This window comes from Lysobacter sp. Root983 (genome assembly GCF_001429345.1).
Classification (GTDB): Bacteria; Pseudomonadota; Gammaproteobacteria; order Xanthomonadales; family Xanthomonadaceae; genus Lysobacter.
Genome location: NZ_LMJO01000012.1, coordinates 1 through 57488, shown reverse-complemented (window position 1 = coordinate 57488; position 57488 = coordinate 1). Strand labels below are relative to the sequence as shown.

The 57488-nt window shown below is 69.2% G+C and carries 44 protein-coding genes, 1 tRNA gene and 1 pseudogene (1 of these 46 running past the window's edge); 24 read left to right on the top strand and 22 right to left on the bottom strand.

Features of this window, described 5'->3' with window-relative positions; translation table 11 throughout:
- From ASE43_RS07680 to ASE43_RS07660, 5 genes and pseudogenes are all read left to right on the top strand, one after another.
- Positions 1 to 133: the end of a lipid-binding SYLF domain-containing protein gene (locus tag ASE43_RS07680; protein ID WP_082607169.1), read on the top strand. 710 nt of this gene lie to the left of the window's left edge; 133 of the gene's 843 nt are visible here — the last part of the coding sequence; the start codon falls outside the window, past its left edge; its stop codon occupies positions 131 to 133.
- 99 nt (positions 134 to 232) lie between these two features.
- Positions 233 to 457 carry a Sec-independent protein translocase subunit TatA gene (gene tatA / locus ASE43_RS07675; protein ID WP_056177630.1) on the top strand — a complete coding sequence of 75 codons (225 nt, stop codon included), beginning with the start codon at positions 233 to 235 and terminating at the stop codon, positions 455 to 457.
- A gap of 53 nt (positions 458 to 510) precedes the next feature.
- Positions 511 to 747: pseudogene (tatB, locus tag ASE43_RS22535) on the top strand (Sec-independent protein translocase protein TatB); the annotation flags it as partial.
- A gap of 145 nt (positions 748 to 892) precedes the next feature.
- Positions 893 to 1666 carry a twin-arginine translocase subunit TatC gene (gene tatC, locus ASE43_RS07665; RefSeq protein WP_056177626.1) on the top strand — a complete coding sequence of 258 codons (774 nt, stop codon included), beginning with the start codon at positions 893 to 895 and terminating at the stop codon, positions 1664 to 1666.
- Positions 1667 to 1889: 223 nt separating this feature from the next.
- Positions 1890 to 3104, top strand: coding sequence for an MFS transporter (locus tag ASE43_RS07660; RefSeq protein WP_057160061.1), 1215 nt, complete (start codon positions 1890 to 1892; stop codon positions 3102 to 3104).
- A gap of 68 nt (positions 3105 to 3172) precedes the next feature.
- Here the strand turns inward: ASE43_RS07660 and ASE43_RS07655 are convergent, their stop codons facing one another.
- The 3 genes from ASE43_RS07655 to ASE43_RS07645 all read right to left on the bottom strand — a co-directional run bounded on the left by ASE43_RS07655 (position 3173) and on the right by ASE43_RS07645 (position 6631).
- On the bottom strand, positions 3173 to 4024 hold the full coding sequence (locus ASE43_RS07655; RefSeq protein WP_056177622.1) for a BPSS1780 family membrane protein: 852 nt from the start codon (positions 4022 to 4024) through the stop codon (positions 3173 to 3175).
- A 64-nt stretch (positions 4025 to 4088) separates the two neighbouring features.
- The gene (locus ASE43_RS07650; protein WP_057160060.1) at positions 4089 to 4817 is read right to left on the bottom strand and encodes a glutamine amidotransferase; all 729 of its coding nucleotides are present in this window, start codon (positions 4815 to 4817) and stop codon (positions 4089 to 4091) included.
- Positions 4814 to 6631, bottom strand: coding sequence for a GspE/PulE family protein (locus ASE43_RS07645; RefSeq protein ID WP_057160059.1), 1818 nt, complete (start codon positions 6629 to 6631; stop codon positions 4814 to 4816). Before ASE43_RS07645 ends, ASE43_RS07650 begins: the two co-directional genes overlap by 4 nt.
- Before the next feature lie 79 nt (positions 6632 to 6710).
- Here ASE43_RS07645 and glyQ point away from each other — a divergent pair, with 79 nt between their 5' ends.
- From glyQ to ASE43_RS07620, 5 genes are all read left to right on the top strand, one after another.
- Entirely contained in the window at positions 6711 to 7652 is a 942-nt protein-coding gene (glyQ, locus tag ASE43_RS07640; protein WP_057160058.1) for a glycine--tRNA ligase subunit alpha, read from the top strand.
- Positions 7652 to 9805: a glycine--tRNA ligase subunit beta gene (gene glyS / locus ASE43_RS07635; RefSeq protein WP_056177615.1), complete on the top strand. Its 2154-nt coding sequence runs from the start codon at positions 7652 to 7654 to the stop codon at positions 9803 to 9805. Before glyQ ends, glyS begins: the two co-directional genes overlap by 1 nt.
- Positions 9806 to 10111: 306 nt before the next feature.
- Positions 10112 to 12106, top strand: a complete 1995-nt coding sequence (locus ASE43_RS07630) for an outer membrane protein assembly factor (RefSeq protein WP_057160057.1) — start codon at positions 10112 to 10114, stop codon at positions 12104 to 12106.
- Positions 12107 to 12148: 42 nt separating this feature from the next.
- Complete coding sequence (locus ASE43_RS07625) at positions 12149 to 16012, top strand: translocation/assembly module TamB domain-containing protein (protein ID WP_057160056.1); 3864 nt, start codon at positions 12149 to 12151, stop codon at positions 16010 to 16012.
- A 332-nt stretch (positions 16013 to 16344) separates the two neighbouring features.
- Positions 16345 to 18411, top strand: a complete 2067-nt coding sequence (locus tag ASE43_RS07620; protein ID WP_082607242.1) for a M66 family metalloprotease — start codon at positions 16345 to 16347, stop codon at positions 18409 to 18411.
- Positions 18412 to 18532: 121 nt separating this feature from the next.
- Here the strand turns inward: ASE43_RS07620 and ASE43_RS07615 are convergent, their stop codons facing one another.
- Positions 18533 to 19360, bottom strand: a complete 828-nt coding sequence (locus ASE43_RS07615) for a nucleotidyltransferase domain-containing protein (protein WP_057160054.1) — start codon at positions 19358 to 19360, stop codon at positions 18533 to 18535.
- Between the two features lie 87 nt (positions 19361 to 19447).
- Between ASE43_RS07615 and ASE43_RS07610 the strand changes: the two genes are divergently transcribed.
- Complete coding sequence (locus ASE43_RS07610) at positions 19448 to 19960, top strand: GNAT family N-acetyltransferase (RefSeq protein ID WP_200943981.1); 513 nt, start codon at positions 19448 to 19450, stop codon at positions 19958 to 19960.
- A gap of 4 nt (positions 19961 to 19964) precedes the next feature.
- Here ASE43_RS07610 and ASE43_RS07605 read toward each other — a convergent pair whose 3' ends face one another.
- The 3 genes from ASE43_RS07605 to ASE43_RS07595 all read right to left on the bottom strand — a co-directional run bounded on the left by ASE43_RS07605 (position 19965) and on the right by ASE43_RS07595 (position 24445).
- Entirely contained in the window at positions 19965 to 21251 is a 1287-nt protein-coding gene (locus tag ASE43_RS07605) for a sialidase family protein (RefSeq protein WP_082607168.1), read from the bottom strand.
- Positions 21252 to 21383: 132 nt separating this feature from the next.
- Positions 21384 to 23273: a tRNA uridine-5-carboxymethylaminomethyl(34) synthesis enzyme MnmG gene (gene mnmG, locus ASE43_RS07600; protein ID WP_057160052.1), complete on the bottom strand. Its 1890-nt coding sequence runs from the start codon at positions 23271 to 23273 to the stop codon at positions 21384 to 21386.
- A gap of 578 nt (positions 23274 to 23851) precedes the next feature.
- On the bottom strand, positions 23852 to 24445 hold the full coding sequence (locus ASE43_RS07595) for a hypothetical protein (RefSeq protein WP_056177603.1): 594 nt from the start codon (positions 24443 to 24445) through the stop codon (positions 23852 to 23854).
- Between the two features lie 223 nt (positions 24446 to 24668).
- Here ASE43_RS07595 and ASE43_RS07590 point away from each other — a divergent pair, with 223 nt between their 5' ends.
- The 6 genes from ASE43_RS07590 to ASE43_RS07565 all read left to right on the top strand — a co-directional run bounded on the left by ASE43_RS07590 (position 24669) and on the right by ASE43_RS07565 (position 30675).
- Positions 24669 to 25640 carry a DMT family transporter gene (locus tag ASE43_RS07590; protein ID WP_057160051.1) on the top strand — a complete coding sequence of 324 codons (972 nt, stop codon included), beginning with the start codon at positions 24669 to 24671 and terminating at the stop codon, positions 25638 to 25640.
- A 54-nt stretch (positions 25641 to 25694) separates the two neighbouring features.
- Positions 25695 to 26690, top strand: coding sequence for a pyridoxal-phosphate dependent enzyme (locus ASE43_RS07585; RefSeq protein WP_056177600.1), 996 nt, complete (start codon positions 25695 to 25697; stop codon positions 26688 to 26690).
- A gap of 201 nt (positions 26691 to 26891) precedes the next feature.
- Complete coding sequence (locus ASE43_RS07580) at positions 26892 to 27680, top strand: hypothetical protein (protein ID WP_056177598.1); 789 nt, start codon at positions 26892 to 26894, stop codon at positions 27678 to 27680.
- Between the two features lie 29 nt (positions 27681 to 27709).
- Positions 27710 to 28459, top strand: coding sequence for an MHYT domain-containing protein (locus ASE43_RS07575; protein ID WP_056177596.1), 750 nt, complete (start codon positions 27710 to 27712; stop codon positions 28457 to 28459).
- 163 nt (positions 28460 to 28622) lie between these two features.
- A complete protein-coding gene (locus tag ASE43_RS07570; protein ID WP_057160050.1) occupies positions 28623 to 29048 on the top strand; it encodes a ketosteroid isomerase-related protein in 426 nt (141 codons plus the stop codon).
- Positions 29049 to 29151: 103 nt separating this feature from the next.
- The gene (locus ASE43_RS07565) at positions 29152 to 30675 is read left to right on the top strand and encodes a glycosyltransferase family 39 protein (protein WP_057160049.1); all 1524 of its coding nucleotides are present in this window, start codon (positions 29152 to 29154) and stop codon (positions 30673 to 30675) included.
- A 6-nt stretch (positions 30676 to 30681) separates the two neighbouring features.
- Here ASE43_RS07565 and ASE43_RS07560 read toward each other — a convergent pair whose 3' ends face one another.
- Genes ASE43_RS07560 through bioB form a run of 7 tightly spaced genes read right to left on the bottom strand, consistent with a single transcriptional unit; the run spans position 30682 to position 37442 of the window.
- On the bottom strand, positions 30682 to 31674 hold the full coding sequence (locus ASE43_RS07560; protein ID WP_056177589.1) for a multidrug resistance efflux transporter family protein: 993 nt from the start codon (positions 31672 to 31674) through the stop codon (positions 30682 to 30684).
- Positions 31671 to 32936 (bottom strand): hypothetical protein, encoded by a 1266-nt coding sequence (locus tag ASE43_RS07555; protein WP_057160048.1) that lies wholly within the window; start codon positions 32934 to 32936, stop codon positions 31671 to 31673. Before ASE43_RS07555 ends, ASE43_RS07560 begins: the two co-directional genes overlap by 4 nt.
- Before the next feature lie 2 nt (positions 32937 to 32938).
- Complete coding sequence (gene bioC / locus ASE43_RS07550) at positions 32939 to 33844, bottom strand: malonyl-ACP O-methyltransferase BioC (protein ID WP_057160047.1); 906 nt, start codon at positions 33842 to 33844, stop codon at positions 32939 to 32941.
- Positions 33845 to 33902: 58 nt separating this feature from the next.
- Complete coding sequence (gene bioH, locus ASE43_RS07545; protein ID WP_057160046.1) at positions 33903 to 34694, bottom strand: pimeloyl-ACP methyl ester esterase BioH; 792 nt, start codon at positions 34692 to 34694, stop codon at positions 33903 to 33905.
- 8 nt (positions 34695 to 34702) lie between these two features.
- Complete coding sequence (locus tag ASE43_RS07540; protein ID WP_057160045.1) at positions 34703 to 35137, bottom strand: ACT domain-containing protein; 435 nt, start codon at positions 35135 to 35137, stop codon at positions 34703 to 34705.
- A complete protein-coding gene (bioF, locus tag ASE43_RS07535) occupies positions 35134 to 36366 on the bottom strand; it encodes an 8-amino-7-oxononanoate synthase (protein ID WP_056177580.1) in 1233 nt (410 codons plus the stop codon). Before bioF ends, ASE43_RS07540 begins: the two co-directional genes overlap by 4 nt.
- 5 nt (positions 36367 to 36371) lie before the next feature.
- Positions 36372 to 37442 (bottom strand): biotin synthase BioB, encoded by a 1071-nt coding sequence (gene bioB, locus ASE43_RS07530; protein WP_056177578.1) that lies wholly within the window; start codon positions 37440 to 37442, stop codon positions 36372 to 36374.
- A gap of 49 nt (positions 37443 to 37491) precedes the next feature.
- Here bioB and ASE43_RS07525 point away from each other — a divergent pair, with 49 nt between their 5' ends.
- Entirely contained in the window at positions 37492 to 38217 is a 726-nt protein-coding gene (locus ASE43_RS07525) for a double zinc ribbon domain-containing protein (RefSeq protein ID WP_057160044.1), read from the top strand.
- A 62-nt stretch (positions 38218 to 38279) separates the two neighbouring features.
- On the opposite strand, the gene ASE43_RS07520 is transcribed toward ASE43_RS07525, so the two are convergent.
- The 4 genes from ASE43_RS07520 to ubiA all read right to left on the bottom strand — a co-directional run bounded on the left by ASE43_RS07520 (position 38280) and on the right by ubiA (position 44179).
- Positions 38280 to 39713, bottom strand: a complete 1434-nt coding sequence (locus ASE43_RS07520) for a TIGR00366 family protein (RefSeq protein ID WP_057160043.1) — start codon at positions 39711 to 39713, stop codon at positions 38280 to 38282.
- 599 nt (positions 39714 to 40312) lie between these two features.
- Positions 40313 to 42538, bottom strand: a complete 2226-nt coding sequence (locus ASE43_RS07515) for a DUF11 domain-containing protein (RefSeq protein WP_157499747.1) — start codon at positions 42536 to 42538, stop codon at positions 40313 to 40315.
- A 110-nt stretch (positions 42539 to 42648) separates the two neighbouring features.
- Positions 42649 to 43179 (bottom strand): Rid family hydrolase, encoded by a 531-nt coding sequence (locus ASE43_RS07510; RefSeq protein ID WP_056177570.1) that lies wholly within the window; start codon positions 43177 to 43179, stop codon positions 42649 to 42651.
- A 76-nt stretch (positions 43180 to 43255) separates the two neighbouring features.
- On the bottom strand, positions 43256 to 44179 hold the full coding sequence (gene ubiA / locus ASE43_RS07505) for a 4-hydroxybenzoate octaprenyltransferase (protein ID WP_057160041.1): 924 nt from the start codon (positions 44177 to 44179) through the stop codon (positions 43256 to 43258).
- A gap of 144 nt (positions 44180 to 44323) precedes the next feature.
- Here ubiA and ASE43_RS07500 point away from each other — a divergent pair.
- The 5 genes from ASE43_RS07500 to zapE all read left to right on the top strand — a co-directional run bounded on the left by ASE43_RS07500 (position 44324) and on the right by zapE (position 48774).
- Positions 44324 to 44400, top strand: a tRNA-Arg gene (locus ASE43_RS07500).
- A gap of 113 nt (positions 44401 to 44513) precedes the next feature.
- Positions 44514 to 45029, top strand: coding sequence for a c-type cytochrome (locus ASE43_RS07495; protein ID WP_056179792.1), 516 nt, complete (start codon positions 44514 to 44516; stop codon positions 45027 to 45029).
- A 145-nt stretch (positions 45030 to 45174) separates the two neighbouring features.
- On the top strand, positions 45175 to 46980 hold the full coding sequence (locus tag ASE43_RS07490) for an ExeM/NucH family extracellular endonuclease (RefSeq protein ID WP_082607167.1): 1806 nt from the start codon (positions 45175 to 45177) through the stop codon (positions 46978 to 46980).
- Positions 46981 to 47018: 38 nt separating this feature from the next.
- Positions 47019 to 47681: an alpha/beta hydrolase gene (locus tag ASE43_RS07485; protein ID WP_057160040.1), complete on the top strand. Its 663-nt coding sequence runs from the start codon at positions 47019 to 47021 to the stop codon at positions 47679 to 47681.
- Positions 47674 to 48774, top strand: coding sequence for a cell division protein ZapE (zapE, locus tag ASE43_RS07480; RefSeq protein ID WP_057160039.1), 1101 nt, complete (start codon positions 47674 to 47676; stop codon positions 48772 to 48774). Before ASE43_RS07485 ends, zapE begins: the two co-directional genes overlap by 8 nt.
- A 1379-nt stretch (positions 48775 to 50153) precedes the next feature.
- On the opposite strand, the gene ASE43_RS07475 is transcribed toward zapE, so the two are convergent.
- Positions 50154 to 52496: a TonB-dependent receptor gene (locus tag ASE43_RS07475; RefSeq protein ID WP_057160038.1), complete on the bottom strand. Its 2343-nt coding sequence runs from the start codon at positions 52494 to 52496 to the stop codon at positions 50154 to 50156.
- A gap of 169 nt (positions 52497 to 52665) precedes the next feature.
- Here ASE43_RS07475 and ASE43_RS07470 point away from each other — a divergent pair, with 169 nt between their 5' ends.
- The gene (locus ASE43_RS07470; protein WP_057160037.1) at positions 52666 to 53799 is read left to right on the top strand and encodes a phytase; all 1134 of its coding nucleotides are present in this window, start codon (positions 52666 to 52668) and stop codon (positions 53797 to 53799) included.
- Between the two features lie 623 nt (positions 53800 to 54422).
- Here the strand turns inward: ASE43_RS07470 and ASE43_RS07465 are convergent.
- The 3 genes from ASE43_RS07465 to ASE43_RS07460 form a co-directional block, all read right to left on the bottom strand.
- Positions 54423 to 54869, bottom strand: a complete 447-nt coding sequence (locus ASE43_RS07465; RefSeq protein ID WP_157499745.1) for a hypothetical protein — start codon at positions 54867 to 54869, stop codon at positions 54423 to 54425.
- Positions 54870 to 55553: 684 nt separating this feature from the next.
- Positions 55554 to 56189 (bottom strand): hypothetical protein, encoded by a 636-nt coding sequence (locus ASE43_RS21770; protein ID WP_157499743.1) that lies wholly within the window; start codon positions 56187 to 56189, stop codon positions 55554 to 55556.
- Positions 56190 to 56198: 9 nt separating this feature from the next.
- Positions 56199 to 57488 (bottom strand): RHS repeat-associated core domain-containing protein (locus ASE43_RS07460; protein WP_162258769.1); only part of this gene is annotated, 1290 nt, incomplete at its 5' end.

Below are 57488 nucleotides of genomic sequence, written 5' to 3'. Positions count from 1 at the left end.
CCCGGCCACCGGCGCCACCGTCTATCCCTCGACCCCGGCTGCCGCCGCACCGGCTGCGCCCGTGGCCCAGCCGACCGCGCCGACCGAACCGGTCAACGATCCCAACCAGCCCAAGGTCGAGCCGCTGCCCTAAGCGCCGCGGCGGCCCATTCAGGCCCACCATGCCTGCGGTCACGGGTTCCGTAACAAGGCTTGCGGTATCCTCAGCGTCCCAACTCTGGCGGAATCACACATGGGCGGTTTGAGTCTTTGGCACTGGCTGATCGTGCTGGTGATCGTGGTGCTGGTGTTCGGCACCAAGCGCCTGAAGAACGTGGGCCAGGACCTCGGCGAAGCGGTGAAGGGCTTCAAGAAGGGCGTGCAGGACGAAGACAAGCCGGCCGCGCAGCTTCCCGACGAAACCCGGCGCGACGACGCCAACGCGCAGACGCGCAACGACGAACAAACCCCGCGCTGATACGCCTTTAGCGTTCCCCACGGCGGTCTCAAGGGCGTTCCCGGCGCGCGGTCATGTTCGACATCGGCTTTTCCGAAATCTTCGTCATCGCGGTCGTGGCCCTGCTGGTGCTCGGCCCCGAGCGACTGCCCAAGGCCGCGCGCTTCGCCGGTCTGTGGGTGCGGCGCGCGCGCGCGCAGTGGTATTCGGTGAAGTCCGAGCTGGAAAACGAGTTGGCCGACGAGGAACTGCGCCGCAGCCTGCGCCAGACCCAGGCCGATCTGCGCGAGGCCCAGGAAAGCCTGCGCAACCAGATCCACGACAGCCGCGACACCGTCCAGCGCGAATTGCGCGACGCCGAACGCAGCGTCGACGCCTTGAACGACGCTCCGGCCTCCACGCCGACCGCCGAGCCGACCGCGCTCCCCGCCGCCTCCACCGCATCGGTCCAAGACGATGAGCGACGCTGACCCGCGCGCCGCCGCGTCGGCCGAGGACGAGGCCGCCGCCGAACCGCGCCTGCTCGATCATCTGATCGAACTGCGCGCGCGCCTGCTGCGCGCGGTGGTCGGCCTGCTGATCGTGTTCCTGGCGCTGATGCCGTTCGCCTCGGAGATCTTCTCCGCGCTGGCCGGCCCGCTGCTGGGCAAGCTGCCGGCGTCGGGCAAGCTGATCGCCGCCGATCCGGCCGGCGGCTTCTTCGTCCCGGTCAAGCTGGCGTTCTTCACCGCGCTGTTCGCGACCGTGCCCTGGCTGCTCTACCAGGCCTGGGCCTTCGTCGCGCCCGGCCTGTACAAGCGCGAGAAGCGCCTGGCCCTGCCCTTGCTGGCTTCGGCGGTGACGCTGTTCTACGCCGGCTGCGCCTTCGCCTATTTCCTGGTGCTGCCGGCGGTGTTCGGCTTCCTGGTCAAGTTCACCCCGTCCGTGGTCGCGATGACGCCGGACATCGGCAAGTACCTGGACTTCGTGCTGGTGATCTTCCTGGCCTTCGGCGCCAGCTTCGAGCTGCCGGTGGCGCTGGTGATCCTGGTCCTGCTGGGCTGGGTCACCCCGCAGCAGTTGCGCGAGGCGCGCGGCTACGCGGTGGTCGGCATCTTCGTGATCGCCGCCGTGATCACCCCGCCGGACGTGGTCTCGCAGCTGATGCTGGCGATCCCGATGTGCGTGCTCTACGAGCTGGGCATCGTCGCCGCCAGCTGGATCAAACCGCGCGAAGCCGCCGAGAGTTGATCCCGCCGTAAGGCTTTGGGGTAGGAGCGGCGTGAGCCGCGACCGCGCCACCACCACCCGCCCGCAATCGCCACACTCGGCAAAGCCGCGCCCGCGGAGCGCGCATCCGCGCGCCGGTACCGCCTTCCCGCGTCACCGGCGAGACGCTGCGATGCAAGCACGCCGCTGACGCGATTGCTGCAATGCACAATAATGCGATATCCCTCACTGCCTTGGACCCGTCATGCCCGACTCCGGCATCCCGACGTCGCCCACGCTGTCGCCGCGCCAGATCGGACTGATCCTGTTCGCCCTGGCGATGGGCGGCTTCGCCATCGGCACCAGCGAGTTCGTGGTGATGGGCCTGATGCCCGACATCGCGCGCGGCCTGGCGGTGACCGAGCCGCAGGTCGGCCATGTGATCAGCGCCTATGCGCTGGGCGTGGTGGTGGGCGCGCCGCTGCTGGCGATCCTGGGCGCGCGCCTGCGCAGACGTTCGCTGCTGCTGGCGCTGATGGCGTTCTACGCGCTGGGCAACGTCGCCAGCGCGTTGGCGCCGAACTATCCGACCATGCTGCTGTTCCGTTTCATCGCCGGCCTGCCGCACGGTGCCTATTTCGGCGTCGCGGCGCTGGTGGCCGCGGCGATCAGCCCGCCCGAGCAGCGCGGCGTCGCGGTCAGCCGGCCGTTGCTGGGCCTGGCGATCGCGCTGCTGATCGGCAACCCCTTCGCGACCTGGCTGGGCCAGGCGCTGGATTGGCGCTACGCCTTCGGCCTGGTCACCGCGATCGCGGTGCTGACCGTGGTGCTGGTCGCGCGCCTGCTGCCGCCGGATCCGGCCGAGCCGCGCCAGGACCCGATCCGCGAACTGCGCGACTTCAATCGCGCGCCGGTGTGGCTGACCCTGGGCATAGGCGCGATCGGTTTCGCCGGCATGTTCTGCGTGTTCGGTTACTTGGCCCCGACCCTGATCCACGTCACCGGCGTGCCCGAGTCGTGGACGCCGTTCGCGCTGATCGCGTTCGGCATCGGCGGCATCCTGGGCAATCTCGCCGGCGGCTGGCTGTTCGACCGCCTGCAGTTCCGCGCCGCGGCGGCGGTGCTGCTGTGGTCGACGCTGGTGTTGCTGCTGTTCCCGATCGCTTCGCAATCGATGTGGACCATCCTGCCTGCGGTGATCGCGGTCGGCACCATGGGCGCGCTGGCGCCGGTGCTGCAGGCCCATCTGATGGACGTGGCGGCCGACGCCCAGACCCTGGCCGCGGCCTCCAACCACTCCGCCTTCAACGCCGCCAACGCGCTCGGCCCGTGGCTGGGCGGCATGGCGATCACCGCAGGCTACGGCTGGACCTCGACCGGCTACATCGGCGCCGCGACCGCGGTGGCGGGCCTGCTGATCTATCTGTGGGCGCGCCGCGATCTGCGGCGCACGGCGCCGTTGGAGTCGCCGGCGTGTTGATATTCGGTCGCGACGCGGCCGCTTAGCCGCGCCTCGGATGCCAGGATCGGGGCGTTGGCGGCCCGGCCTCAGGCTTCGATATGGCCGTCGCTGCCGGTGCCGGCCGACGCCGCCGGCAGCGGCGCTTCGCCGAGCAGACCGCGCCAAGCGTAATACACCACACCGCCCATCAGCGGCAGCATCACCGACATCAGCAGCAGCTGAGCGACGAACATCGCCGGCATCTGTCCGATCGCCAGCGCCAGCACGTACATCAGCAGATTGCAGGCCAGGCTCATCGCGAACACAGCGATGAACAGCAGCAGGGTCATCATCAGCAGCGCGCCGAGGTTGCGCATGCAGGCGCGGAAGCTGACCGCCATCGCTGCGAACGCGCCGCGCTCGGTGAACATCACGTCGGGGATCGCGAGGAAAGTGAACAAGCCCGCGACCAAGCCGACCACCAGCGCGACCAACAGCCAGCCCATCATCCGGCCCGCCGGCAGCTTCTGGGCGAGCTCGGGGTCGGGGTTGGTCTTCATCTGCTCCATCACTTGCGCGATGTGTTCCAGCTGCGCCGGACCGATCATCACCACCAGCAGCACCACCAGCACGGCCAGCGCGATCAGCTGCGGCAGCAGCATCGCCAGCAGACGGCCGCCACGGCCTTCGCGCAGACCTTGCAGCAGGTGACCCGGCGCGGCGCTGCGGCCCTGGTCGACCTCGCGCGCAGCGTAGATCACGCCGCCGAACAGGATCGGGCCCAGCACCGCCAGCACCAGGCTCATCCAGACCTGGCCGGTGAACGAGGCTAGCGCCGACAGCCCGCCCCAAATCAGGCCGAGTATGCTCAGTGCCACTGGCGCCTTGCGCAGCAGGGCGAAACCGCCGAGCACCCATTCCGCTCCGGCCGAGAGCGGTACCTTGCGAATCTGCGTCATTCCGATCTGTTCCCCGGCCCTAGGGCCTGTAGTTACCGCATGCGTTCGTATCGCCGGGACCGCTTCAGCGGCCGTGCAAGCCGCGCGCGTGATGCACGAACCGGCGCAGCACGCGGCGCGCGTGCGGCGTGGCGGTGATGTTGCCGGCGATGGTCTTCGGGCAATGCCCTTCGCGCTGCAGCGCGACTTTGCGCGCCTGCACATAGCCACGCATGTGGGTGGCGCTGAATTCGGGATGGAACTGCACGCCCCAGGCGCGATCGCCCCAGCGGAAGGCGTGGCAGGCGTCGTGCGGCGAGCGCGCCAGCACGGTCGCGCCGTCGGGCGCGCGCAGCACGGTCTGCAGATGCGTGGCCTGGGCCTCGAAACGCGCGGGCAGGCCGCCGAACAGCGGATCCTCGCTGGCCTGCGCGTGCAGCTCCAGCGCGATCGTGCCCATCTCGCGGCCCTGCGGGTGATCGCCGACCTCGCCGCCCAGCGCATGCGCGAGCAGCTGGTGGCCGTAGCAGATGCCCAGCAACGGCATACCCGCGTGCGCGGCCTCGCGCAGCCAGGCCGCGCTGCGTTCGCTCCACTCGGCGCGGTCGGTGACCATGGCGCCGGAGCCGGTGACGATGGTGCCGGCGAAGCCCTCGCGCGTGGGCAGCGGCTCGTCGGCCTCGACGTTGACCGTCACCGCCTGGTCGCGCTCCAGACCCGCGGCCACGCGGATCCAATGCGGAAAGCCGCGGTGGCGGCGCATCGTGGCGACCGGCTGACCGGTCTCGAGGATCAAGAAGGGGGCGCTGTTCATTCCTGCGGGGGCAATACCGATACGACTTCGGGAATTGTAGTCAATCCCAAGGCCACCTTTTCGGCCGCGGCCACCCGCAGCGAACGCACGCCCTCGGCGGCGGCGGCGCGGTTGAACGCGGCCAGGTCCAGGTCGGGCCGGATCATCCGGCGCAGGGCGGGCGTGATCGGCAGCAGTTCGTACAGGCCGACCCGGCCCAGGTAGCCGGTGCGGCGGCATTCCAGGCAGCCGACCGGGGCCTGGGCGCCGGCGCCGGAGGGCGGCGCCTGGCCGATGCCCAGCAGGGCCTGCCATTCGGCCTCGCCCAGCGGGCCGGGACGCTTGCAGTGCGGGCACAGGGTGCGCACCAGGCGCTGCGCGAGCACGCCGTTGAGCGTGGATGCGACCAGGTAGTGCGGCACGCCCAGGTCGAGCAGGCGGGTGATCGCCGAGGCGGCGTCGTTGGTGTGCAGGGTCGACAGCACCAGGTGGCCGGTCAGCGCGGCCTGCACCGCCATCTGCGCGGTCTCCAGGTCGCGGATCTCGCCGATCATGATGATGTCGGGATCCTGGCGCAGCAGGGTGCGCACGCCGCTGGCGAAGTCCAGGTCGATCGACGGCTGGACCTGCATCTGGTTGAACTCGGGCGCGATCATTTCGATCGGGTCCTCGACGCTGCAGACGTTCACGTCCGGCGTCGCCAGCTGCTTGAGCGTCGAATACAGGGTGGTGGTCTTGCCCGAGCCGGTCGGCCCGGTGACCAGCACGATGCCGTGCGGGCGCTGCACCAGATCGTTCCAGCCGGCCGATTCCTGGGCGCTGAAACCCAGTTGATCGATCGACTTGAGCGCGGTGTCGGGATCGAACAGTCGCGCCACGCACTTCTCGCCGAACGCGGTGGGCATGGTCGACAAACGCATTTCGACCTCGCGCCCGCCCGGCGAACGCGTCTTGATGCGGCCGTCCTGCGGGCGCCGGCGCTCGGCCAGGTCCATGCGGCCCAGCACCTTGATGCGGCTGACCACCGCGTTCATCACCGGCGGCGGCATCTCGAACACCTTGTGCATCACGCCGTCGATGCGGAAACGCACCCGGCCGATGTCGCGACGCGGTTCCAGATGGATGTCGGACGCGCGCTGCTCGTTGGCGTACTGCAGCAGCCAGTCGACGATGTGGACGATGTGGTGGTCGTCGGCGCCGACCTCGCCGACCCGGCCCAGCTCGACCAGCTGCTCGAAACTGGGCATGCCGGTGTTCTGTTCGCGATTGCCGTCGCGGGCGCCGCGCACCGAGCGCGTCACCCCGAAGAACTCCATGGTGTAGCGGTGCAGGTCCAGCGGATTGACCACCGCCAGCTCGATCTCGCGCCGGGTCAGGTGGCGCACGTCGGGCAGCCAGTCCAGGTCGTTGGGCTCGCTGGTCGCGATCAGCACGCGGTCGGCGCTCACCGCCAGCGGCAGGATCCGGTGCCGGCGCGCATAGGCGTGCGAGACCACCGCGGTCGCGGCCGGCACGTCCACGCGGGTCGGGTCGATGCGCAGGTAGCGCAGGCCGGTGACCTGGGCCAGCCACTCGCTCAAGCGCTCCAGGCCCAGATCGGTGCCCGGGGTCTGGCCGGAGGCGAGTTTGAGGTTGGCGATCAGCACCAGCGGGTGCACGTCGCTGGCGTGGCGGGCGCCGGCCGGCAGTTGCACGCGCTTGACGTCGTCCGGACCGATCAGGCCGTCCTCGGCCAGGGCCGCGGCCACCCGCTCCAGGCTCAACCGGCCCGGCGGCAGACGCGGCGCGCCGCGACCGGGCGCGGCCGTGGATTCGGAACCTTGCCGATATTCCACCGGGTACCGCTCCTGCCTGCTCAGACATCATGGGGGCGGCCGCTATACTAGCGCGCCCCGTGCAGGGCACTCTTTGAACATGTCTGCGAAATCGCCAGCGACAGGGACGAACGCACCCACGTTCCAGCAGCTCATTCAGCGCCTGAACGCCTATTGGGCCGATCGGGGCTGCGTGCTGATCCAGCCTCTCGACCTGGAAGTCGGTGCCGGCACCTTCCATCCGGCCACGTTCCTGCGCGCGCTGGGCCCGGAGCCGTGGAATGCGGCCTATGTGCAGCCCTGCCGCCGTCCCACCGACGGCCGCTACGGCGAAAACCCCAACCGCCTGCAGCGCTACTACCAGTACCAGGTGGCGATGAAGCCCAGCCCCGACAACATCGTCGAGCTGTACTTCGATTCGCTCAAGGCGTTGGGCGTGGATCCGCTGGTGCACGACCTGCGCCTGGTCGAGGACAACTGGGAATCGCCGACGCTGGGCGCCTGGGGCCTGGGCTGGGAAGTGTGGCTCAACGGCATGGAAGTGACCCAGTTCACTTATTTCCAGCAGGCCGGCGGCCTGGAGTGCCGCCCGGTGCTGGGCGAGATCACCTACGGCCTCGAGCGCCTGTGCATGTACCTGCAGAACGTCGACAACGTGTTCGACCTGGTCTGGACCTATGGCCCGGATGGCACGCCGGTGACCTACCGCGACGTCTACCACCAGAACGAAGTCGAGCAGAGCGCCTACAACTTCGAGCATGCCGATGTGGATGAGCTGTTCCACCGCTTCGACGCCTGCGAGCGCGAAGCGATCAAGCTGATCGAACTCGGCCTGCCGCTGCCGGCCTACGACCAGGTCTGCAAGGCCAGCCATTCCTTCAACCTGCTCGATGCGCGCCGCGCGATCAGCGTAACCGAGCGCCAGCGCTACATCCTGCGCGTGCGCCGCATCGCCCAGGGCGTGGCCGAGGCCTATCACGCGCAACGCGAAAAGCTGGGTTTCCCCGGCTTGAAGCGCGGCGATGCGCAGGAGGCCGCGTGATGTCCAACGCCACCTCCCTGCAGCCGCTGCTGATCGAACTGGGCACCGAGGAACTGCCGGTCAAGGCCCTGCCCGGCCTGGCCCAGGCCTTCTTCGACGGCGTGATCGACGGCCTGGCCAAGCGCGGCATCGCCTTCGACCGCAACGGCGCCAAGCCGCTGTACACGCCGCGTCGCCTGGCCGTGCTGCTGCCCGGCGTCGCCGTCGAGCAGCCCGAGCAGAAGTCGGAAGTACTGGGCCCGTATCTCAACATCGCGCTCGACGCCGACGGCCAGCCGACCAAGGCCCTGCAGGGCTTCGCCGCCAAGGCCGGCATCGACTGGACCCAGCTGGAGAAGACCAGCGACAACAAGGGCGAGCGTTTCGTCCACCGCGCGATCAAGCCCGGCGCGCAGACCCGCGACCTGCTGCAGGACGTGATCCGCGACGCGCTCGCGGCCATGCCGATTCCCAAGCCGATGCGCTGGGGCGATCACGACTACGGCTTCGCGCGTCCCGCCCATTGGCTGGTGGTGCTGCTGGGCAAGGACGTGGTCGAGGCCGAAGTGCTGGGCGTGCGCAGCGACCGCATGAGCCGCGGCCACCGCTTCATGCACGACAAGCCGGTGTGGTTCAGCACCGCGACCGATTACGTCGAGTCCTTGCGCGGCGCCAAGGTATTGGTCGATCCGGACGAGCGCCGCGAGCGCATCGTGCTGGAAGTCCAGAACGCCGCCCGCGTCGGCGGCGGCAGCGCGCGCATCGACGATGGCATCCTGGAGGAGGTCAACGGCCTGACCGAATGGCCCAAGGCGATCGCCTGCGGCTTCGAGGCCGAGTTCCTGGCGGTGCCGCAGGAAGCGCTGATCGCGACCATGGAAGCGAACCAGAAGTTCTTCCCGGTGCTGGATGCCGGCGGCAAGCTCAGCGAGCGTTTCGTCGGCATCGCCAACATCGAAAGCCGCGACGAGTCGGAAGTGCGCAAGGGCTACGAGCGGGTGATCCGTCCGCGCTTCGCCGACGCCAAGTTCTTCTTCGTCGAGGACATGAAGCAAGGCCTGGGCTCGATGAACGAGGGCCTGAAAACGGTCAAGTACCAGGACAAGCTGGGCACCGTCGCCGACAAGGTCGCGCGCGTGGCCGCGCTGGCCGAAGCGGTGGCCGAGGCCGCGGGCGTCGATCCCGCGCTCGCGCGCCGCGCGGCGGAACTGTCCAAGGCCGACCTGCAGTCGCGCCTGGTCAACGAGTTCCCGGAACTGCAGGGCATCGCCGGCCGCTACTACGCCGCGGTCGAGAACGAGCCGCTGGAACTGGCCGCCGCGCTCGACGAAGCCTACATGCCGCGCTTCGCCGGCGACGCGATCGCGCCGTCCAAGCTGGGCCAGGTGCTGGCGATCGCCGAGCGTCTGGACACCCTGGCCGGCGGCTTCGCCGCGGGCCTGAAGCCGACCGGCAACAAGGACCCGTTCGCGCTGCGGCGTAATGCCTTGGCGCTGGCGCGCACCCTGATCGAGGGCGTCCTCGATCTGGACCTGCTGCGCTCGCTGGACAGCGGCCACAACGGCGCCACCGAGGCGATCGCGCGCAACGAACTGCTGAGCAAGGACGATGGCAAGCGTAGCGGGGCGCCCAAGAGCGACGCCCGCAGCGCCGCCGAGCAGATCGCCGAGCTGCAGGACTTCGTCTACGACCGCCTGCGCGGCTACTACGCCGACAAGGGCGTGCCCGCGCAGCAGTTCGAAGCGGTGTCGGCGCTGCGTCTGGGGTCGCTGGTCGACCTCGACCGACGCCTCAAGGCCATCGCCGAGTTCGCCAAGCTGCCCGAGGCCGAAGCCCTGGCCGCGGCCAACAAGCGCATCCGCAACATCCTCAAGAAGGTCGAAGGCGAACTGCCGACCGCGATCGATCCGGCGCTGTTCGCCGAGAACGCCGAGCGCGAGCTGGCCGAGGCGGTGGATGCCGCCGTCGCCGACACCGATCCGCTGCTCGCGCAGCGCGACTACGTCGCCGTGCTCGGCCGCCTCGCGCGCCTGCGCCCGCAAGTGGACGCGTTCTTCGATGGCGTGATGGTCAACGTCGACGACCCGGCCGTGCGCAACAACCGCCTGGCCCTGCTCAAGCGTTTGTCGGACCGACTTGGCAGCGTCGCGGCGATCGAGCATTTGTCGATCTGATCCGCGACTCGTCCGAGTCGCGCTCTTGATGCAAGCCCTTTGATAAAAGGGCAAGCGAATCTGCTGCCCCCTTGGAAAAAGGGGGCGGCGGGCGCGCAGCGCACGCGGGGGATTCGCTGTTGCTGTTGCTCTCACGCTTAGAAGCAAATCCCCCCTAGCCCCCCTTTTCCAAAGGGGGGAAGCAAATGCAAAGGGGTGTGGGCGTGCATTCGATGCGCCTGCACATTGCATCACGCGCGCTTAACACGATGCTCGGCCGCCACGCGCGCGCAAGCAATGCCCGTCTTCGTTGGTTATCCTGCCCGCATGCCCCCGTTCCCCCGCCTCGCCCTCGCCGCCGCCCTGACCCTTGGTGCCGCCGGCGTGGCCCAGGCCGCCACCGTGACGTCGGTGGAAATACGCGGGCTGGACGAGCCCATGACGATCAACGTGCGCACCTCGTTGTCGTTGGTGGACGCGATCGGCAAGGACCTGTCGGGCCGGCGTCTGGGCTATCTGTTGCGCGAGGCCGAGAACGAGACCCGCGAAGCGCTGGAACCGTTCGGCTATTACTCGCCGACCATCCAGGTCGAGGACACCCGCAGCGGCGGCAGCGCACGCGGTCCGGGCGCGACGCCCGCGGCCGACGCCGACGCGCCCACGAATGCCGAGGCCGCCGCCAACGCCGAACCGAGCCCCGCCGACTCCGCCGTCGCCACACCCAGTGAAGCTATCGCGCGCGCTGAGCGTGCCAACGCGAACAGGCCGGCCACGCCCGACCCCAACGATCCCAACGCGCCGGCGCCGCGCTCCAACGCCAAGGTCGTCGTGGTCATCACGGTGGACAAGGGCGAACCGGTACGCGTGCGCCGCTCCGACGTGGCCATCCTCGGCGCCGGCAGCGAGGACCGCTACCTCAAGGAAGACCTGGCCGCGTTCAAGCCTGACGTCGGCGAGGTGTTCAATCACGCGATCTACGAGGCGGCCAAGACCAAGATCACCCGCCGCCTGGCCGAGCGCGGTTATTTCGATGCCGACTTCACCTCGCGCCGGGTCGAGGTCACGCGCGCCGAGCGCGCCGCCGATGTCGACCTGGTCTGGAGCAGCGGCGATCGCTACGACATGGGCCCGATCACGTTCGAGCAGACGCCCAAGCGCATCATCCGCGACAGCCTGCTCGACAAGCTGGTGTACTGGGAACAGGGCAGCTACTACCACCAGGGCAAGCTCGACCGCTTCCGCGAATCGCTGGCGCGGCTGGATTATTTCGCCAGCATCGACATCGAGCCGCAGCCGGAGAACGCCGTCGACGGCGAAGTGCCGGTCAAGGTCACCCTGACCCCGGCCAAGCGCAGCATCTACACCGCCGGCCTGAGCTTCGGCACCGACAGCGGCGCCGGCGTGCGCATGGGCGTGGAGCGCCGCTACGTCAACGATCGCGGCCACAAGGCGCTGGCCCAGGTCGACTGGGCCGAGAAGCGCAAGACCGCGACCTTGCAGTACCGCATCCCGGCGTTCACCTGGCTGGACGGCTGGTACACCTTCAGCGCCCAGCTCGCCGACGAACAAACCGACTACATCGACTCGCGCCGCATCGAGATCGTCGCCAGCCGCAGCGGCCAGATCGACCGCCACTGGAACGCGACCGCGTCCGTGCACGTGCTGCGCGAGCGCTGGGCCTACGCGATCGACGACGACGACGACGCCAGCACCCCGGTCGACTATCGCAGCGCCACTTTCACCTATCCCTCACTGCGCGCCGAATACGTCAACGCCGACGACCGCATCTATCCGCGCAATGCCTTCGGTGCGACCGTGATGCTGCGCGGCGGCGTCGAGGGCGCGGGTTCCGACGCCAGCTTCGCCCAGGCCCATGCCAGCGCGCGCTGGTACCGCGGCATGGGCGCGCGCAGCCGTCTGATCGCGCGCGGCGAGTTGGGCCACACCTTCACCGACGCCCTGATCGACATGCCGCCCAGCCTGCGTTTCTTCGCCGGCGGCGATCGCAGCATCCGCGGCTATGCCTGGCGCGAAGTCGGCCCGCGCATTCCGGGCAACGACGGCAAGCAGTACGCCCTGGGCGCGAAGAACGTCGCCACCGGCAGCATCGAGTTCGAGCAGTACTTCAACGACAGCTGGGGCGCGGCGGTGTTCGTGGACAGCGGCAGTGCGTTCGACGGCACGCCCGACTGGCGCACCGGCGTCGGCGTCGGCCTGCGCTGGCGTTCGCCGGTGGGGCCGCTGCGCGTGGACATCGCGCGCGGCATCAACGATCCGGATTCGGGTTTCCAGCTCTACCTCAACATCGGCGCCGATCTCTGACGCGCCGCGCGATCCACGCCCCAGGACAGACCGCACACGGACATGAGCGACACGCCTAAGACCGCCGCAGAACTGCTCGCCGAGCGCCGTCAGCGCCGACGCGCGGCCGCGCGCCGTTGGGCCTGGCGCAGCAGCTTCGTCGCCGGCGCGCTGACCCTGCTGATCGCGTTCGCCGCGTATTGGCTGCTGGCCACGGTCGGCGGCCGCGATGTGCTGTTGAACCAGATCAAGGCGCGCCTGCCCGCCAACGCCAGCTTCACCTGGCGCGACGCCGACGGCCCGGCCTCCGGCCCGCTGACCTTGCGCGGCGTGCATTTCAGCTACGAAGGCATCGACTTCCGCGCCGAGCGCGTCTACGTCGATACCGCGATCCGTCCGCTGCTGGGCCGCAAGTTGCGGCTGGATGCGCTGCAGGTCGAGGACGCCAGCTTGGACCTGCCCAAGAGCAAGGAGCCCTTCAAGTTCCCGAGCTGGCCCGACGTGCTGCCCGACATCGCGCCGCCCTTGTCGCTGCAGGCCGACGACGTGCGCGTGGACCGCATGAAGGTCAGTCAGGCCGGCGAGCCCATCATCGACGTCCGCCGCCTGCGCGGCGGCCTGGATGCGCAGAGCGGCCAGCTCAAGGTCGAGAAACTCGCGATCGACAGCGACCGCGCGCGCATCACCCTGCACGGCGAGTACGTGCCGCGCGACGACTACCGCACCGACCTGGTCGCCACGGCAGTGCTGCCGGCGCGCGCCGGCCGCACGCCGCCGCGCCTGGGCCTGGTCGCCAAGGGCGATCTGTCGCGCATGAACGTCGCCGTCTCCGGTTATGCGCCCGGCCCGGTGCGCGCCACCGCGACCCTGCGCGGCAAGGACGATCCGCGCTGGCAGCTGCGCGCCAAGGCCGACGCGCTCGATATCGGCTTGCTGCTGTCGCCGGATGCCGAACCCAGCGACACGCCGCTGGCGGCGCAGTTCGACATGCACGGCGTCGGCGGCACGGCCGAGCTCAGCGGCCGCTTCGCGCAAGGCGATCTGCGCGCCGAGATCCTGCCGTCCAAGGTCAAGCTGGAAGAACAGGTGCTGGACGTGCAGCCGCTGGCGCTGCGCATCTTCGACGGCACCGCGACCCTGCGCGGCCACGCCGACTTCACCGATGCCGAGAACGGCCGCTTCAAGTTCGCGGTCAACGCGCGCGGCCTGCGCTGGGGCGGCAACGCAGCCGCGCCCAGCGCGAAGACGCCGGTGACGCCCGCCGCCGCGGCCACGCCGGCGATCGTCGCCGACGCCGACCTGGGTTTCGCCGGCACGGTTCAGGCCTGGGCCGCGATCGGCAATGCGCGCATCGAACGCGACAAGCAGGTCGCGACGGTGCGCTTCGACGGCCGCGGCAACGACCAGCGCATGACGCTCAACGCCTTGCAGGCGCAGATGCCGACCGGCCGCCTCGACGGCAAGGGCGACGTGGCCTGGGCGCCCAAGCTGGGCTGGAACTTCGACGCCACCCTGGCCGGCTTCGATCCGGGTTATTTCGCGCCCGAGTGGAAGGGCGCGGTCAACGGCAAGCTGGTCACGCGCGGCGACACCCGCGCCGACGGCGGCCTGGAGATCGCGGTCGACGCCAGCCAACTCGGCGGCCGCCTGCGCGATCGCCCGCTGCAGGGCCGCGGCCGTTTCCTCATGCACGGCGCCGCCACCGGCAAGAGCGACGACGCCTTTGAAGGCGAGGTCGCGCTGTCGCTGGGCGGCAGCCGCATCGACGCCAAGGGCAAGCTCGCGCAAACCCTGGACGTGGACGCCAAGTTCTCGCCGCTGCAACTCAACGACCTGCTGCCCGACACCGCCGGCAGCCTGCGCGGCACGCTCAAGCTCAGCGGCGCGCGCACCGCGCCCAACATCGACGCCGACCTCAGCGGCAGCGGCCTGAAGTACGGCGACTACCGCGCCGAGACCCTGCTGGCCAAGGGCCGGCTGCCTTGGACCGGACGCGGCGGCGCGATCGAAGTACGCGCGAGCGGACTGGACGTGGGCCTGCCGCTGGACACGATCGCGATCGACGCGCGCGGCGCGGTCGAGTCGCTGCAGTTGCAGGGCAATGCACGCGGCGAGATCGGCACGCTCGAACTGTCCGGGCATGCCGACAAGCGCGGCGCGACCTGGCAGGGCGCGCTGGCGACCCTGCAGCTGGCGCCCAGCAAGGGCGCCTCCTGGCGCTTGCAGCAGGCCGCGCAATTCCGCTGGGACGGCAAGAACGGCGCGCTCAGCAACGCCTGCCTGGCCTCCAGCGGCGGCGGCTCGCTGTGCGCCAACGCCGACTGGCCGCGGCGCGGGCTGGACGTCAAAGGCCAGGGCTTGCCGCTGACGCTGGCCCAGCCCTATCTGCCCGAGCGAGCCGACAAGCGGCCGTGGGTGCTGCGCGGCGAGATCGCGATCGACGGCGAACTGCGCCCGGTCGGCAACGCCTGGCGCGGCCAGGCCACGGTGACCTCGGCCGGCGGCGGCATGAAGTTCAGCGAACGCGCGCGCCGCGAGCCGGTGCGCTACAGCAACCTCAGCCTGCGCGCGAGCTTCGACCCGCGCCGCATCGAAGCCGACCTGGACGCGGTGGTCAACGACGACGGTCGTCTCGACGCGCGCATCGCCACCGGTTGGGACGCGTACTCGCCGCTGGAAGGCGACATCGCGCTCAACACCGACGAGCTGACCTGGGTGGAACTGTTCTCGCCCGACATCGTCGAGCCCAAGGGCAAGCTCGACGGCCGCATCGGCCTGAGCGGCACCCGCGACGCGCCGCGCCTGAGCGGACAGGCGCGCCTGAGCGAGTTCAGCACCGAGTTGCCGGCGCTGGCGATCGCGTTGCAGGACGGCGACGTGCGCCTGGACGCGCAGTCCGACGGCACTGCGCGCATCGTCGGCAGCGTGCGTTCGGGCGAAGGCACGCTCAACATCGACGGCAGCCTGGGCTGGCAGGGCGACGACACCCCGCTGGTGCTGAACCTGCGCGGCAAGAACGTGCTGATGTCGGACACGCGCGATCTGCGCGCGGTGGCCGACCCCAACCTGACCGTGCGCTACGCCGCCAAGCAACCGCTGCAGGTGACCGGCACGGTTGCGATTCCGTCGGCGCGCATCGACCTGGAGCGCCTGGATCAGGGCGTGTCGGCCTCCCCCGACGTGGTCGTGCTCGATCCCGTGGACCCCGAAGACACCGGCGACTCGCCGCTGGATCTGGACCTGACCCTGGCGCTGGGCGACGACGTCAAGCTCAACGGCTTCGGCCTGGACGGCAGCCTGCAAGGCCAGATGCGCGTGCGTGCGCGGCCCGGCCGCGAGATGACCGCGAGCGGGCGCCTGGATGTCGATGGACGCTACAGCGCTTACGGACAGAAGCTGCAGATCACCCGCGGCCATCTGGCCTGGTCGAACGGTCCGGTCTCCGATCCCATCCTCGACGTACGCGCCGAACGCGAAGTCGGCGAAGTCACCGCAGGCGTCGACATCTCCGGCCGCGCCAGCGCGCCGCAGGTCAACGTGTGGTCCAACCCGGCCAGCTCGCAGTCCGAAGCGCTGGCCTACCTCGCGCTGGGCCGTCCGCTGTCCAGCGCCAGCGGCGACGAGAGCCGCCAGCTCAACGCCGCCAGCGCCGCGCTCTCGGCCGGCGGCAGCCTGCTCGCCTCGCAGCTGGGCGCCAAGATCGGCCTGGACGACGCCGGCGTGATGGAAAGCCGCGCGCTCGGCGGTTCGGTGCTGGGCGTGGGCAAGTATTTGTCGCCGCGCTTGTACGTGGGCTACGGCGTGTCCCTGCTCGGCACCGGCCAGGTGCTCACGCTGAAATACCTGCTACGCAAGGGCTTCGATATCGAGATCGAATCCAGCACGATCGAGAACCGCGCTTCGATCAACTGGCGCAAGGAAAAGTAAGCCGCACGCCAGGAAACTTTCGTTTCGGCGCGACGAAGGATTCGTCGCGCTTCGCGCCGAGCCTGCTTGCGCTCGATTCGCGAACTGCATCACAGCCAAACAGTGGCCGCGACCGCCGCTGCCATCGCTTTGCATGCCCGCAGGGCCCAAGATTTGCGCGCGGCGCAACGGCCGCCCTTCAGCCGATCCGGGACCCCATGCGCACTCATCGACTCGCCGCCGCTTTGACGGCCACGCTATGCCTGATCGCCTGCACGCCCGGGGCGCAACAGCAGGGCGCTACCTCAGCGGGAACGGCCGCGACGGGCGCCGCTGCGGCCACCGGCATGTCGATGGCGACGCCCAACGCGCCGCAAACGCAGCCCTTCGCCACGCCCTTGGAGATCGTGCAGCTGCATCTGGCGCAGACTCACGTCATGCCCGAAGCGGGCCTGCAATGGAGCCTGGCCAACGCCAAGGAAGAACTGCATGCGATCGGCAATCGCGAAGCGCTGGTGCTGGTCAAGTTGGCGGCGGACAACGCCGTCAATCCGAGGATAGAAGCCTGGCGCGGCGGCCAGCAGCTGGGCTCGATCGCGCTGAGCGGCGCGACGCCGCCGACCGAAGCCGCGGGCCCCGCCCACCCCTACGGTGCGCTTAGCGCCACGCTGCCGGCGTCCTGGCTGGCACCGGGCCTGCAATTGCGCGCGAGCGCCGACAATTACAGCGCCGGCGGGTTCCGCTCGCCGTCGATCGGCGCCGACAGCCCGGTCACCCTGCGCGTGCTGCCCTTCTACCTGTTCGGCGCCAACGAACTCAATTCGATCCCGCTCAGCACCACCGCGGTGCCCAATGCGGCCACGGTCGACGAGCTCTACGCCAAGTGGCCGGTCGCCAGCGTGGTCGCGCAGAACCATCCCGCGCGGCTCGCGCAATGGCCGATCCTGGTGGTCGGGCCCGCCGGCGGCCGGCCGGCCTACGTCGCCCACAACACCAACGAGGAACAAGCCGGTTACGAGTTGATGGGCGCGGTGCTCGACGTGCTGGGCGGCCTGCTCGACGCCAACGGCGAAGGCAATGGTCCGGTGCAGTACTACGCACCCTTGATCATGTTCGACGCCAACCGCGTGTACCGCAGCCCCGGCGGCGGCCTGGGCACGGTCGGCGGCGATACCGGCGTCGGCGATCACAACTACCGCGGGATCTTCGTGCACGAGCAGGGCCACGCCATGGGCCTGCCGCATCAGGACGACGGCTACAAGGGCGGCCGCTATCCGTATCTGGCCGGCAGCCTCAACGGATCGGTCTGGGGTTACGACAGCACGCGCAAGCAGTTCCTGGCGCCGTTCGTGCCGACCACCGCGTCGCGCTACAGCACCTGCCGCGGCGATACCTTCGCCGGCACGCCGCGTCAGCTCGACGCCCAGGGACGCTGCATCAAGCAAGACCCGATGCAGAGCGGCTCCGGAGACGAAGCGGCCGGCTATCGCTTCGCCACCTTCTCCGACTACAGCACCGCCATGATGCAACGGCATTTCGAAGGCGTCGCCCGCAACGACGACCAGGGCCGGCGCGTGTACGACGGCGGCAGCATCGTCGCCGATGCCGCCTTCCCCGGCGGTTACAAGCGTTGGGATAGCCTGGACCGGCGTTGGGTCAACGTCGACCGGACCACCACCGACAAGGGTCTGTACGGCCTGGACGGCGGGCTGCCTCTGCGGCGCGACGTGCCGGTGCACGCCATCGCGATCTCCTACAGCCTGGCCGGCACGCCCCAGGTCTCGCAGATCTATCCGGTGCTGAGCCACCGCGGCAACCTGCTGCGTACGATCGACCCCACCGATGCGGCGCAACGCGCCAGCATCGTGCCCAACACCGGGCCGGTGCCCTGGTATTGCCACGCCAGCGGCTGCGACTACAGCCTGCGTCTGACTTACGTCGACGGCAGCGTGCGTCACGTATTGCTGCAAGGCGGCTTTCGCTCCTGGTGGGGGCCGATGACGGCGCCGCCCGCGAACGCGAGCGATCCCAAAAACGGCGCGAGCTTCCGCACCTGGGCGATCAATGTTCCCGGCGAGGTGATGCTGCGCAAGATCGAGCTGCTGGATACGCCGCGCGCCTGGGAAGGCCTGCCGGCCAACCCGGCCGTACTTGCCACCCGCGAGCACATCGAATTGGGCGACACGCCGCACGCCACGGGCGGCGTACCGACCGCGCCAGGTGTGCCCGTCGCGATGCGCGCGCAAACCGCAGGCGTGCGCGGCGCCGAAGGCGCATGCACCGAACTGGCGACGATCGCCGCACCGCGTTCGGCATTGCCGGCGCCGCTGTGCGCCAGCGCGCGGCCGGACGGGACCGCTCCGCCGCAGCCGCCTCGGTTCGATATGCGCCAGACCCTGCCTCGCATGTTGCGGCGCTGATCTCGCGCGGCGTGGCGGTGGCGTCTTCGCTCATCGAAGCCTGCTCGAATCGATGGCAGAGCCGGTGCCCAGGTTGGGCGCGATGAAACTCGGCTGCTAAAGGCTTACGACTGGCGCGCGGTCAGGCGGGCGCTATGGCGCGCCTGAAGAATTCGTCGAGTTGCTCGCCCTGGCCGCGGCCGGGCGTCAGCGTCGGCGGCGACTGTTCCATACGCCGCAACTGGGCTTCGATGAATTCGCTGATCTCGGGCACGCGCGGTCCATCCTCGACTTCCTTGGCGCTGCGCTTCTTAACCAGCAAAGCATCGATCGCGATGCGCAGCGGTCCATCGGGCAACAGGCGGTCGAGTAGCCGCTCGAAGGCCATCGGCGGCGGACCGGAAGCTTGTTCGATCCACAGGCAGGCCAATATCGGCCGCAGCACATACAAGTACTTCTTGGTCCGTACTCGCTCGCCACGCAGGTAGCCACGGAAGTTGCCGCGCGCCATGCGGTGGTAGTGGTGCCAGGTGGCAATGGGCGAATAGTTGCGGTCCACCAGTTCGCGCAGTCCGGCGACCAAGCGTTCGTCCTGCCGATAGACGACAGGCGAGCGCAGCCACTCCAGCAGGGTCGGATTCGACTTCGACAGCAAGCGCAGCGCCTTGCGCAGGTCCCAGCCGCTGACGTCGAGCTCGTCGTCGATCGGCAGTTCGATCACGTCGCGCTGCGGCTCGCCCGGCCCGGTGCGCTCGTTGACGCTGAGGTACCAGTCGCGCCGGTGCACATAGACGAAGCGCGCGTCGTAGTCGCTGTCGGGCGAAGAGAAGCCCCAGCCGCGGCTGCCGGACTCGCAGGCGAACACGATGCGCACATCGTGATCTCGCTCGATTCCGTCCAGGGCGGCCAGCACCGCCGCGCGTTGCTCCGGCGCGATCGGATGGATGTCGGAATCGGGGACGTCGGTCATCGAATTGCGGGCCGCCTGCACTGGCATCAAGCTTAGCCCAGCGGCGACACTGCCGGCATCGGCCAAATACTTCGAGGACCGCAACGCGTGACCACCGTGATCGAAACGCAACGCCTGACGCTGGACGAACTGGCGCCGCCGGATGCGGACTTCATCGTCGAACTGCTCAACGACCCGGCCTTCCTGGCCAACATCGGCGATCGCGGCGTACGCGATCACGCCGACGCCTTGCGCTACATCGCCAACGGGCCGGCCGCCAGCTACGCCAAGCACGGCTTCGGCTTGTGGCTGGTGCGCGACAAGGCCAGCGGCGAACGTCTGGGCCTGAGCGGGCTGTTGCAGCGCGACACCCTGCCCGATGCGGACATCGGCTACGCCTTCCTCCCGCAGTACCGCGGCCAGGGTTACGCGGTCGAGGCCTGCACGGCGGTGATCGCGCATGCCCGCGAACCTTTGCGACTGCCGCGCGTGCTGGCCATCGTCTCGCCGGGCAACGAAGCCTCCACCCGCGTGCTGGAGAAGATCGGCCTGCGATACCAGCGCCGGATGCGGCTGAGCGAAGACGCCGAAGAATTGCTGCTGTACTCCACCGAGGCCTGAGCGCTCAGCGCGCGACGATGCGCGCGCCCTGCAGATGCGGGCGGCCGTCGGCCACGTCGGTCCACACCGCGTAGGCCGCGGCACCGGACAGGGCCAGCTGCGGAAAACCGGTAGCGCGACCGCGTCCTTGCAGGCGCGCGAGCTCCAGGCGTTGCGGTTCGCCGGACAGGTCGGCGGCGTAGCGCGCGAGCTGCAGCGATTGGCCCTGCGCGTCCTCGCGTAGCCACAGCACCCACACCGCGTCCGCGGCTATGGCGACATCGACGCGGCCCTGCACCTGCGCGCCCTGGTCGAGCACGCGCGGCGCGGCGTAGGAGTCGCCGGCGTCCTCGCTGCGCGCGAGCTTGAGCGTGGGGGTGTCGCCGGCCGCGGTGTACCAGGCCACCACCGCGCGCGATCCGCGCGCGGCCACGGCCGGGCCGTTGACCGGACAGGCCGGCATGGTCCAACGATCCGGGTGCACCATGCGCGCCGCGCCCCAGCCGCCCGGCCCGCGCCGCACTGCCGCGATGTCGCGCAGCTCTTCGACCGAGCGATCGCGATAGACCAGCAAGGCGCCGCGCTCGGTCAGCGCGACATCGGTCTGGCAGCAGTCGCAGGTCCTGCGGTCCAGCTCGACCTCGTCGCTGCGCCGCAGCTCGGCATCGACGATCGCGCTGCGCAGGCTCATCGTGCCGCCATGGTCCTCGTGGCCGGCATGCGCGTCGGTGGACGCGGCCGCATTGTGGCGGCCGTCCAGCCAGGCGATGCCGATGCGATCGGTCGCGGCCGGCCACAGGGACACGAAGCCGTGCTCGGTCGAAGTGCCGTCATTGTTGACCAGCACCGGCGCGGACCAGGTCGCGCCATCGTCGGCCGAACGCGCCAGTGCGACGTCGTAGGCATAGGGCGCGCTCGCGGACTTGCGCAGCCAATGCGCCCATAACGCGCCGTCGGCGGTGGCCATGACGTGCGGGGTGTCGGCCCAGTTGACGAACCAGTCGCGGCCGGCGGCGACCTGCACCGGCGCCGACCAGGCCGCGTGGCCGGCATCGCTCGATTGCGCCAGCCGCAGGCGATGTTCGCCGTCATGCGACTCGATCCACGACAGCAGCAAGCGGCCGTCCGCGCCGGCGACCAGATCGGGTTGCGCGGCAGCGGTGTCCACGGGCAGCGCCCAGGCGCTGGCGCTCAAGCGCGGGGCCGGCGCCGATGCGGGGGCCTCGGCTGCAACGGGGGGCGGCGCGTCACCGCGCCCGCAGGCGCTGGCGGCCAGGATCAGTGCGATCGCGAGAATCGGGCAGGGCTTCATGGCGGAAGGGTAATCCAGCCCGAGGCCGCGAGGGCGGCCGTGGTGTTACGCGGCGATGCGGTTCGCCTCTGGCTCACCGCATCCTGCGGGCGAGCGAGCGGGCGGGCGGGTACGCGGCGAGCGCGCCGCGTCTCAGGCCACGCGCGCGCGGCGCGCGCGGGTCAGGTGCACCAGCAGCAGCGAGATCGCCGCCGGGGTCATGCCGGGAATGCGCTGGGCCTGACCGACGGTCTGCGGACGCACGCGCTCCAGTTTCTGCTGGACCTCGGCCGACAGGCCGTGCACGCCGGCGTAATCGAAGCCGTCGGGAATCGCGGTGTCTTCGTTGCGCTGCTGGCGCGCGATCTCTTCGCGCTGGCGTTCCAGGTAGCCGGCGTACTTGACGCCGATCTCGACCTGCTCGGCCACCGCGGCATCGGCCACCGCCGGGCCCAGCGAGGGCACGCTCGTCAGCTTCGCGTAGTCCAGCTCCGGGCGCTTGATCAGGTCCAGCGCGCTGGTTTCGCGCGTGAGTTCGATGCCCAGCGTCTGCGCCACTTCGCGGCCCAGGGCGTTGCCGGGCGCGGCCCAGACCGCGGCCAGGCGCGCGCTCTCGCGCTCGATCGCTTCGCGCTTGCGCGCGAACGCGGCCCAGCGCGCGTCGTCGACCAGGCCCAGTTCGCGGCCGGTTTCGGTCAGGCGCAGGTCGGCATTGTCCTCGCGCAGTTGCAGCCGGTACTCGGCGCGCGAGGTGAACATGCGATAGGGCTCGCTGGTGCCGTGGGTGATCAGGTCGTCGACCAGCACGCCCAGGTAGGCCTGGTCGCGGCGCGGGCTCCAGCCGTCCAGGCCGTGCGCGTGGCGCGCGGCGTTGGCGCCGGCCAGCAGGCCCTGCGCGGCGGCCTCTTCGTAACCGGTGGTGCCGTTGATCTGGCCGGCGAAGTACAGGCCGGCCACGGCCTTGGTCTCCAGCGTGGTCTTGAGGCCGCGCGGGTCGAAGTAGTCGTACTCGATCGCGTAGCCGGCGCGGGTGATGTGGGCGCGTTCGAAGCCGCGGATCGAGCGCACCAGCGCCAGCTGCACGTCGAACGGCAGCGAGGTCGAGATGCCGTTGGGATAGATCTCGGCCACGTCCAGGCCTTCGGGCTCGACGAAGATCTGGTGGCTGGCCTTCTCGGCGAAGCGCACCACCTTGTCCTCGATCGACGGGCAGTAGCGCGGGCCGGTGCCTTCGATCTGGCCGGTGTACAGCGGCGAGCGGTCGAGCGCGCCGCGGATGAGGTCGTGGGTCTGCTCGGAGGTGTGGGTGATCCAGCACGAGACCTGACGCGGATGGTCGTCGCGGCTGCCGAGGAAGGACATCACCGGGCGCGGATCGTCGCCGGGCTGCTCCTCCATCACCGAGTAGTCGAGCGTGCGCCCGTCGATGCGCGGCGGCGTGCCGGTCTTGAGCCGGTCGACCACGAACGGGCCTTCGCGCAGGCGCGCGGCCAGCGCGGTCGCGGGCGGGTCGCCGGCGCGGCCGGCGGCGTAAGTGGTCTGGCCGACATGGACCTTGCCGGCCAGGAAGGTGCCGGCGGTCAGCACCACCGCGCGCGCCTGGAAGCGCAGCCCGGTCTGGGTGAGCACGCCGCTGACGCGGCCGTCGGCGAATTCGATGTCGTCGACCGCGGCCTGGAACAGGGTCAGGTTCGGCTGCGCTTCGACCGCGCGCCGGATGAAGCTGCGATACAGACCGCGATCGGCCTGGCAGCGCGTCGCCCGCACGGCCGGGCCCTTGCTGGCGTTGAGGCGTCGCCACTGGATGCCGGCGGCGTCGGCGGCGCGCGCCATGATCCCGCCCAGCGCATCGATCTCCTTGACCAGGTGGCCCTTGCCGATGCCGCCGATGGCGGGGTTGCAGCTCATCGCGCCGACGGTCTCGACCGAATGGGTGAGCAGCAGGGTGCGCGCACCGGCACGCGCCGAAGCCAGCGCGGCTTCGGTGCCGGCGTGGCCGCCGCCGACCACGATCACATCGTATTGGTAGAAAGAGTCGGTCATCGCAGGGTCCGGCGCCGCGGGGCGGCGGGCGGAATTTTAGGGCATGCCGGCGCGGGGCGCCCGGGCACGGAAACTTGGCACGGTTCCTGCGTCATTACTCTTGCACCCAGCGGGGCAGGCGCTAGACGCCGGTCGGAATTGGAACAGGGGCTGGCCAAGCGCTCGCGGGGGAAGCAGGGGGCCGAATGTCGGGGGACATTCGGCCCCTTATTTTTTTCCCGATTCCGCTGCGCGATACGCGCGATCCATCGATCTGAGGCCGGTCTGGCGCGGTTTGCGCGCGGGACGTCGCGTCTTGCGCGTCGCCTCGTAGAAGGCGCCGACGCCCGACGGGGACGGAACAGGGGGGATCCGTGATTCCTCGCCGGGCGCCGACATAGTCAGGCTGTCTTACCGACTACGTCCAAATGCGACGCAGCCGGTCAATACCCGTAGATTGCGGTCAGTCCGGCCCCGATGCAAGACCCTGGGGTGTGACCGGAAACTCGCTTGTGGAAAGCCGCGCTTGTGGAAGCCGCGCCCGTGGAAAGCGGCGGTGCGGGAGCGGCGCTGCGTTCAGCGCCGCCCCTGGCCCGGTCTCACTGCTCGTGCGTGGCCGGACGGCTGTCGCGGCTTTCGACCGCGCGGCGGATGGTCTGCTGCATCGGCGAGCCGCCGTCGCGGCGCGGCGGCGGGTTGTTGTAGACCCGCGGCATCGGCTGCGAGGGCACGTGGGTCGGCGGACGGCCGCCATCGGCGTGCTGGCGGCGGATGCCGTCCAGGTTGCGCCAGGGCGAGCGGTCGTTGTCCGGACGGCCCGGCGGCGGCGGGTTGGTCGGCGGCTGGCCCGGATTGACCACCACCGGCGGACGCGGGCGGTGCGGACGGTGATAGCCCGGGTAGCCGTAGCCCGGGTAACCGGGGTAATAGCCCGGGTAGCCGTAACCGTAGCCCGGTCGGTAGCCGTAGCTATAAGGATACGGATAGCCACCGTAGCGGTAGCCGAAGCGGTAGGCCTCGCCGTACGGGTAATAGCCGCCGTAGGAGCCGCCGTAAGAACCGTAATAGCGGTACTCGGTGCTCGGCTGACCGTAGTAATAGTCGCCGCGCGCGCCGTCGCGATACACGTAATCGGGATAGCAACCGGCCAGCAGGACGGCGGCTACGACGGGCAGGATCAGTTTGCGAATCATGGCTGGAACCCCCCAGGGTGTGCCGCCAGCTTCGGCCCGGGGCATTGAACTCGGGCTTAACTCGGCGGGTGGCCGGAAACCTCATCCTGACCGGTTCAGGTCCGCGCTACCAGTGTCGCCGCCCTAACCGACCGCTTGCGCAATTGCCGGGCCGGCGCACCGGTGCCAGCATGCCGGTCCGCGGCCGCGCGCAGGCGCCCCGCTCCCCCGTTCGCGAGCCCCCATGACCCTGCACCGCACCTCCGGCCATTGGCGGCTGGGCCTGTTGCTGACCCTGCTCACCGCGGCCTGCTGGGCGACCCTGCCGATCGCGCTGAAGATCGTGCTGGAGGCGCTGGACCCGATCACCCTGACCTGGTTCCGGTTCCTGGTCGCGGCCGGCGTGACCGGCGCCTGGCTGGGCCTGCGCGGGCGCCTGGGCGGTTACCGCGCCCTGGGCCGGCGCGGCTGGACCCTGCTGGCGCTGGCCGCGCTGATGCTGGTCGGCAACTACGTGCTGTACCTGTTGGGCGTGCAGTACACCTCGCCGGCCAATGCCCAACTGCTGATCCAGCTGGCGCCGCTGCTGATGACCCTGGGCGGGATCTGGGTGTTCGGCGAACGCTTCCGCGCCGCGCAATGGCTGGGCCTGGCCCTGCTGTTGATCGGGCTGAGCCTGTTCTTCCGCGACCAGCTGGTCCACGCCTGGGCCCAGGAAGCGGCCAGCGCAAGCGCGGCGCACAGCGGCGACTACCTGCTGGGCTCGGCCTTCGTGATCGCCGGCGCGGTGGTGTGGGCGGCCTACGCGCTGCTGCAGAAGCAGTTGCTGATGAAGTTGGGATCGATGCAGATCCTGTTGTTCATCTATGTCGCCGCCAGCGTGCTGCTGCTGCCGTTCGCGCGTCCGTCCGCGCTGTTGGCGCTGGACGGTTTCCACTGGGCGATGCTGGCCTACTGCGCGCTCAACACCGTCGGCGCTTACGGCGCCTTCGCCGAGGCGCTGGCGCACTGGGAAGCCTCGCGGGTGTCGGCGATCCTGGCGACCACGCCCTTGCTGTGCATCGTGGCGGTGACGGTGGTGCACGCGTTCTGGCCGCAGATGCTGGCGCCGGAACGGATCTCGAGCCTGGGCTGGGTCGGCGCGGCCTTGGTGGTGGCCGGTTCGGCCGCGGTCAGCCTGCTCGGGCGGCGCGCGCCCGCCAGCGAAAACGCATGAACGCCGCCGCGCCGGCATGGAGCGCGGTGGCGCGGGTGCGCTAGTCTCGCGACGATGAGCGAACTTCCCCCGAACGACCCCTCCGCGCCCGCCACCGACCTGCCCGGTTTCCGCGACGTGCTGGCCGCGGCCGCGCGCATCGCCCCGCATGCGCACACCACGCCGGTGCTGCGCTCGCGTTCGATCGACGCCCTGGCCGGCTGCGAGCTCTACTTCAAGGCCGAGCACCTGCAGCGCATCGGCGCCTTCAAGTTCCGCGGCGCCTGCAATGCGGTGTGGTCCTTGTCCGAGGCCGAGGCCGCGCACGGCGTGGTCACCCATTCCTCCGGCAATCATGGCGCCGCGCTGGCGCTGGCCGCGCGCACCCGCGGCATCGCCTGCCACGTGGTCGTGCCCGAGGGCGCGGTGGCGGCCAAGCTGGCCGCGATCGAAGCCTACGGCGCCACCTTGCACCGTTGCGCGCCGAGCATCGACGCGCGCGAGGCCAAGTGCGCGCAGGTGCAGGCCGAGACCGGCGCCGAGCTGGTCCATCCCTACACCGACGCGCGCGTGATCGCCGGCCAAGGCACGGCCGCTTTGGAATTGTTGGCGGCGACGCCCGCGCTGGACGCCTTGATCGCGCCGGTCGGCGGCGGCGGCCTGGCCAGCGGCACCGCGATCGCGAGCGCGGCGGTATCGCCGGCCACGCGTCTGTTCGTGGCCGAACCGGCCGGCGCCGCCGAGACCCACGCTTCGCTGCAAGCGGGTAAACGTATTACGCAGTTCGTACCGGACACGATTTGCGACGGATTGAGAGGCACGTTGGGCGCGCCTAATTTCGCGCTTTTGCAGCGCTATGCTGTCGAGGCCCTGGTGGTCGACGACGCCGACACCGTGGCCGCGATGCGCCTGTTCCTGCAACGCGCAAAACAAGTGCTGGAACCCTCCGCTGCGGTCGCAATAGCCGCGGTATTCGCTAATCGTTCGCTTTTCGCCGGAAAAAAAGTCGGCGTGATCCTGTCCGGCGGCAACGTCGATGCGGATGCGTTGGCGACTTTGTTCGCGCGCTGAATACATCGGCGGTGGAAGCCGCCGCATCGACGGCGATGCGACGTGTTTTATTTGTGACACCTCTATCATTTTTTTGCGCATGCCACTGGCACGCTGAGCTACGCAGCGCACCCCACGGCGTTGATTCACTTACGCCGGTGCGCGACGAGATCCGACCATTTCGTTCAAGCACTGAACAACGTTTAGCCGAAGGGGTGGCTGATGGTGGATGTCGAGTTTCGGGTGGTCGCAGACCGCCGCGACGGGCTGTTGCTGGCCCTGGGCCAGACCGTGATCGCGGCGGGGTTCACCCTGTTGCGTCAGCGCATGGTCAACAGCGAGGAAGGCGTGGTGCTGACCATGGTGGTGCGCGGCCCGGAGAACGGGCTGCTGATGCTCGAAGAGCGTCTGGGCACCCATCACCTGGTCAATAGTTTCGAAGCCTCGCCGGTCGACGCCAGCGTCGCCAATACCGTCAGCGCGCCTGCGCCCGCACCGGCCGCGCCCAAGGCCAACGGCGGAGCGACGCTCAAGCCCGCGACCGCGTCCGACGAGGCCGCCACCGCGATGGACACGCGCCGGGTCGAATCTCTGCTGCCGCAGCTGGCGCGCGACTACCCCAACATCTTCATCCAGCTGTTGGCGCTGGAACACGACCTGCCGCCGTCGCAGCGCGAGGCGACGCTGCGTTACATCGGCCAGCGCGTGGGCACCTGGGTCTACAAGCGCGACTACTCCCTGGGCGGCCACCTCGCCCTGGCCGACGCGGTGCGCCACATCGCCCTGCCGGCGATGCGCCAGCTGGTTCAGGCCGAACTCCACGAGGACACCCTGCGGGTCAAGAACAGTCCCTTCTGCCATCGCGGCGAACACGGCGCTTCCTGCCATTTCCTGCGCGGCATGCTCGGCGGCCTGCTCGGCGGACCCCACGGCACCGAAGGGGTGCGCGTCGTCGAAAGCCATTGTCGCAACACCGGCGCGGAGACTTGCTGCTTCGAGTTCCACGCCTGAGTCAGGCCAACCACCACGGGGGACTACCAATGCCGCACGATCACGCCATTCAATGCATCCACGACCCGCTGCTGGTCGTGCTTTCTTACCTGGTTTCGGTGCTGGGCTCGTTCACCGCCCTGCAGCTCGCGATCGCGATCCCGGCCGCGCGCGGCGCGGCGCGCTGGCGCGCGATCTTCGCCGCCGGCGCGGCGATGGGCGGCGGCGCGATCTGGGCGATGCACTTCATCGCCATGCTGGCCTGCCAGATGCAGATCCCGGTGACGTACGACCTCACCATCACCATCGCCTCGGCGGTGATCGCGATCCTCTCGTGCATGGCTGGCCTGGCGATCGCCAGCGCGGGCGTGTTCGGCTGGGGCAAGCTGGTGATCGCCGGCGTGTTCATGGGCCTGGGCGTGACCGGCATGCACTACAGCGGCATGGCGGCGATGCGCATGCCGGCCGACATCCACTACGACGGCACCCTGGTGTCGGCCTCGGCGGCGATCGCGATCGTGGCCTCGATCGTGGCCCTGTGGCTGGCCTTCAACCTGCGCGGCTGGCTGCAGATGCTGGGCAGCGCGCTGGTGATGGGCGTGGCGGTGTGCGGCATGCACTACACCGGCATGCTCGCGGCCAGCTTCGCGCCCAATCAGGCCGGCGCGGCCGCGCTGGCCGGCGGCATCAGCGGCGCCAATCTGGGCATGGGCATCTTCGCGGTGACCACCCTGCTGCTGGCCACGGTGCTGACCCTGAGCATGCTGCGCCAGCGTCAGCGCGCGATGGTGCAGATCTGACCGCACCTTCCGTAACGCGGTAGCGCGAAGGGCCCGCCGATGCGGGCCCTTCGTTTTGGCGCATGCGGCGCGGGCGCGCGCGTTTTTCGACCGCGCTCACGCGGCCTGAGCGCGACGCCGGTATCATCGCCGCGTCCCGCATACCGATGCAGCCAGGCCCCCGATGAAGATAGACGGTACCCGCAGCCACGACCGTGCCACCGAGGTGGTGTTGGCCTATTACGCCGCCTTCAACCGCGGCGATTGGGACGGCATGCTCGTCCTGCTGTCCGACGACGTCGCCCACGACCTCAACCAGGGCCCGCGCGAAAACGGGCGCGCCGCATTCGCTCAGTTCCTGCAGCGCATGCAGGCCAGCTACCGCGAGCAGCTGCACGACATCGTGGTGCTGGTCTCGCCCGACGGCAGCCGCGCGGCGGCCGAGTACGTGGTCCACGGCCAGTACCTGGCCAGCGACGCCGGCCTGCCGGAAGCGCGCGGGCAGAAATACGTGCTGCCCGGCGGCGCGTTCTTCGAGCTGCGCGACGGCCGCATCCAGCGCGTGAGCAACTACTACAACCTGCAGGACTGGATCGCCCAGGTCAGCTGAGCGCGGCCGCGGCGCAACCGCCGCGCATCGGCGCGGCGACGCGACCGACGCGTAACATCCGCTCCGCTAGGCTGTCGCGGCGCCCGACCGCCGCACGGCCCCGATGCTCAGACTCCCGCGTACGCCCGCCTACTGGATCGCCGCGCTGGCCTTGGCGCTGGCGCTGTGCTTTCTGGGCAGTCGCGGCATCTGGGACCCCGACGAAGGCCGCTACACCAACGTCGCCCTGAACATGCTCGACACCGGCGACTGGATCAATCCGCGCCGCAGTCATGAAGTCGCGCACTGGACCAAGCCGCCGCTGACCTACTGGGCGATCGCGTCCAGCGTGGCCGTGTTCGGCCATCACACCTGGGCGGCGCGGCTGCCGGCGGCGCTGGCCTATCTGCTCAGCGTGTGGCTGGCCTGGCGCGTCGCGCGCCGGCTCGCGCCGGGTGCGCAGGCGCAGGCCGCCACGATCTACGCGACCCTGCCGTTCACCGTCGGCGCCTCGCAGCTGATCACCACCGATTACCTGTTGTCGGCCTGCACCGGGGTGGCAATGTGGGCCTATGTGGAGGCGCGCTTCGGGCCGGCGCAGGCCGAACCCGCGCGCGAACGCCTGCGCGCGCGCGGCTGGATCGCCTTGATGTGGATCGGCTTCGCGCTGGGCTTCCTGTGCAAGGGCCCGCCGGCGCTGCTCCTGCTGCTGCCGATCCTGGCTTTCAATCTGCTCGCGCCGGGCGGGTATCGGATCCTGCAGTGGTCGGGCCTGGCGCTGTTCGTGCTGCTGGCGCTGCCCTGGTACGCGGCGGTGATCGCCAATCATCCGGGCCTGTTCAAGTACTTCATCGGCGACGAGGTGGTGAACCGCGTCACCACCAACGAATTCGGCCGCCACGGCGAGTGGTACGGCTGGCTGGAGATCTACCTGCCCACGCTGCTGCTGGGCACCCTGCCGTGGACGCCGGCGCTGTGGCGCTGGGCGCGCGCGCTGCCCGCGCGGGCCGGGCGTTGGCGCGATCGCGCCGCGCGCCTGAGCGAGGCGCCGGCGCTGCTGCTGGCCTTGTGGCTGTGGCTGCCGCTGCTGGTGTTCTGCCTGGCGCAGTCGCGCATGCCGCTGTACCTGCTGCCGCTGTTCCTGCCGTTGGCGGTGATCGCGGCGCGGCAGCGCCAGGACGAAGGCCGCGGCCTGCCGACCTGGCCATGGCTGGCGGCACTGGTCGCGGTGCTGCTGGCGCTCAAGCTGGCCACGGTCTATTGGCCCACCCACAAGGACGCGTCGGCCTGGGCCGAGGCGATCCGCACGCGCGCGCCCGGTCCGGTGCGCGAGGTGGTGTTCGTCGAAGACATGGCGCGCTACGGCCTGCACCTGCATCTGGATGCCGAGATCGAGAAGGTCTCGCTGGAGCCGGCGCCGGGCGCGCGCTTCAATCCCGAGTTCGACGAATCGCTGGCGCAGGAGCTGGCCGAGCACGAGCCCGGTACGGTCTGGGTCTGCAAACAAACGATGTGGCCGCGGTTGCGCGCGCGCGTGGCCACGCTCGGCTATCGCGCGAGCGCGCTGGGCGCGCCCTTCGAGCGCCGGGTGATCTTCCAGGTCGAGTTCGCGCCGCGTCTGGCGCGGCCGGGCGACGCGATGCGCTGACCCGGCTCAGGCGCCGCGGTCGCTGCGCATTTCCTTGGTGCGGTGATCGTCGCCGGCCGCCGCGCGCGCCGCGACCAGGCTGAAAGCGACGATGCCGACCACCACGATGGCCGCGCCGAGCAGGCTGCGCCCCTGCGGCCAGGCTTCGCCCAGCCAGAGCGCGCCGATCAGGGTCGCGAACAAAATCTCCGCCGCCTGCATCGCCTCGGCCGCGGCCAATGCGGTCGGGTCGTTGCGGACCATGCCGGTGGCCTGGAAGAACAGCACGGTCGCGATCACGCCAGCGCCCAGCGCCACGCCGCCGGCCAGCCACAGTTGCCCGGCCGAAGGCACGCCGGCCTGCGCGAAGGCGTACACCGCGACCGCGATCCACAGCGGCTGGCTGGCCAGAGTCATGCCGAACACGCGCTGGGTCGCGTTCAATTCGGTCCCGCTGCGCTCCAGATGCAGCAGCAGGCCGCGGTTGCCCAGCGGATAGGCGAAGGCCGATACCGCCACGCAGATCAGCGCGATCCAGCCTTCGCGATCCAGCTGGCCGCCGCCGTGTCCGAGCTGCAGCAGCAACACGCCGGCCACCACCACCGCACCGGCCAACAGCGCCGGCAACGGAATCCGCGCGCGCGCATCGCGGTACAGGAACGGCGCGCACAACATGCCGGCGATCACGGTGAGCTGAAAGGTGCCCGCGACCAGCCACGAGGGCCCGCTTGCCGCGGCCCAGCTCAGGCACACGTAGAACAGCACGAAGCCGATGCCGCTCCACAGCAACCACGGCCACGGATGCGCGCGGATCGCACGCCACACCGGCGCCGCGCCGCCCTGCACCGGCATCACCAGCAACAGCAGCGGCAGGGTGATCAGGTAGCGCAGCGACGCCGTCCATGCCCAATGCCCGCCGCCGACCGCGGCGGCGCGGTTGAGCACGTAGGTGCAAGTGAAGAACAACGCCGAGGCGAGCGCGATCGCGACCGCGGCCAGGGCGAGACGACGTGGGGTCATGGCGGCGCTCCAGGCGCGTACGCGTCGGGGTAGCGACGCAGGCAGTCGAGGACGATGGCTTCGATATCGCGCTCGGGTTCGGTATCGAAATGACGCAGGTAATCGGGATAGCGCGGCCACTCGTGCACGTTGCGCGAGCCGCCATGCACCAGCTCGTTGCGCAGCTCGAACAGCCAGGCGGCCCGGTCCGCCGCCGCAGGCAGCGCCGACACCCGGCGCACGCCCTCGACGATGCTGTCCTCGACCCGGCCGCGCACGCCGAACAGCGCGTCCAGGGCGATGAAGTAATGCAGGTAGTAGGCGATGTCGTCCGAGCCCATGGCCAGGTTGACGAAGCACAGCGCGTTGCCGAGCCGTTGCGCCGCGTCCGCCGGCAAGGCCGCGCGCGCGAGGTTCCAGGCGCGCAGGCGCGGCGCCAGCAAGGCGACCTCGTTCTCGTCGCCGTAGCAGGGATAGACCCGACCCAGGCCGGACAGCTCGTAACCGCTGCGCAGCGGGCCGTCCTGCAGCAGCAGACAGTGTTCCTGCGCCACCTGGGCGACGCGATGACGGCGGCGGTCTTCGCTCCAGAACGCGTACACCGCGGCCATCGCCTGTTGCGCATCGCGCTTGTAGCGCTGGCGCACGCCTTCCTTGCTGCCTTGGTACTCGCCGACCAGCCAGGCATGGAACAGGCCTTCGCGAAAGCCGATCGCGCTGCCGGTCAGGTGGCCGGTCAGCGGGCTCCAATTCGCGAGTACGCGGCCGCCGTTCAACGAACGCCAATAGCTTTCGTCGTCGGGCCGCACGATGCGCAGGTTCGCGAATCCCAGATCGACGCTCGCGCCGACGATCCGGTACAGAGGATGGATCGCGACCCAGCGGCCGCTGTCGCCCAGCAGCTGCGCCTCCATCGCGGCGTGCAGTTTATCGACCGCGTCGGCTTCGGCGACGGCCAGACGATCGAACAAGGAGCCCGCGGGTGCGGTGAGCACGCCTTCGAACACGCCCGGATCCAGGCAGCGTTCCTGCAGGGTGCGCTGGATCAGCTCGACGACGTGCATCAATTCGTGATGGCCGCGCTCGGCGCGCTCCAGATAGCTCGCGGCCAGCAGTTTGACGCTACGTTCGGCGCGCGGCGTGCGCCACCAGGTGACCGTCAGGCTGGGCGCGAACGGATGCAGATCGACCGCGATGAAGCTGGTCTTGCGGCCGCCCTCGGGCTGGCTGCCCAAGCGGATCTCGCGCAGCAGCGACAGCCAGCCGGCGCGCAGCGCGCGCATGCTCAGCCGCGTCTCCGGATCGGAATCCTCGCCACCGGCACCTGCACTTCGTCGACGCCGCCGACGCGGATCGGCGTGCCCGGCTGCGGGCCCCAGGCGTGGGCGTAGACCACTTCCCAGGTCGCCGGCAGGCGGCCGTCGGGAGTGCGCAGCGCCTCGTAGGCCTGCGCCGCGCGCGCGAAACGCGTGCGGCCGGTGAGGCTGCGGCGGCGCTCGCGCATGGCGTTGGTCGCGCCCAGGGTGCGCAGTTCGCGCATCAGGCCGCCCAGGTCGTCGTGGCTCAGCACGAACTCGTCGCGGTCCAGCACCGGGTCCTTGAAGCCCGCCGCGATCAAGGCGTCGCCGAACTGCGCGATCGAGGGGAACAGGCTCACGTGCGGGGTGTTGTCGGCTTCGGCGAAGGCACCGCGCAGCTCGAACAAGGTGTCGGGGCCGAAGGTCGACACCAACAGCAGGCCGCCGGGCTTGAGCACGCGGCGGAAGCCGGCGAACACCGTCGGCAGGTCCTCGACCCATTGCAGGCACAGATTGGAATACAGCACATCGACGCTGGCGTCGCGCAGCGGCAGCGCGCGCGCATCGGCGCAGAGGGCGTCGGGCCGGCGCGCGCCGCCGAGGAAACGCGGCAGGCCGCCGCTGGCGTTGTGGCGGGTTTCCTGCAGCATCGGCAGGGCCAGATCCAGCGCGACGACCTGCGCGCGCGGCCAGCGCTTCTGCATCGCGATCGCGGCATGGCCGGGGCCGCAGCCGACATCGACCACCAGCTCGGGCGTGCGGTCTTCCAGATAGTCCAGGGTTTCCGACAGGCGCGCGCCGACTTCGCGTTGCAGTGCGGCGGCGCCGTCGTAGCCATGCGCGGCGCGGGAGAAGGCGCGGCGGACTTGGCGGTGGTCGAACAGATCGGTCATCGGTAAGGCGATTTCGGTAGCGCGCGTGCGTCGTGGGCGCGACGTCCGCGCTGGGGGATCAGGGCGATGCGCCGGCGGCGTTCGCCGGCGGCAAAGATGCGGCGAATTCGTCGACCAGCTGCGCGACCTGTTCGGCCGCGCTCAGGAAGGGTGCGTGGCCGGCGCGGTCCAGCACCACGCTGCGGCCGCCGGGCGCCAGCGCGGCCGCGGCCGGCATCGCGCCCGCCGGTACCAGGCGGTCGCGTCGGCCGGAGATCCACAGGCTGGGCACGCGCAAGTTCGGCAACTGATCGCGCACGTCGATCGCGTCGAGCAGGCGCAGGCCTTCCTGCAGGGCGTGCTCGGCCGGCTCGCCGCGCTCGAAGGCCTGGCTGCGCAGCTTGCGCAACTCGTCCTGCGCGCTGGCCGAGCCCAAGGCCTCCAGGGCCAGAAAGCCCTCGAGCGTGCCGCGGAAATCGCGCTTGAGCGCGTCGCCGAAATCGCGGAACAGGTTCGGCGACACGCCGTGCGGCCAATCGGCGCCGGTCACGAAGCGCGGCGAGGACGCGATCATCACCAGGCCGCGCACCTGCTGCGGATGGTCGAGCGCGGCGCGCAGCGCGAACTGCCCGCCCAGCGACCAGCCCAGCCAGACCGCATCGGGAATGCGCGCGACCAGTTCGGCGGCCAGCGGCGTGGGCTCCAGCGCGGTACGGTCGTCGCGCGCGTGGCCGTGCCCGGGCAGGTCGATCAGGTGCAGGGTGTGGTCGTCGGCCAGGCGCTCGACCAGCGGCGCGAACAGGCCGCCGTGCATGGCCCAGCCGTGGATCAGCGCCAGCGAAGGTCCGCTGCCGAGGGTCTGCACGTACATGGCGGCCCTCAGTGCGCGTCGGCCAGTCGCCGCAGCGCGGCCAGCGCCGCGGCCGCGTCGGCGGCGCGTTCGGCCGGCACCAGCAGATGATCGTGATGGAGGCCGGCGAGTACGTTGCAGGCGATGCCGCGTTCGCTCAGTGCGGCCGACACCGCGGCGGTCAGTCCGACCGCGTCCAGCGCCGAATGCACGCTCAGGCTCAGCCAGGCGGCGACGAAGTCGTAGCCCAGCCCGCGCGCGTCGGCATCGGCGCGCGAGAGCACATAGCTCGCGCCCTCGTCCTCGCGCACGCTGGCGTGGGCGAGCGCGGCCAGTTCGGGATCGTGCCGCGCGCTGGCGACGTAAACGTATTCGCCCGCGCGCCGATGCACGTCCAGGCTGGCCAGCATCGGCGCGAGGTCGCGTTCGGCGACCGGGCGCGCGGCGACGGGCGCCGCGGTCATGGTGCGGGGGTGGCGCGCAGCTCGGCTGCGGCGACGACCGGGGCGCGGCCCAGGCCGGCGCGCTCGGCGGCGCGCGCAAAGGCTTCGATCAGGCCGTCGACGTCGGCCGGCGTGTGCAGCGCCGACAGCGTCACCCGCAAGCGGGCGCGGCCTTCGGCCACGGTCGGCGGGCGGATCGCCGCGACCCAGTAGCCGCTTTCTTCCAGCGAACGCGCCATCGCGATCGCGCGCGCGTCGTCGCCGCAGATCACCGGTTGGATCGGCGTGCTCGAGGGCTGCAGTTCCAGGCCCAGCTTGCGCGCGCCGTCGCGGAAGCGCTGGGTCAGCTCTACCAGCTTGTCGCGCCGCCAATGTTCGTTGCGTGCCAGCTTGACCGCGGCCAGCGTGGCCGCGGCCTGGGCCGGCGGCAGCGCGGTGGTGTAGATGTGACTGCGCGCGGTTTCGGCCAGGTGGCCGATCAGGTCGGCGTCGCCGTGCAGCGCGGCGCCGTAGCTGCCCAGGGCTTTGCCGAAGGTGGCCAGCTGCAGCGGCACTTCGCGCACCGACAGCTTCACCGACGCGACCGAGCCGCGGCCCTCGGGGCCGATCACGCCCACGCCGTGGGCGTCGTCGACGTACAGCAGGGCCTTCTGCGCGCGCGCGATCAAGGCCAGGTCGCGCAGCGGCGCGACGTCGCCGTCCATGCTGAAGACGCCATCGCTGGCCAGCATGGCCATGCCCTCGGGCACGCTGCGCAGCTGGCGGATCGCGCCTTCGGCGTCGGCGTGCGGATAGCGGCGCAGGCGGCAGTTGGCCAGGCGCGCGGCGTCGATCAGGCTGGCGTGGTTGAGCCGGTCCTGCACGCAGACGTCGTCTTCGCCGAGCAACCCCTGCACCGCGGCCAGGTTGGCCATGAAACCGCTGCCGAACAGCAGCGCGCGCGGCGAGCCCAGCCAGTCGGCGATCTCGCGCTCCAACGCTTCGTGGATGGCGTGGTGGCCGCAGACCAGATGCGAGGCGACGCCGCCGGCGCCCTCGCGCGAGGCCGCGTCCTGCAGCGCGCCGACCACGCCGAAATGCTGCGACAGGCCGAGGTAGTCGTTACCGCAGAAGTTGAGCAGCTTGCGGCCGTCGACTTCGCAGCGCGCGCCGTCGCGGTGGGTGACCGTGCGCATGACGCGGGTGCGCGAGGTCGCCTCGCGCTGTTCGCGCGCGGCGGCGATGCGTTCGGGCCATTGCGCTCGGTGCATGGTGGTCAGGCTGCGCAGGAGTGGGAGGGCGCCGCGTCGGTTTCGACGATGTCGGCGTGTACGGTGGCCGATTCTTCCATGATCTGCATCGGCCGCAGGCCCAGGCGCTCGAACAGCGCCATATCGCGCTCGGTGTCCGGGTTGCCCGTGGTCAATAGCTTCTCACCATAGAAGATCGAATTGGCGCCGGCCAGGAAGCACAGGGCCTGGAGCTCGTCGGACATGCTCTCGCGGCCGGCCGACAGGCGCACCATCGAGCGCGGCATCAGCAGGCGGGCGACCGCGATCGTGCGTACGAACTCGAACGGGTCCAGCTCGGCGGTGCCGGCCAGGGGGGTGCCCTCGACCTGGACCAGGCGATTGATCGGCACCGAATCCGGGTGCGCCGGCAGGTTGGCCAGGGTCTGCAGCAGGCCGGCGCGCTGGCTGCGCGACTCGCCCATGCCGACGATGCCGCCGCAGCAGGTCTTCATGCCCACATCGCGCACGTGCGCCAGCGTGTCCAGGCGGTCCTGGAACTCGCGGGTGTGGATGATCTCGTTGTAGAACTCCGGCGCGGTGTCCAGGTTGTGGTTGTAGTAGTCCAGGCCGGCCGACTTCAGGGCCTGGGCCTGGTCGCCCGAGAGCATGCCCAGGGTGGCGCAGGTCTCCAGACCCAGCGCCTTCACCTCGCGGATCATCGCCGCGACCTTCGGGATATCGCGGTCCTTGGGCGAGCGCCAGGCCGCGCCCATGCAGAAGCGCGAGGCGCCGGCGGCCTTGGCCTGCTTGGCCTTCTCCAGCACCGCCTCGGTGCTCATCAGCTTGGTCGCGTCGACGCCGGTGTGGTAGCGCGCAGCCTGCGGGCAGTAGCTGCAGTCCTCCGGGCAGCCGCCGGTCTTGACCGACAGCAGGGTGCTGACCTGGACCTCGGTGGCGTCGAAATTCTCGCGGTGGGCGCTGGCGGCGCGGTGCAGCAGCTCCGGGAACGGCAAATCGAACAGGTCGCGTACTTCGCTGCGCGACCAGTCGTGGCGCAGGGCCCGCGGGGGCGAAACGGCCGACTCGGCGACGGGGACTTTACTGACGACGGACATGGAGGTTTTCCGGCAGACGACACGGGGCAGAGGCGGCAGTCTGGAAAGCATGGACGACGCTGTCAACCAAACCCACCCCGCAACGGTTGACGGCCGCCTGGCCCGGCTCGGGCGCGGGCTGTGGCCGGCGCGCTGCCTGGTCTGCGGCGAGCGCGGCGCGGACGGCCGCGATCTGTGCCGGGCCTGCGCGCGCGCCCTGCCCTGGAACCGCTGCGCCTGCCCGCGTTGCGCACTGCCGTTGGCGGTACCCGCGCTTGCCTGCGGACGCTGCCTGAAACGCCCGCCCGCGCTCGACGCGGTCCGCGCCGCCTTCGTCTACGGCACACCGCTGGACCGCCTGCTGCCGCGGCTGAAGTTCCACGACGACCTCGCCGCCGGCCGCCTGCTCGCCGCCCTGATGCTGGACGATCCCCAGCGCCCCGCCCCGGCGGCCCTGATCGCGGTGCCGTTGGCGCATGCCCGCCTGCGCGAACGCGGCTACGACCAGGCCCGCGAACTCGCGCGGCCCTTGGCGCGGGCCCTGGGCGTGCCGCTGATCGAGGGCGCCCTGCGGCGCACGCGCGACACCCCGCCGCAGTCCAGCCTCGGCGCGCTGGCGCGGCGGCGCAATCTGCGTGGCGCCTTCGCGGCCGGCTTCCGCGGCGCGGCGCCAGCGCGGGTAGTGCTGATCGACGACGTCATGACCACCGGCGCGACCCTGCTAGCGGCCGCCGGCGCCCTGCGCCGCGCGGGCGTGGCGCGGGTGGAGGCCTGGGTATGCGCGCGGGTGCCGTGAGCGCCGTGATGAGGCATTGCCGCGCGCTGGGCGCGGCGGCGATCGCTGCGCTCGCGCGCGCCCTACGGCATCACCGGCGGCTGGTAGCTCAGGGTCAGCCCCAGCGCCCACAGCAGGCCCAGCACCAGCGGGATATGCACCAGCAACTGCACGAAGGTGAAACCGACGATGTCGCGCGCCTTCAGGCCCAGCACGCCCAGCAGCGGCAGCATCCAGAACGGATTGATCAGGTTGGGCAGCGCTTCGGCCGCGTTGTAGATCTGCACCGCCCAGCCCAGATGCACCTTCAGGTCGATCGCCGCCTGCATCACGTAAGGGGCCTCGATGATCCACTTGCCGCCGCCGGAGGGTACGAAGAAGCCCAGCACCGCCGAATAGGCGCCCATCACCAGGGCGAAGGTGTCGGCGCTGGCGATATGCACGAACACGCTGGACAGGTGATGGGCGAGGGTCTCGCCGCCGTGGCCGGGCGCCGAGGTCAGCAGCGCGGCGATGCCGCCGTACAGCGGGAACTGGATCAGCACGCCGGTGGTGCTGGGCACCGCGCGCGCGACCGCGTCGAGGAAGCTGCGCGGGCGCCAGTGCAGCAGCAGGCCCAGGGTCAGGAACAGAAAGTTGTAGGTATTGAGGCTGGCGATCGCGCTCACCGCCGGCTTGCTCGCGAACTCGTGGACCAGCCAGCCCAAGCCCAGCGCCGACAGCGCGATGGTGATCAGCGGGCTGTACTCCAGCCATTCGCCCGGGCGCGTGCGCGGCGGCAGCGCCGGCGTGGCCTGGCGCTGATCGGCACCGAACTCGCTGGCGCGCCGCACCGAGGCGCCGCGCGGCGCGGTCACGTAGCACACCAGCAGCGACACCCCGATCAGCGCGGCGGTGAGCGCGATCGACTGCCACAGGAAGATGGTCTGGCTGAAGGGGATCACGCCGGTGATCGCCAGCAGCGCCGGCGGCATGCTGGCCGGGTTGGCCTGCAGCTGCGCCGCCGAGGAGCTCAAGCCCATCGCCCAGACCGCGCCCAGGCCCAGGTAGGCGGCGGCGCCGGCGGCGCGGTAATCCATGTCCAGGTCCTCGCGCCGCGCCAGCGCGCGCACCAGCAGGCCGCCGAACACCAGCGAGAAGCCCCAGCTCAGCAACGAGGTCAGCATGCTCAGCAGGCCGACGTAGCAGATCGCGCCGCGACCGCTGCGCGGGACCCGTGCCAAGGCATCGATCAAGCGCGCCACCGCCGGCGCGGTCGCCACCACGTAACCGCCGATCACCACGAAGGCCATCTGCATGGTGAAGGGGATCAGGCTCCAGTAGCCCTCGCCGAATGCGCTCGCCGTGGCCTTGGGCGTGGCGCCGAAGCCCAGCGCGGCTATCGCGACCACCATCACCGCCAGGGCCGCGAACACATAGGCATCCGGAAACCAACGCTCGGCCCAGGCCGCGCTGCGCAGGGCGAAACGCGCGAGCGCGCCGTCGTTGGCGGGAGCGGACGCGGCGGTCGGGGTCATGGTCGAGGTTTCCGGCGGCGATGGACACGAAGATTCTGCGCGGCCCTGCAGCGAGCGCCGTTAGCACTTTAGTCGCAGCGAGGGCGCGGTTTGCGATGGGAGTCCGAAATTGGCTCCTCAGCGATAGAAGACCTCTCCCGCTTGCGAGGTGAGGGGCAGCGCTTGCGAGCTACTGGTTCACGCTGCACCGAACGCCCGACCGCTGTGCGCTCGGGCCGAGATATGGACCGGTGCGGGCAACACATAAGCCCCTCTCCCGCTTGCGGGGTGAGGCGTGGCGCGAGCCACTGGCTCGCGCTGGGCCGAACGCCCGACCGCTGTGCGGTCGGGCCGGGGTGTGGGTTGGGGTGAGGGCAGCGAGCGCCGTGGGCGCAAGCCTCTACTGCTGCTGCTCCAGCAGAGCAGCAACAAAAGCACCCCTCACCCTAGCCCTCTCCCGCAAGCGGGAGAGGGGACCAAGCTTTGTGAGCTCAGCTTGGAGCGAACTCTCGCCGGACATGGTTCATGGTGAGTTTTTCGAACCATCTGCAGCAGGGCTCTCACGACTCCAATGCCGTGCGTGGGTCCTGCTCCGCACAGGTTGCATCGCACACCCACCCTCAATACCCACTGCTCTCCGCCGCGAACCGCACCGGTACCGTGATCGTCGCGCTGCCGCCGTTGTTGAGGCTGAGGTTCAAGCTCACCGCGGTGTCGCCGGTCGCGCCGCCCGAGGCCGGGCAGCTGCCGTTGCTGGCGGTGCAGGTCCAGGGCCCGCTCAGGCTTACGCCGGTGGGCAGGTTGTCGCTGATCTGGGCAGCGTTGGCCGCGTCCGGGCCGTTGTTGGTCACCGTCAGGGTGTAGCTGGCGGTGCCGCCCGGCGTGTAGGTCGCCGCGCCGTCGCTCTTGACGATGCTCAGGTCGGCCTGTCGCAGCGCATTGGTGATGGTGCAGTTCAGATCGTCGCCGGCGCTGGGCGAGAACTCGGCCCATTGCTGGCGGTTGCCGAGGTTGTTGCCGCCGCCCGAGGGCAGCGCCGTGGCCGAGCCTGCGGTCGCATTGCTGCAACTCAAGGACACGCGGTACGCGCTGGGCGCCTGATCCGGACCCGCGGGCGTGGCCTTGATCGCCTCTTCGAACTGCATGGTGCTGCCGGCGGGCAGGATGGTTACGCCCGTGCTCGCGCTGGTCGGCGCGGCGCCGCCGCTGGTGGCGGCGCTGGCGGCGAGGATGCCGCCGGAGTAGATCCGCACCGTGGCCTGGTCGCTGGCGCCGACGCGCGCCTGCAATTGCTTGCTCAGGTTGACCCAGACCGGGGTCGGCGTCGGCCGGCAGGCGCTGGCGTCGAAGTTGGTGTTGCCGATCAGGCCACGCAGCACCGCGCGCACGCCGTTGTGCAGGCCGCTGCCGGCAGCGCTGGGCACGGCGCAGGCATCGTTGCCGGTACTGCCGCCGCGATTCACCCGCACCCGCACGCTGATCACATAGGTATCGGTCTGCCCCGCCGTGAGGTTGCGCCATTGGCCTTGCAACAGCCACGGGCCGCTCCCGCTCAACGCGCTCGCGGCGCCGCCGTTGAAGGTGTAGCTGGCCGAGACGATGCTGGTGTCCGGGTCCAGGCCGGGCGTGTCGGTGAGGCTGTAGCTGGCCGCGACCAGGCTGGGGTTGTTCACCGTCACCGTGTAGCGCACGTCGGACAGATCGGCGCTGCCCGCCACCGCCACCGGCGCGTCGGCGTTCTTGTTGACGGCCAGGCTCGCATCGTCGTCGGTGATGGTGTAGCTGCGCGTGTCCTGGGCGGCACCGCCGCAGGTGGTGATGGAGGTCAGCAGGAACGGCAGCGGCGAGCCGGTGGGCGGCGAGATCCGCAGCGCAATGGTCTCGTTGCCTTCCGGCAGGATGTCGTTGGTGATCGCGATCGGCAGCGCGATCAGGCTGCCGGTACCGCCGTCGTAGGTGCCCGCGGGCACGGTGACGTTGAAGGTCGCCGCATTGCCCGGCGTGGTGTAGTCCACGCCCAGGGTCGCGGTGCCGCCGGTGACCTGCACCTGCACCGTCAGCCCGCCGGCCGGCACCGTGCCGTTGATGCGCAAGGCCGGCAGATTGCCGCCGGTGGATTCGGGCGAGGAACTGCTGGGCTGATCGAATTCGATGAAGGGCCGCAGTACCAGCTGGATCGCATCGAGAAAATTGCCGACCGTGAGATCGCCGCCGGCGGTGCTGATCGACTCGAAGCCCAGGCTGTTGGTGCCGGTGGCGCCGGCGTAGGTGAAGTTGCCGCTGTAGTCGACCCAGCCGTTGCCGCCGGCGACCGGCGCGTTGGCGGTTCCCTGCGAGACCGTGGGCGTATCGAAGCTGCCGTTGGCGGTGGTGCCCACGCGGATCACGGTGGAGGACGCGCCGACCTTCATCTCGGCCACGTCGCGCACGGTGTTGCTGCTGCGGCCGCGGTGGCTGAACACCCAATCGATGCGCTCGCCGTTGATCATGCACACGTTCTGATACATGCGCGAAGTCGCGGCGGCGTTGAGTTCGGCGAACTGTTTGCCTTCGCGCGCGGGCACGCCGTTGAAGTTATTGGCCCACAGCTCCATCAGCCGGCCGCTGGTGCCGACCGAGGCCGGCGGCACGCACGTACCGCCGGCGGTGCCGATCGGATGGGTGGTGGTCCAGCCGGGAATCGCGCCTTCCGGGATCAGCGCGTAGCAGGCCGTGGTGCCGTTGCCGAGCACAGGCGCTTCGAAACCGATATTGATGAAGCTGCGTTGGACCTGCGCGGCGGCAGGCAAGGCGAGGCAGGCGATGGCGAGCGCGGCCAGGCCGCGAAACAAACGGCGTCGAGTCATGTATCCCCCTGTTACGTGACCAGTGTCACAAAAAATCAGGAGAGATGCCTGAATTGGTCTTCACGCCATCCGCCTAGCGGCACCCGCGGCGTGCCCACCCCGACGCCGAATCAGGGCGCGGGTGGCGGACTCGGCTTCGGGATGTCGGCGCGCGGGCGGCGACCGGAGCCGATCACCGCTTCGGCGCTGAGTTCCATCGACGCGCCTTTCGAGAACAGCGCCGTGGTGCCGACCGCGGTCCAGGCCGGGTAGTGGTCCTTGAAGAATTCGTGGTGCACTTTCAGCACCGGCTCGACCACGCGGCGGAACTCCTCGTGGTTCTGGGCCACGTGGAAGCTGTTGAGCTCGACCACGTCCTCCAGGCTCGCGCCCGCCTGCTTGAGGTGGACCTCGAGCTGCTGGAAAGCCCAGCGAATATTGGCCTCCTCGTCGGGGCCCGAACGCGACGGAATACCCGAGACGATCACCCGGTCGCCGACGCGCAGCACCGGCGTGTAGTGGATGTCGTGATAGGAGCTTTGCCAGCCGGCCGGCGCGAAATGCTCGCGCGTGGGCGCGGCGGCGCTCGGGGTTTCGGCGCCCGCGGCGGTGGCCACGGCGCACAGCACGGACAGCACCAGCACGACAGGCAGACGCGGCATCGCAGCACTCCGGTGACGGACGGTGCCGCCATTGTAGGCACGGGGCCGGCGCCAGGACTGCGCCGGGCCCGACCCTTCAGGCCGCCGTCGCGCCGCCGCCCAGGGCGTAGTCCAGCGCCAGCCCGGCGAACACCGTCAGCCCGACCCAGTGGTTGTGCAGGAAGGCCTTGAAGCAGGCCGCGCGGTCGCGGCCGCGCGCGATCGCGAATTCGTAGGCCACCAGCAAACTCGCCAGGCCCAGGCCGCCGAAATACCAGACGCCCAGATCGGCGCGCTGCCCGGCCAGCGCCAGCGCGGCCAGGAACAGGGCGTACAACACGCCCTGGGCGACCAGGTCCATCTCGCCGAACAGAATCGCGGTCGACTTGGCGCCCATCTTGAGGTCGTCCTCGCGGTCGACCATCGCGTACCAGGTGTCGTAGGCGGTGGCCCACAGGATGTTGGCCGCGTACAGCAGCCAGGCCACCGCCGGCACTTCGCCGCGCACCGCCGCGAACGCCATCGGGATGCCCCAGCCGAAGGCCATGCCCAGGTAGACCTGCGGCAGATAGGTGTAGCGCTTGAGGTAGGGATAGCTGGCGGCCAGGACCACGCCGACCACGCTCATCAGCACGGTCAGGCGGTTCAGGGTCAGCACCAGCGCGAACGCGGCCAGCATCAGCGCGGCGAACACCATCAGGGCCTCGCGCCCGCGCACCTCGCCGGTCGCCAGCGGGCGGTGCTTGGTGCGCTCGACATGCGGGTCCAGCCAGCGGTCGGCATAGTCGTTGATTACGCAGCCGGCCGAACGGGTCAGCCAGACCCCGGCGCTGAACACGAACAGGGTCCACAGCGAGGGCACCCCCCGCGCGGCGATCCACAGGCCCCACCAGGTCGGCCACAGCAGCAGCAGCCAGCCGATCGGGCGGTCGCCGCGCACCAGCTTCCAGTACAGCCCCAGGCGGACTTTCCAGGCCGGCGGCGGCACCGATTCGGGGGTTTCGTAGCGCTCGTAACTCATCCGATCAGAGTACCAAGCCCCGCAAGCGCGCCGCGATGCCGGCCGTTCGCCGCCGCCACGCCACGTCCGCGTGCGTTTGCGGCTAGAATGCCGGTCCCGCGTGGCCCCGACTTTGACCGGTCGGAGCGCCGGGATCTCAGCCAGGCGCCCGTAGCTCAGCCGGATAGAGTAGTGGCTTCCGAAGCCATTGGTCGGGGGTTCGAATCCCTCCGGGCGCGCCATTCCCATGTCTACGGGCATGGGTGCCGGCTTTATACTGGCGTGCGGCCGCACCTTGGTGCGGTTCTTGTTGATGGCTCCGCATGCCCGGCCGGGTGTGCGCAATAGGTGGATCGTGCGCAATTACGACCTCGAATTCCTGAAGAAATTCTCGATGGTGATCGGCTTCCTGATGCTGGTCACCCTCGGGCTGATGATCGCCGCCTACTTCGTGCACCAGCAGATCCCGCCGGAGATCGACCCGGCCGTGGTCAAGCGCACCGAGCAGCGCATCGCTCCGGTCGGCGCGGTCTACGCCGGCAGCACCGGCGCCTCGGCCCAAGCCGCGGCCAAGGCCGCCGCTGCCGCCAAGGCCGCCTCGCAGGTCGCCTACGGTGGCACCACCGACGGCGCGGTGATCTTCGACAACCTCTGCGCGGGCTGCCACAAGTCCGGCGCCGGCGGCGCACCGACCCTGGATCAGGCCCATTGGGGCCCGCGCCTGGCCAAGGGCAAGGACACCCTGCACAAGCACGCCATCGAAGGCTTCACCGGCACCGCCGGCATCATGCCGCCCAAGGGCGGCAACCCGGCCCTGACCAACGAGCAGGTCTCCGCGACCGTCGACTGGATGCTGGCCAACCTGAAGTAAGCGCCGCCGCATCGCGCCGCGCCACGACGCCGCCTTCGGGCGGCGTCGTCGTTTCCGGGCCCGGCCGCCGCGCGCATTACGGCGGCGTAATACGGAGTCGCCCGATCCGTTCGATAATGCGCGACCTCTCCGTGGCGCCCACGCGATGCCTGCCTTCCGTCCCCGTTCCGCCGCCCTGCTGTTGCCCTGTCTGCTGCTGGCCGCCTGCGCCAGCCTGCAACGCGATCCGCTGCGCGCCGACGGCACGCCGTCGACGCCGATCGGCAGCGTGCAGGGGCACGGCGCGGCCAGTCCCCTGATCGGGCAACGGCTGGTCGTCGAAGGCACGGTGACCGCGGCGCTGACCGGCGAGAACGACCGCTTCGTGGGTTGGTTCGTGCAGGACGGCGGCGACGACGACGAGGCCAGCTCCGACGCGCTGTTCGTGCCCGCCGCGGCGGACGTGTCGCTGCATACGGGCGACCGCGTGCGCGTGATCGGGCGCGTGCTCGAACTCGACACCGGCCGCGGCAGCCACCTCACCGCGCTGGACCCCGAAGCCGCGCGCGTGCTCGGCCCCGGCCGCACCGAAACCCTGGTGCTGGACGCGCCGCCCGCCGATTGGTCGCGCTACGAAGGCATGCGCATCGGCATCGGCCGCGCCCTGACCCTGGCCGACACCGACGACATCGCCCAGGACGGCCGCGCCCTGGTCGCCTTCGACGGGCCGCTGTGGCAGCCCGGCGAACGCGCCGCGCCCGGCAGCGAAGCGGCGCGCGCGATCGCCGCCGACAACGCCCGCCGCCGCCTGTGGCTGGACGACGGCCGCATCGTCGGCGCGCCCGCGCTGGACGCCGGCGTGCTCCCGTCCGGCTACGCGCAGGCGCGCAGCGGCAGCACCCTGGAAGGCGTGGAAGGCGTGCTCGACGCGCGCGACGGCGGCTGGCGCCTGCAGTTGACCGCCACCCCGACCCTGCACGCCGCGGCGCGCGAACCGGCGCCGCAGGCCGGCGACGCCAGCGACCTGCGCATCGCCGCGTTCAACCTGGAAAACCTGTTCAACGGCGACGGCCGCGGCGCTGGCTTCCCGACCCCGCGCGGCGCCCGCGACGCGGTCGAGTACCAGCGCCAGCAGGCCAAGCTGATCGCGACCATCCAGGGCCTGAAGCCCGACATCGCCGCGCTGATGGAGCTGGAGAACGACGGCTACGGCCCGGACTCGACCCTGGCCCAGCTGGTCGAAGGCCTGCGCCGCGACGGCGGCGACTGGCGCTTTGTGGCCACCTGCCAGCTGCCCTGCGCGGCCGATGCGCGCGGCCCCGGCAACGACCAGATCCGGGTCGGCCTGATCTACCGCGCCGACCGCGTCGCCCCGCGCGGCGCCGCCGTCACCCTGCCCGGCGGCCCCTTCGACAGCGGCAGCCGGGTGCCGCTGGCCCAGGCCTTCGTCGCCCTGCGACGCGGCCGCCCGGCCGGCCCGGCCTTCACGGTCGCGGCCAACCACTTCAAGTCCAAGGGCTGCGGCCAGCAGGCCCAAGGCGCGGACCGCGACGCCGGCGACGGCGCCGCCTGCTGGAACGCCCTGCGCACCGAATCGGCGCGCCGCCTGGATGCCTGGCTGAAGACCGACCCCACGCATTCCGGCAGCGATCTTGCGGTCATCCTCGGCGATCTGAATGCCTACGCCGAAGAAGAGCCGGTGCGCACCCTGAAGGACGCGGGCTGGCGCGACGCCTTCGTCGTGGCCAAGGTCGCACGCCCCTATAGCTACGTGTACAAGGGCGAGCTCGGCCGCCTCGACCACGCCCTGCTCAGCCCCAGCCTGGCCACGCGTCTGCGCGGCGCGGTGGAATGGCACATCAATGCCGACGAGCCACTGTCGGCCGGTTATCGCGCCGGCGCCGACGGCCCCTGGCGCAGCTCCGACCACGACCCGCTGCTGCTGGCGTTCCGCCTGGTGACGGCCCGCTGAGGGCCGGCCCGCTCACGCCCCCTCGGTATGATGCGCGCATGACCACCCCCGCCTTCCCCAGCGAAGCCTCCACCGTGCTGAGCCTGACCGGCCCGGCCGGCCCCCTCGAGGCCATCGTCGAAGCCGCCGAAGACCAGCCGCGGCCGCTGGTCGCGATCGTCTGCCACCCGCTGCCCACCGAGGGCGGGACCATGCACAACAAGGTCGTGACCATGACCGCGCGCGCCCTGCGCGAGTCCGGCGCGGCCACCGTGCGCTTCAACTACCGCGGCGTCGGCCAGTCCGAAGGCGAGTTCGACCAAGGCCGCGGCGAAGCCGACGACCTGCGCGCGGTCGCCGCCTGGGTGCGCGCGACCCGCCCCGACGCCCAGCTGTGGCTGGCCGGCTTCAGCTTCGGCGCCTATGTCTCGCTGAAGCTGGCCGACGAACTCAAGCCCGGCATGCTGATCTCGATCGCGCCGCCGGCCGGGCGCTGGGACTTCGCCGGCATCGTCGCGCCCGACTGCCCCTGGCTGGTGATCCAGGGCGAGGCCGACGAGATCGTCGACCCGCAGGCGGTCTACGCCTGGATCGACAGTCTCAAGCAGCCGCCGGACCTGGTGCGCATGCCCGACACCAGCCATTTCTTCCACCGCCGCCTGATCGACCTGCGCGGCGCGATCAAGAACGGCATCAAGCCCTACCTGCCTGCGCATGAGTGAAGCCACCGCGGCGGCGCTGCCGTCCGCCGCCTATGCCGCCGGCGTCGCCCGCGGCGACTGGAACGACGACCCCGCCCAGCACCCCGCGCTGCGTGAACTCGACCGCCTGCATGCGCTGCTCAGCGAGCCGCCCAAGCGCGGCCTGTTCGACGGGCTGCTCGGCAAGAAGGCCGAGACACCGAAGGGCTTGTATCTGTGGGGCGGCGTCGGTCGCGGCAAGACCTTCCTGATCGATCTGTTCTTCGATGGGCTGCCGATCCGCGAGAAGCGCCGCACCCACTTCCACCGCTTCATGCGCGAAGTGCACACGCAACTGCGCGCGCACGCGGGCGAGAGCGACCCCCTGGCCAAGATCGCGCGCCAATGGCGGCGCGAACTGCGCGTGCTGGTGCTGGACGAATTCTTCGTCATCGACATCGGCGACGCCATGCTGCTGGGCCGCCTGCTCGAACGCCTGTTCGCCGAGGGCGTGGCGCTGGTGACCACCTCCAACACCGCGCCGCCCAATCTCTACGCCGAAGGCCTGCAGCGCGACCGCTTCAAGCCCGCGATCGCGCAGATCGAACAACACTGCGAAGTGCTGTTGCTGGACAGCGCGCACGACTACCGCCTGCGCGCGCTGACGCGCTCGCCGGTGTACCGCACCCCGCTGGACGCCGAGTCCGACGCCTGGCTGGGCGCGCGCTGGAAAGAACTATCGATGGCTTGCCCCAAGGCGCAGGGCCCGCTGCACATCGACGGCCGCGACATTCCCGTGCGCGGCCTCGCCGAGGGCCACGCCTGGTTCGACTTCGCCGCGCTATGCGAAGGGCCGCGCGCGGCCAGCGACTACATCGAGATCGCCACCGAGCACCACACCGTGCTGCTGGGCGACATCCCGTTGTTCGATAGCCGCAACGAAGACCCCGCGCGCCGCTTCGTCACCCTGATCGACGAGCTGTACGACCGCCACGTCAACCTGGTCTGCACCGCCGCCGCCGCGCCCACCGAGCTGTACCGCGGCCACAAACTGGGCGGCGCCTTCGAACGCACGGCCTCGCGCTTGATCGAGATGCAGTCGGCGGAGTATTTGGCGTTGGAGCATCGGGGGTAAAGCACCCCCCCTTTTCAAATGGGCGAACCGTCCGCTACGAGATGGATGAAGTCGCGGCCGGTTTCGAATCCTTCGATTGTCGGGTTCATCTTCTCTTCGATTGCCTAGAAGCCCGGATTCGTCTTCGCCTTTGATTCTCTCGAAAATCCGGGTCGGTCTTCGCACTTTTCGAAGCGGAAAGACCGCAGGTCGACGCCGCTCCACACGCCAATTTTGGCGGCCTCACCGGCGGCTAACGACGAGGCAGCGCGGCTTCGGAGAACCTATGCAAACCTGCGGACTATCCGTGCCATAAAGCCACCACTCTTCACGGCACACCGCCTCGATCATCACCTTACGCATCCATCACGCACACACTCCCGCAACAACCGACTCCGTTACCCTGCCGCTGGATGGAGCAACCGCGGTAGGAGGGGGGAATGGGAGGATTAAGTCTGTGGCATTGGATCATCGTTCTTGGCTTGGGCGGCTGCTTCGCCTTGGTGGTGATCCTGATCATCGCCTTGTTGCGCATGCGCCGCGATAACTGACCGTGCGCGGCGCCGAGGCCGTCGTTATGGCGCCTCAACCCGTAGGGTGTGGTGAGCGCGAGCGAACCGCACCAACGTCGCATCGGTACGCGTGCGCAACCTGTGGCGGCGTGAATCTTTCCGATCCGGACGTGCTCCGGAGGTAACGACGATGCGGTTCGCTGCGCTCACCGCATCCTACGATGGAGCGAACTCCACGTGCGACGACCGCTGACCATCGCGCCCGCGCCACGCGATGGCCGTAAGGTGTGGTGAGCGCAAGCGAACCGCACCAGCGCAACTTCGGCACGGCCGCGCACCTCAAACATGCGCCGCTATGGCCAAACTCCGCTGGCCGCGGAAGCCACGACGATGTGGTTCGCCTGCGCTAACCGCATCCTACGGTGGACCGAACCCAGCGTTCGACGACCGCTGACCGTCGCGCCCGCGCCGCGCGATGGCCGTAGGGTGTGGTGAGCGCAAGCGAACCGCACCAACGCAACTTCGGCACGGTCGCGAACCTCAAACATGCGCAGCTATGGCCAAACCCCGCCGGTCACGCAGGCCACGACGATGCGGTTCGCTTGCGCTAACCGCATCCTACGATGGAGCGAACCCCGCGTGCGACGACCGCTGACCGTCGTGCCCACGCCGTGCGATGGCCGTAGGGTGTGGTGAGCGCAAGCGAACCGCACCAACGCAACTTCGGCATGGTCGCGCACCTCAAGCAAGCGTGGCTCTGGCCAAACTCCGCTGGTCACGCAGGCCACGACGATGCGGTTCGCTTGCGCTCACCGCATCCTACGCAGGCCGAACTCCGGGTGCGACGACCATCGTCGGCCGCACCCAGCCCCAGTTCATACGGGTCGCTCAGAACCGATAACGCGCGATCAGCTGATACACCGGCCCGGCCTGCTCGCTCTCGCGTTCGTATTCGTCGTAGTCGCGGTCGATCTGGTCGGCCAGGGTATCGAACTTGTTGAAGTACTCCTGCTTCTTGGCGTCCAGCAGGTTCGATCCGGTCAGGCGCAGCGAGAAGTTCTCGCCGAAGCGCTTCTCCACGAACACTTCCAGATCGGCGCCGTAGCGCGTGGTCACTTCCTCGGCCAACACGCGCGAGCGCACATCGCCCTGGCGGCGGTAGCTGGCGCCGAAGGCGATGCCGTAGTCGGCGATATCGTGGATGAAGCCGACGTTGTAGACGTAGCGTGACTGGTTGTTGAAACGGCGCTCGCCTAACTCGTCGTCCACCGAGCTGTCCAGCCAGGAATAGTTGGCGAACACGCCGGTGTTCGGCAGGCCGAATGCGGTCAGCGGCGTGGACAGGTCGAACTCGATGCCGTAGACGTAGCCGTCGCCGACATTGGCGGCGGTGTAGACGAAGCTGTCCGGGTCGAACTGCGGATAGCCGGGCGTGGCCGGGGTCGCGCCCGGATGGTCGTCCAGGAACTCCTCCAACTCGTCCTCGTAATCGTCGCGCGCGGTCGCGCTGGGCTCGCCGGTGTTGGCGATCTCGATCAGATCCTTGACGTCGCGGTAGAACAGATTGACGCCGACGATGCCGTGCCGGCCCAGGCGACGCTCGAAGCCCAGGTCCAGGCCCCAGGCGGTCTCCGGGTCCAGCTGCGGATTGCCGACGAAGTCGTTGTCGCCGTACTCCTCTTCCAGGGTCAGCGGCAGGATGTAGTTGAAGTTCGGACGGCGCACCGTGCGCGCCAGCGACAGGGTGATACGGTCGTTTTCGCTGACGTTCCAGCGCAGGTGCGCCGACGGCAGCAAGGTCGCGTAGTCGTTGGAGGCGCGCTCGTCGTCGTTGCGCACGTCCACCTCGGTGGTCTCGTAGCGCAGGCCCGCCTCCCAGTCGAAGACGCCGCCCTTGCCGGAGAACATCAGGTAGGGATCGACCCGGCGTTCCTCGATGGTGCTGCGGCTGCGCTCGAAGTCCGCGTACGGCGGCAGCGGAGCGCCCTCGTCGTCGCTGTCGACCTCGCTGGTGCGCAGGGTGGTCTCGCGGTTCTTGGCGGTGGTGTCGACGCCGAACTCCAGCCGCACGCCGCCGCTGAGGTCGCGCTGATGCGACAGCGACGCGGTGCGCTCGCTGTCGACCTGATCGGTGAGGATGCGCGTGCCCTCGCGTTCGTCGAACGAGGGCGGCGTGTCGTCGTCGTCGAAACTGCTTTCCTCCTCGGTGTCGGTGCGCTCGTCCTCGAAGCGGGAATAGCCCAGGTCCACGGTGGTGCGGCCGCCCAGCATGTCGAAGCGGTAGCTGCCCGACAGCGCCAAATTGTTCTGGTCGATGTCCACGACCTGGTCGTTGTCCGACAACAGGTGCGCGCGGTCGTTGAGACGGGCGTCGTTGTATTCCAGCGAATGCTCGCGCTCGCTGCGGTCGGTACGCACGTACAGGCCGCTCAGCGACAGCCGGCCGCTGCCGATGTCGCGGGTGTAGGACAGATTGGCCGAGTAATCGGTGCCGTCGCGCGTGTCGGTCTGGTTCTCGGCATCGGTGAAGTCGCCGCCCGGCTCCTCGAAACGGTCGCTGCGCTTGAGCTTGGGGTTGTAGCGGCCCTGCACGTTGAAGCCGCCGAGCAAGCGGCCCTCGCCGACCTGGCCGCCCATCACCGCGCCAGCCGTACCCTTGACCTCGCCGTCGTCGAAACGCAGCGCGCCCGCGCGCAGGTAACCGCCGTCGAACTCGTAGGCGTCGCGCAGCACGATGTTGAGCGCGCCCGCGACCGCGTCGCCGGAGCGATTCGCGCTGGGGCTACGGATGATCTCGATGCGCTCGACCAGTTCGGCCGGGATGCGGTCGACGAAGAACGAACGGTCGTCGCCCGCGCCGGGCACCTTCTTGCCGTTGATCAGGATCTGGGTATATGCCGAATCCAGGCCGCGCAGACGGGCGCCGTCGTACTCGAGCACATCGGATACGAAGGTCACACTGGGCACGCGCTTGAGCATGTCGCCCACGGTCAGCGGCTCGAAGCGCTGGAAGTACTCCAGATCGTAGGACAGCGTCGGCGCGACCGCCTCGGTGCGATTGCGATAGACGATATCGCCCTGCACCACCACGGCATCGAGATCGCGCGCATCGGCGGCGGCACTGGCGGCGGCGGTGCTGGCGGTCTGGGCGAGCGCGCCACCGGCGACGGCGAACAAAGCCGTGCCGGCGAGCGCGCGCGCCAGGCCGATGGCCAGGAGGGTCTTGGTCATTGCGGGTGTCCGCTTCGGGGAAGCGCGACTATCTACGTCACCTGCATGGCGGGACGATGACACCGCGCGCATTTGCCTCCGACGGGCCGATGTCCGCAAGCTGTCATCTGCACCGGCTACGCTCCGCGCGCCGCGGGCCGTCGCTCCGCTCCCATCCAACGAGACCCTCATGCGCCAGCGTATCGCGCCGCCAGTCACCGTGTCTTTGATCGGTTTGTTGCTGTTGTCCGCCTGCGCCAGCGGCCGCGTTGAACGCGAGCCCGACGAGACCGGCGCCGAGCCCATGCTGGCGACCGCGAACGTGCCGCACCAGGTGATCCGCGAAGCCTTCCTCACCGCGCGCACACCGGAAGAGAACGTGGACTCGCCCGCCTCGTGGATCGCGCCCGACGGCCGCGTGCTGCTGCTGGCGACCTCGAAGAAGACCAGCCGCCTGATGATCTACGACGGCGACACCGGCACCGAACTGCGGCGCTACGGCAGCGCCGGCGCCAAGCCAGGCCAGTTCCTGCGCCCCAACGGCATCGCCGTGCATGGCGACCGCGTCTACGTGGTCGAGCGCGACAACCACCGCGTACAGGTGCTGCAGCTGCCCGGCCTGGCATCGCTGGGCAGCTTCGGCGGCGACGAACTCAAGCAGCCCTATGGCTTGTGGGTGCGCGACAACGGCGCCGGCCAAGTCGAAGTGCTGGTCAGCGACGCTTATATGGCTGGCGAAGACGCCAACGGCGACGAAATCCCGCCACCGCTGGCCGAGTTGAACGCGCGCTACAAGCGCTACCAGGTCGGCACCGGCGCGGGTTCGTTCGAAGCGCGCTACCTCGGCGCCTTCGGCGACACCACCGAAGCCGGCGCCATCCGCGTACCCGAATCCCTATGGGGCGACGTCGCCCACGACCGCCTGCTGATCGCCGAGGAAGACCTCAAGACCGGCACCGCCGTGCGCGAATACGACCTGTCGGGCAAGTACCGCGGCCGCACCCTAGGCCTGGGCCTGTTCAAAGCGCAAGCCGAAGGCATCGCCCTGTGGACCTGCCCCGACGGCAGCGGCTACTGGCTCACTACCGACCAGTTCAAGGACCGCAGCCTGTTCCACGTCTTCGACCGCAAGACCCTCGCCCACCTGGGCGCGTTCTCGGGCGAGACCGTGGGCAACACCGACGGCGTGTGGCTGCAGCAGCGCGCGACGAAGCGCTTCCCGCTAGGCGTGTTCTATGCCGTGCACGACGATATGGGCGTGGGCGCGTTCGACTGGCGGGATATCGCCAAGGCGCTGTCGCTACGCGAGCGTTGCGACGGCTGAGGCTCAACGGCCCACCGGCGACAGCCAGGCAACGAAGTCAGGCCCCGAAAACGAAAAGCCCTGCGACGAATCGCGGGGCTTTTCGTTTTCACTCTGCGGAATCCGGCATTACTTTTGCGGAATGTCGCACTGCATGGCCCCATCGATGAAGCACTGCCCATCGGCAGCGGCTTCTCGAACTCGCTCATTCTCGCTATGACGATGGAGCTTCCGGATGTTCGGCCGACCAGATCGCCGCGATGGCGTCGGGGCCTTTCATCTTCCATTCCCAAGCTTCTTCCGGCGTTAGGCGCCGAATGCCGCCGATATGCCGGTCGGTTTGCCTCGGATAGCTGCCGTCAAGCAGTGAAACTCCCCACGCGAAACCCGCGTCATCGAGACCTAGACATAGACAGGGATGGAAGAACGGATCCTCGTAGATCTCGCCCGGTCTCAGTGGGTTCGCTTCGGTAGGGATGTCCGGCATCACTTGTGAGTCGATAAATACCGTGGTTATCAAAGAATGGATATCACTCGCCCTTCAGGCCAGTGCGGCATTGTGGACGCCCTCGATCTCGGTCGCTCGATCTCTGTCGGAAAGTTCATCCTGCCCCGTGTCTTTGACCCGCGTTGTCGTGCCTTCCCTATCTGGAGGACAGTAGCATTCGCTTTACTTCAGCATACTCGCGATCCCGCCCTCGGTCGCATGCCTCCAAGGGCTCTCCGTAACGCTCAATGGCATCGACCAAATCTAACAACTTGTCGGACTCATCCCCCATAGCGACCTTCGCTACAACCAAGCCCTTCGCCAGACAGATATCCACCGTATCCCTTGGCGACTCCACTAGATAAGCAATGTATGCATCGACATAGAAGTCAAAGGCGATGTCGCCCATCCAAACCAAGTCCTCTATGTACACATGATCAGTTTTTCTGAACAGATCAATTGCCTCTTCGAGTGACTTCCCGAAGAAGTGTTCATGCGCAACTCGTTCATCCAACTGGGCCAAGTTGCTTGGACTAATTTCCAGCAAGGTTGGGATGCTCAGAACACGTCCTCCGTAAAACTTTGAGCGGCCTTTGCGCGACATTTATTCCGTGCCATGGACACTGCAAGAATCTGACGTCTATCACCATAGCTAAGGGACACCCATAGAATTCTTGTAGGCAACTGGTCGCCGCCACTGCCATGAAGACCGCAAGAAGCAGGCTTCCTCCGTTTGGCAACAGGAGCAGAATGGACTTTTCAAGAAGTCGACTCTGACCCATTTTCATCGGCAAGCGATCGCGGGGTTCCTTGTTTTCAGGTCATGGAAGCCCGCGTCACTGTTGCGAATTTCCATGCTGCGCATAGGGGCTTGGAAAGTGCACTCTGACCCCTATTCCACTACAAGGGCCAGGACGCGATCGATCTGCGCGTGCGCGGCGTGCGCTGAGGCGAGCCTGGCTTCACAAAAAAGCCCCGCTTCTGCGGGGCTTTTTTATGCGCGCTCGAAGGATCGGCCAGTGGAACGATCGATCCCGCACANGCGCTGAGGCGAGCCTGGCTTCACAAAAAAGCCCCGCTTCTGCGGGGCTTTTTTATGCGCGCTCGAAGGATCGGCCAGTGGAACGATCGATCCCGCACAAGAACGCTCGTCGCACGCAGCGCTGCACGCAATGAAACGTGCCGGCCTGGCCGGGCGGGATTAGCGAAGAGCGGGCCTGTGTCATGAGGCCAGCATCTCGGGTCTGTCGTGCTTGCGCAGCCAGAAAAGTCTGAATCTGATGCCAGGCTAGTGCGGAACTTTGGGTGTCCCAGATAGACCCTCGAAGTTCCGTTCGCAATAGCTTCGGGTGAGATCACTACTTCTTACCTGGCCGCACAGGCGCTTTGAGCGAAGAGTTATTAGAGTGAAGTCGGAAGCCAAAGCGGGATCCGGCCTAGACGTACGCAGACGATACTCCAATGCAGCCAGGGCTTCTGCGGCGACACGAGGTCGATTGTCGGAAGCGGCGTCAACAAGCACATCTATGGACTCAGCGCCATGCGCGTCGCTCAAAGCAGCCAAAGCGCTGGCAAAAATTTCAGTGTCATTTGATTTCAAGCTATCGCTTATATAGCGATAGTAGTCACCATACCCGTCTTTGTCCTGTGCCAGAAGCAATCCTGCGATAGCTAGCATTTCAATAGCATCGCCCTTGGATGAGTTTTTCTTTGATGACCTCTCTGACCACATTTTTTTGTATCTTTCAACAGCCACTACACCCTCTTCAACAAAGGCCACTTCAACTTTCGTCCGCCTGTCTTGTCCTTCGTTATCTATGGCGCCACTCGCTCCTCCCGCCATTTCGACACTGCAACCAGCTACAGCTAGGCAGAGCCATATCCATGCAGCCTTTCGCATGGCAGAGAGATCAAGTTGATTCATAGTGCGACCCTAGTATGAGTAGTACCGAGATGAGGACCACTTCCTTTCCTCAAAGCGAACGTGTTCCCATTTTTCCGCGAAGTACTCGTTCACAAAAGTTTTGCTAACTACCTGCCCGCACTCTCTACAGACTTCAAAATTCACAATCCGCATTACTCGACGCCGCTCAACATTGTATCGCTGCGTAAATCTATGCCAGCAGTACGCCCCGAATTCCAGTGGCATGCCGAATGGCGTCTTTCTCGCTCGCCACCTCTTCATATCTGGAATTATGTCTGTTGGATCCGGATCTGACATGCCCGGAACGGGAATGCAGATCCGTCGCTCTTCAACTGCGCCGATAAGTCGATTCCTCGTCTCTCCAGTGAGCCCATAACCACCGTCGTATTCAGTCTCAATCCGGCAATCCGGAGCTAAACCGGTGCTGTCAAGGTACGATAGAGGATCCGAATAAACGTAGCCGTACAACGCGATGCCACCAACCAACCCGATGGGATCAGTTCGCGCGTATCGACCTGACACAGGATCGTAATCTCGGTAGTAGTTGTAGTTGAGCCCACTCGCAGCGTCATGAAGCTGCCCTGGGAACCGCAGGTCGAATACGAACGTGGTGCCATTGTTGTCGGGGTCTTGGTTTGGGGTGCTATCACCGAAAGCTTCATTACCCAACTGCCACGCCCATACCGACTTCTCCGCCACCGGATCGATCACATTGCGCGGCGTGCCCAGATGGTCAGCCTGGACGTAGTGCAGCTTGCTCGCATCGAGCACACCGATCGGCAGATCGCCTAGCCAGATGACTTCCTGGATGCGGTTGCCGGCGTGGTCGTAGATACCGACCGTGTGCCCGGCCTCGTCGTAGCTCGCGTAGGTCTGCGCCGTTGACGTGGTCGTCGGATAACGGCGCGTCTGCTCGCCCCGGCCGTTGTAGGCATAGTTCATCACCGCATTGCCGCCCTGCTTCACCTGGCCCATGCGGTTGGCGGCGGTGTAGGCGTACTCCTGGGTGGTGCCGCCCACGGCGGTGGTGTTGCCGGTAGCGTCGTATGTGCGAGCCGTAACACCCACCTGCGACAGGCGATGGTTGCTGGTCGGATAGGTGTAGGTCTGCGTAGCGCCCGCGTCGGTCTTGCTGGTGCGGTTGCCGGTGGCGTCGTAGGTGTAGCCCTGCAGCAACGCATTGGTCGTGCCGTCGCGGGTCTCGGTCAGGCGGCCGAGCTTGTCGTAGGCGTAAGCGCGCAGCGGCGGTTCGGACTGGTCGCCCTTGCGCAGCTTGATCAGGTTGCCAACCGCGTCGAA

Excerpts from the sequence above, each read along its gene's own strand:
- ASE43_RS07580 (WP_056177598.1), top strand. The coding sequence starts at position 26,892 with ATGGTGGATGTCGAGTTTCGGGTGGTCGCAGACCGCCGCGACGGGCTG.
- ASE43_RS07615 (WP_057160054.1), bottom strand. The coding sequence starts at position 19,360 with ATGACCGACGTCCCCGATTCCGACATCCATCCGATCGCGCCGGAGCAA.
- ASE43_RS07525 (WP_057160044.1), top strand. The coding sequence starts at position 37,492 with ATGGACGACGCTGTCAACCAAACCCACCCCGCAACGGTTGACGGCCGC.
- ASE43_RS07465 (WP_157499745.1), bottom strand. The coding sequence starts at position 54,869 with ATGTCGCGCAAAGGCCGCTCAAAGTTTTACGGAGGACGTGTTCTGAGC.
- bioB (WP_056177578.1), bottom strand. The coding sequence starts at position 37,442 with ATGTCCGTCGTCAGTAAAGTCCCCGTCGCCGAGTCGGCCGTTTCGCCC.
- ASE43_RS07630 (WP_057160057.1), top strand. The coding sequence starts at position 10,112 with ATGCCCCCGTTCCCCCGCCTCGCCCTCGCCGCCGCCCTGACCCTTGGT.
- ASE43_RS07470 (WP_057160037.1), top strand. The coding sequence starts at position 52,666 with ATGCGCCAGCGTATCGCGCCGCCAGTCACCGTGTCTTTGATCGGTTTG.
- ASE43_RS07555 (WP_057160048.1), bottom strand. The coding sequence starts at position 32,936 with ATGCGCGCGCTGCGCGCCGGCTGGCTGTCGCTGCTGCGCGAGATCCGC.
- ASE43_RS07650 (WP_057160060.1), bottom strand. The coding sequence starts at position 4,817 with ATGAACAGCGCCCCCTTCTTGATCCTCGAGACCGGTCAGCCGGTCGCC.
- glyQ (WP_057160058.1), top strand. The coding sequence starts at position 6,711 with ATGTCTGCGAAATCGCCAGCGACAGGGACGAACGCACCCACGTTCCAG.
- ASE43_RS07575 (WP_056177596.1), top strand. The coding sequence starts at position 27,710 with ATGCCGCACGATCACGCCATTCAATGCATCCACGACCCGCTGCTGGTC.
- bioH (WP_057160046.1), bottom strand. The coding sequence starts at position 34,694 with ATGTACGTGCAGACCCTCGGCAGCGGACCTTCGCTGGCGCTGATCCAC.
- ASE43_RS07570 (WP_057160050.1), top strand. The coding sequence starts at position 28,623 with ATGAAGATAGACGGTACCCGCAGCCACGACCGTGCCACCGAGGTGGTG.
- ASE43_RS07515 (WP_157499747.1), bottom strand. The coding sequence starts at position 42,538 with ATGACTCGACGCCGTTTGTTTCGCGGCCTGGCCGCGCTCGCCATCGCC.
- ASE43_RS07485 (WP_057160040.1), top strand. The coding sequence starts at position 47,019 with ATGACCACCCCCGCCTTCCCCAGCGAAGCCTCCACCGTGCTGAGCCTG.
- tatC (WP_056177626.1), top strand. The coding sequence starts at position 893 with ATGAGCGACGCTGACCCGCGCGCCGCCGCGTCGGCCGAGGACGAGGCC.
- glyS (WP_056177615.1), top strand. The coding sequence starts at position 7,652 with ATGTCCAACGCCACCTCCCTGCAGCCGCTGCTGATCGAACTGGGCACC.
- ASE43_RS07565 (WP_057160049.1), top strand. The coding sequence starts at position 29,152 with ATGCTCAGACTCCCGCGTACGCCCGCCTACTGGATCGCCGCGCTGGCC.
- bioF (WP_056177580.1), bottom strand. The coding sequence starts at position 36,366 with ATGCACCGAGCGCAATGGCCCGAACGCATCGCCGCCGCGCGCGAACAG.
- ASE43_RS07510 (WP_056177570.1), bottom strand. The coding sequence starts at position 43,179 with ATGCCGCGTCTGCCTGTCGTGCTGGTGCTGTCCGTGCTGTGCGCCGTG.
- ASE43_RS07595 (WP_056177603.1), bottom strand. The coding sequence starts at position 24,445 with ATGATTCGCAAACTGATCCTGCCCGTCGTAGCCGCCGTCCTGCTGGCC.
- ubiA (WP_057160041.1), bottom strand. The coding sequence starts at position 44,179 with ATGAGTTACGAGCGCTACGAAACCCCCGAATCGGTGCCGCCGCCGGCC.
- mnmG (WP_057160052.1), bottom strand. The coding sequence starts at position 23,273 with ATGACCGACTCTTTCTACCAATACGATGTGATCGTGGTCGGCGGCGGC.
- ASE43_RS07620 (WP_082607242.1), top strand. The coding sequence starts at position 16,345 with ATGGCGACGCCCAACGCGCCGCAAACGCAGCCCTTCGCCACGCCCTTG.
- zapE (WP_057160039.1), top strand. The coding sequence starts at position 47,674 with ATGAGTGAAGCCACCGCGGCGGCGCTGCCGTCCGCCGCCTATGCCGCC.
- ASE43_RS07560 (WP_056177589.1), bottom strand. The coding sequence starts at position 31,674 with ATGACCCCACGTCGTCTCGCCCTGGCCGCGGTCGCGATCGCGCTCGCC.
- ASE43_RS07625 (WP_057160056.1), top strand. The coding sequence starts at position 12,149 with ATGAGCGACACGCCTAAGACCGCCGCAGAACTGCTCGCCGAGCGCCGT.
- ASE43_RS07655 (WP_056177622.1), bottom strand. The coding sequence starts at position 4,024 with ATGACGCAGATTCGCAAGGTACCGCTCTCGGCCGGAGCGGAATGGGTG.
- ASE43_RS07585 (WP_056177600.1), top strand. The coding sequence starts at position 25,695 with ATGAGCGAACTTCCCCCGAACGACCCCTCCGCGCCCGCCACCGACCTG.
- ASE43_RS07520 (WP_057160043.1), bottom strand. The coding sequence starts at position 39,713 with ATGACCCCGACCGCCGCGTCCGCTCCCGCCAACGACGGCGCGCTCGCG.
- tatA (WP_056177630.1), top strand. The coding sequence starts at position 233 with ATGGGCGGTTTGAGTCTTTGGCACTGGCTGATCGTGCTGGTGATCGTG.
- ASE43_RS07590 (WP_057160051.1), top strand. The coding sequence starts at position 24,669 with ATGACCCTGCACCGCACCTCCGGCCATTGGCGGCTGGGCCTGTTGCTG.
- ASE43_RS07475 (WP_057160038.1), bottom strand. The coding sequence starts at position 52,496 with ATGACCAAGACCCTCCTGGCCATCGGCCTGGCGCGCGCGCTCGCCGGC.
- ASE43_RS07660 (WP_057160061.1), top strand. The coding sequence starts at position 1,890 with ATGCCCGACTCCGGCATCCCGACGTCGCCCACGCTGTCGCCGCGCCAG.
- ASE43_RS07605 (WP_082607168.1), bottom strand. The coding sequence starts at position 21,251 with ATGAAGCCCTGCCCGATTCTCGCGATCGCACTGATCCTGGCCGCCAGC.
- ASE43_RS07540 (WP_057160045.1), bottom strand. The coding sequence starts at position 35,137 with ATGACCGCGGCGCCCGTCGCCGCGCGCCCGGTCGCCGAACGCGACCTC.
- ASE43_RS21770 (WP_157499743.1), bottom strand. The coding sequence starts at position 56,189 with ATGAATCAACTTGATCTCTCTGCCATGCGAAAGGCTGCATGGATATGG.
- bioC (WP_057160047.1), bottom strand. The coding sequence starts at position 33,844 with ATGACCGATCTGTTCGACCACCGCCAAGTCCGCCGCGCCTTCTCCCGC.
- ASE43_RS07490 (WP_082607167.1), top strand. The coding sequence starts at position 45,175 with ATGCCTGCCTTCCGTCCCCGTTCCGCCGCCCTGCTGTTGCCCTGTCTG.